The organism is Rhodoferax sp. GW822-FHT02A01 (assembly GCF_038784515.1).
Lineage (GTDB): Bacteria > Pseudomonadota > Gammaproteobacteria > Burkholderiales > Burkholderiaceae_C > Allorhodoferax.
The window spans coordinates 1993176-2048487 of the sequence record NZ_CP152376.1 but is presented as its reverse complement, the minus strand read 5'-3'; the positions used below and the strand labels follow the sequence as shown (position 1 = coordinate 2048487).

General features: G+C 61.6%; 58 protein-coding genes (2 of these 58 only partly in view). 17 read left to right on the top strand and 41 right to left on the bottom strand.

Annotation, left to right across the window (positions count from 1 at the left end):
- From AAGF34_RS09660 to bamE, 8 genes are all read right to left on the bottom strand, one after another.
- Positions 1–869, bottom strand: the 5' portion of a protein-coding gene (locus tag AAGF34_RS09660; protein ID WP_342620399.1) for a glutamate-5-semialdehyde dehydrogenase. Its footprint begins 412 nt before the window's first position; only the first 869 of its 1281 coding nucleotides appear in the window; it begins with the start codon at positions 867–869; the stop codon falls past the left edge of the window.
- Between the two features lie 54 nt (positions 870–923).
- A complete protein-coding gene (holA, locus tag AAGF34_RS09655) occupies positions 924–2009 on the bottom strand; it encodes a DNA polymerase III subunit delta (protein WP_342620398.1) in 1086 nt (361 codons plus the stop codon).
- Between the two features lie 9 nt (positions 2010–2018).
- Positions 2019–2525 (bottom strand): LPS assembly lipoprotein LptE, encoded by a 507-nt coding sequence (lptE, locus tag AAGF34_RS09650; protein ID WP_342620397.1) that lies wholly within the window; start codon positions 2523–2525, stop codon positions 2019–2021.
- Positions 2526–5282 carry a leucine--tRNA ligase gene (gene leuS, locus AAGF34_RS09645; RefSeq protein ID WP_342620396.1) on the bottom strand — a complete coding sequence of 919 codons (2757 nt, stop codon included), beginning with the start codon at positions 5280–5282 and terminating at the stop codon, positions 2526–2528. It lies immediately after the preceding gene.
- Positions 5283–5398: 116 nt separating this feature from the next.
- On the bottom strand, positions 5399–5824 hold the full coding sequence (locus AAGF34_RS09640) for a biopolymer transporter ExbD (RefSeq protein ID WP_342620395.1): 426 nt from the start codon (positions 5822–5824) through the stop codon (positions 5399–5401).
- A complete protein-coding gene (locus tag AAGF34_RS09635; RefSeq protein WP_342620394.1) occupies positions 5821–6468 on the bottom strand; it encodes a MotA/TolQ/ExbB proton channel family protein in 648 nt (215 codons plus the stop codon). The genes AAGF34_RS09640 and AAGF34_RS09635 overlap by 4 nt, the downstream gene beginning before the upstream one ends.
- On the bottom strand, positions 6465–7268 hold the full coding sequence (gene dapB, locus AAGF34_RS09630; RefSeq protein WP_342620393.1) for a 4-hydroxy-tetrahydrodipicolinate reductase: 804 nt from the start codon (positions 7266–7268) through the stop codon (positions 6465–6467). Before dapB ends, AAGF34_RS09635 begins: the two co-directional genes overlap by 4 nt.
- 33 nt (positions 7269–7301) lie before the next feature.
- Positions 7302–7841, bottom strand: coding sequence for an outer membrane protein assembly factor BamE (gene bamE, locus AAGF34_RS09625; protein ID WP_342620392.1), 540 nt, complete (start codon positions 7839–7841; stop codon positions 7302–7304).
- Between the two features lie 86 nt (positions 7842–7927).
- On the opposite strand from bamE, the gene fur reads away from it, so the two are divergent.
- The gene (fur, locus tag AAGF34_RS09620) at positions 7928–8356 is read left to right on the top strand and encodes a ferric iron uptake transcriptional regulator (protein WP_342620391.1); all 429 of its coding nucleotides are present in this window, start codon (positions 7928–7930) and stop codon (positions 8354–8356) included.
- Between the two features lie 24 nt (positions 8357–8380).
- Here the strand turns inward: fur and hprK are convergent, their stop codons facing one another.
- From hprK to raiA, 3 genes are all read right to left on the bottom strand, one after another.
- Positions 8381–9328, bottom strand: a complete 948-nt coding sequence (gene hprK / locus AAGF34_RS09615) for an HPr(Ser) kinase/phosphatase (protein WP_342620390.1) — start codon at positions 9326–9328, stop codon at positions 8381–8383.
- A 19-nt stretch (positions 9329–9347) separates the two neighbouring features.
- Complete coding sequence (locus tag AAGF34_RS09610; RefSeq protein WP_342620389.1) at positions 9348–9815, bottom strand: PTS sugar transporter subunit IIA; 468 nt, start codon at positions 9813–9815, stop codon at positions 9348–9350.
- A gap of 72 nt (positions 9816–9887) precedes the next feature.
- Positions 9888–10217, bottom strand: a complete 330-nt coding sequence (gene raiA / locus AAGF34_RS09605; RefSeq protein ID WP_342621071.1) for a ribosome-associated translation inhibitor RaiA — start codon at positions 10215–10217, stop codon at positions 9888–9890.
- 221 nt (positions 10218–10438) lie between these two features.
- On the opposite strand from raiA, the gene AAGF34_RS09600 reads away from it, so the two are divergent.
- Complete coding sequence (locus AAGF34_RS09600; protein ID WP_342620388.1) at positions 10439–11473, top strand: AI-2E family transporter; 1035 nt, start codon at positions 10439–10441, stop codon at positions 11471–11473.
- Between the two features lie 198 nt (positions 11474–11671).
- The gene (locus AAGF34_RS09595; protein WP_342620387.1) at positions 11672–12661 is read left to right on the top strand and encodes a magnesium and cobalt transport protein CorA; all 990 of its coding nucleotides are present in this window, start codon (positions 11672–11674) and stop codon (positions 12659–12661) included.
- Here AAGF34_RS09595 and AAGF34_RS09590 read toward each other — a convergent pair.
- The 5 genes from AAGF34_RS09590 to AAGF34_RS09570 all read right to left on the bottom strand — a co-directional run bounded on the left by AAGF34_RS09590 (position 12637) and on the right by AAGF34_RS09570 (position 18057).
- Complete coding sequence (locus AAGF34_RS09590) at positions 12637–13404, bottom strand: 5'-methylthioadenosine/adenosylhomocysteine nucleosidase (protein WP_342620386.1); 768 nt, start codon at positions 13402–13404, stop codon at positions 12637–12639. The two genes, AAGF34_RS09595 and AAGF34_RS09590, sit on opposite strands and share 25 nt — an antisense overlap.
- Positions 13401–15074 carry a long-chain-fatty-acid--CoA ligase gene (locus AAGF34_RS09585; protein ID WP_342620385.1) on the bottom strand — a complete coding sequence of 558 codons (1674 nt, stop codon included), beginning with the start codon at positions 15072–15074 and terminating at the stop codon, positions 13401–13403. Before AAGF34_RS09585 ends, AAGF34_RS09590 begins: the two co-directional genes overlap by 4 nt.
- A 75-nt stretch (positions 15075–15149) precedes the next feature.
- Positions 15150–16577: an NAD(P)(+) transhydrogenase (Re/Si-specific) subunit beta gene (locus AAGF34_RS09580; protein ID WP_342619645.1), complete on the bottom strand. Its 1428-nt coding sequence runs from the start codon at positions 16575–16577 to the stop codon at positions 15150–15152.
- The gene (locus tag AAGF34_RS09575) at positions 16574–16900 is read right to left on the bottom strand and encodes an NAD(P) transhydrogenase subunit alpha (protein WP_342619644.1); all 327 of its coding nucleotides are present in this window, start codon (positions 16898–16900) and stop codon (positions 16574–16576) included. The genes AAGF34_RS09580 and AAGF34_RS09575 overlap by 4 nt, the downstream gene beginning before the upstream one ends.
- A 26-nt stretch (positions 16901–16926) precedes the next feature.
- Positions 16927–18057 carry a Re/Si-specific NAD(P)(+) transhydrogenase subunit alpha gene (locus AAGF34_RS09570; RefSeq protein ID WP_342620384.1) on the bottom strand — a complete coding sequence of 377 codons (1131 nt, stop codon included), beginning with the start codon at positions 18055–18057 and terminating at the stop codon, positions 16927–16929.
- A 122-nt stretch (positions 18058–18179) separates the two neighbouring features.
- On the opposite strand from AAGF34_RS09570, the gene AAGF34_RS09565 reads away from it, so the two are divergent.
- The 3 genes from AAGF34_RS09565 to AAGF34_RS09555 are packed head-to-tail and all read left to right on the top strand — an operon-like array spanning position 18180 to position 20609.
- Positions 18180–18686, top strand: coding sequence for an NUDIX hydrolase (locus tag AAGF34_RS09565; protein WP_342620383.1), 507 nt, complete (start codon positions 18180–18182; stop codon positions 18684–18686).
- 9 nt (positions 18687–18695) lie between these two features.
- A complete protein-coding gene (mnmA, locus tag AAGF34_RS09560) occupies positions 18696–19796 on the top strand; it encodes a tRNA 2-thiouridine(34) synthase MnmA (protein ID WP_342620382.1) in 1101 nt (366 codons plus the stop codon).
- A 45-nt stretch (positions 19797–19841) separates the two neighbouring features.
- Positions 19842–20609: a Crp/Fnr family transcriptional regulator gene (locus tag AAGF34_RS09555; protein WP_342620381.1), complete on the top strand. Its 768-nt coding sequence runs from the start codon at positions 19842–19844 to the stop codon at positions 20607–20609.
- Between the two features lie 12 nt (positions 20610–20621).
- Here the strand turns inward: AAGF34_RS09555 and AAGF34_RS09550 are convergent, their stop codons facing one another.
- Together AAGF34_RS09550 and ssb are read right to left on the bottom strand one after the other, a co-directional pair.
- On the bottom strand, positions 20622–20843 hold the full coding sequence (locus AAGF34_RS09550) for a hypothetical protein (RefSeq protein ID WP_342620380.1): 222 nt from the start codon (positions 20841–20843) through the stop codon (positions 20622–20624).
- 182 nt (positions 20844–21025) lie between these two features.
- Positions 21026–21538 (bottom strand): single-stranded DNA-binding protein, encoded by a 513-nt coding sequence (gene ssb, locus AAGF34_RS09545; RefSeq protein WP_342620379.1) that lies wholly within the window; start codon positions 21536–21538, stop codon positions 21026–21028.
- Between the two features lie 208 nt (positions 21539–21746).
- Here ssb and uvrA point away from each other — a divergent pair, with 208 nt between their 5' ends.
- Positions 21747–24770: an excinuclease ABC subunit UvrA gene (gene uvrA / locus AAGF34_RS09540; protein ID WP_342621070.1), complete on the top strand. Its 3024-nt coding sequence runs from the start codon at positions 21747–21749 to the stop codon at positions 24768–24770.
- Between the two features lie 330 nt (positions 24771–25100).
- Here the strand turns inward: uvrA and AAGF34_RS09535 are convergent, their stop codons facing one another.
- From AAGF34_RS09535 to AAGF34_RS09515, 5 genes are read right to left on the bottom strand one after another with little or no spacing between them, the layout of a single operon-like run.
- Positions 25101–26396, bottom strand: a complete 1296-nt coding sequence (locus AAGF34_RS09535) for an FAD/NAD(P)-binding oxidoreductase (protein ID WP_342620378.1) — start codon at positions 26394–26396, stop codon at positions 25101–25103.
- Positions 26393–26626 (bottom strand): 2Fe-2S iron-sulfur cluster-binding protein, encoded by a 234-nt coding sequence (locus tag AAGF34_RS09530; RefSeq protein ID WP_342621069.1) that lies wholly within the window; start codon positions 26624–26626, stop codon positions 26393–26395. The genes AAGF34_RS09535 and AAGF34_RS09530 overlap by 4 nt, the downstream gene beginning before the upstream one ends.
- 17 nt (positions 26627–26643) lie before the next feature.
- A complete protein-coding gene (locus AAGF34_RS09525) occupies positions 26644–27741 on the bottom strand; it encodes an FAD-dependent oxidoreductase (protein WP_342620377.1) in 1098 nt (365 codons plus the stop codon).
- Positions 27742–27746: 5 nt separating this feature from the next.
- On the bottom strand, positions 27747–28685 hold the full coding sequence (locus AAGF34_RS09520; protein ID WP_342620376.1) for a 4-hydroxyproline epimerase: 939 nt from the start codon (positions 28683–28685) through the stop codon (positions 27747–27749).
- Positions 28686–28694: 9 nt separating this feature from the next.
- The gene (locus tag AAGF34_RS09515; protein ID WP_342620375.1) at positions 28695–29609 is read right to left on the bottom strand and encodes a dihydrodipicolinate synthase family protein; all 915 of its coding nucleotides are present in this window, start codon (positions 29607–29609) and stop codon (positions 28695–28697) included.
- 64 nt (positions 29610–29673) lie between these two features.
- On the opposite strand from AAGF34_RS09515, the gene AAGF34_RS09510 reads away from it, so the two are divergent.
- Positions 29674–30345 carry a GntR family transcriptional regulator gene (locus AAGF34_RS09510; RefSeq protein ID WP_342620374.1) on the top strand — a complete coding sequence of 224 codons (672 nt, stop codon included), beginning with the start codon at positions 29674–29676 and terminating at the stop codon, positions 30343–30345.
- Position 30346: 1 nt separating this feature from the next.
- On the opposite strand, the gene AAGF34_RS09505 is transcribed toward AAGF34_RS09510, so the two are convergent.
- The 6 genes from AAGF34_RS09505 to AAGF34_RS09480 are packed head-to-tail and all read right to left on the bottom strand — an operon-like array spanning position 30347 to position 34935.
- Positions 30347–30970, bottom strand: a complete 624-nt coding sequence (locus AAGF34_RS09505) for a glutathione S-transferase family protein (RefSeq protein ID WP_342620373.1) — start codon at positions 30968–30970, stop codon at positions 30347–30349.
- Positions 30967–31815: an orotidine-5'-phosphate decarboxylase gene (gene pyrF, locus AAGF34_RS09500; protein ID WP_342620372.1), complete on the bottom strand. Its 849-nt coding sequence runs from the start codon at positions 31813–31815 to the stop codon at positions 30967–30969. Before pyrF ends, AAGF34_RS09505 begins: the two co-directional genes overlap by 4 nt.
- On the bottom strand, positions 31812–32684 hold the full coding sequence (locus tag AAGF34_RS09495; RefSeq protein WP_342620371.1) for a uracil-DNA glycosylase: 873 nt from the start codon (positions 32682–32684) through the stop codon (positions 31812–31814). Before AAGF34_RS09495 ends, pyrF begins: the two co-directional genes overlap by 4 nt.
- A gap of 15 nt (positions 32685–32699) precedes the next feature.
- A complete protein-coding gene (gene rimI, locus AAGF34_RS09490; RefSeq protein WP_342620370.1) occupies positions 32700–33179 on the bottom strand; it encodes a ribosomal protein S18-alanine N-acetyltransferase in 480 nt (159 codons plus the stop codon).
- Positions 33176–33919 carry a tRNA (adenosine(37)-N6)-threonylcarbamoyltransferase complex dimerization subunit type 1 TsaB gene (tsaB, locus tag AAGF34_RS09485; protein ID WP_342620369.1) on the bottom strand — a complete coding sequence of 248 codons (744 nt, stop codon included), beginning with the start codon at positions 33917–33919 and terminating at the stop codon, positions 33176–33178. Before tsaB ends, rimI begins: the two co-directional genes overlap by 4 nt.
- Positions 33916–34935: a DMT family transporter gene (locus tag AAGF34_RS09480; protein ID WP_342620368.1), complete on the bottom strand. Its 1020-nt coding sequence runs from the start codon at positions 34933–34935 to the stop codon at positions 33916–33918. Before AAGF34_RS09480 ends, tsaB begins: the two co-directional genes overlap by 4 nt.
- A 54-nt stretch (positions 34936–34989) precedes the next feature.
- On the opposite strand from AAGF34_RS09480, the gene dacB reads away from it, so the two are divergent.
- A complete protein-coding gene (gene dacB / locus AAGF34_RS09475) occupies positions 34990–36465 on the top strand; it encodes a D-alanyl-D-alanine carboxypeptidase/D-alanyl-D-alanine-endopeptidase (protein WP_342620367.1) in 1476 nt (491 codons plus the stop codon).
- A 9-nt stretch (positions 36466–36474) separates the two neighbouring features.
- Here the strand turns inward: dacB and AAGF34_RS09470 are convergent, their stop codons facing one another.
- The 3 genes from AAGF34_RS09470 to purE are packed head-to-tail and all read right to left on the bottom strand — an operon-like array spanning position 36475 to position 39257.
- Positions 36475–37548 carry an L-threonylcarbamoyladenylate synthase gene (locus AAGF34_RS09470; RefSeq protein WP_342620366.1) on the bottom strand — a complete coding sequence of 358 codons (1074 nt, stop codon included), beginning with the start codon at positions 37546–37548 and terminating at the stop codon, positions 36475–36477.
- A 21-nt stretch (positions 37549–37569) separates the two neighbouring features.
- A complete protein-coding gene (locus AAGF34_RS09465) occupies positions 37570–38754 on the bottom strand; it encodes a 5-(carboxyamino)imidazole ribonucleotide synthase (protein ID WP_342620365.1) in 1185 nt (394 codons plus the stop codon).
- Positions 38754–39257: a 5-(carboxyamino)imidazole ribonucleotide mutase gene (purE, locus tag AAGF34_RS09460; protein WP_342620364.1), complete on the bottom strand. Its 504-nt coding sequence runs from the start codon at positions 39255–39257 to the stop codon at positions 38754–38756. Before purE ends, AAGF34_RS09465 begins: the two co-directional genes overlap by 1 nt.
- Positions 39258–39292: 35 nt before the next feature.
- On the opposite strand from purE, the gene trxA reads away from it, so the two are divergent.
- The 3 genes from trxA (at position 39293) to AAGF34_RS09445 (ending at position 42620) form a co-directional block, all read left to right on the top strand.
- Positions 39293–40249, top strand: a complete 957-nt coding sequence (gene trxA, locus AAGF34_RS09455; RefSeq protein ID WP_342620363.1) for a thioredoxin — start codon at positions 39293–39295, stop codon at positions 40247–40249.
- A gap of 142 nt (positions 40250–40391) precedes the next feature.
- Positions 40392–41903, top strand: a complete 1512-nt coding sequence (locus AAGF34_RS09450) for an alpha/beta hydrolase (protein ID WP_342620362.1) — start codon at positions 40392–40394, stop codon at positions 41901–41903.
- An 18-nt stretch (positions 41904–41921) separates the two neighbouring features.
- On the top strand, positions 41922–42620 hold the full coding sequence (locus AAGF34_RS09445; RefSeq protein WP_342620361.1) for an OmpW family outer membrane protein: 699 nt from the start codon (positions 41922–41924) through the stop codon (positions 42618–42620).
- Positions 42621–42696: 76 nt separating this feature from the next.
- On the opposite strand, the gene AAGF34_RS09440 is transcribed toward AAGF34_RS09445, so the two are convergent.
- From AAGF34_RS09440 to pyk, 3 genes are all read right to left on the bottom strand, one after another.
- On the bottom strand, positions 42697–43602 hold the full coding sequence (locus AAGF34_RS09440; protein WP_342620360.1) for a phosphoribosylaminoimidazolesuccinocarboxamide synthase: 906 nt from the start codon (positions 43600–43602) through the stop codon (positions 42697–42699).
- Between the two features lie 82 nt (positions 43603–43684).
- Positions 43685–44749 (bottom strand): class II fructose-bisphosphate aldolase, encoded by a 1065-nt coding sequence (gene fba, locus AAGF34_RS09435; protein ID WP_342620359.1) that lies wholly within the window; start codon positions 44747–44749, stop codon positions 43685–43687.
- 96 nt (positions 44750–44845) lie between these two features.
- Positions 44846–46279, bottom strand: coding sequence for a pyruvate kinase (pyk, locus tag AAGF34_RS09430; protein ID WP_342620358.1), 1434 nt, complete (start codon positions 46277–46279; stop codon positions 44846–44848).
- Between the two features lie 150 nt (positions 46280–46429).
- Here pyk and AAGF34_RS09425 point away from each other — a divergent pair, with 150 nt between their 5' ends.
- Positions 46430–47086 carry an Hpt domain-containing protein gene (locus tag AAGF34_RS09425; protein ID WP_342620357.1) on the top strand — a complete coding sequence of 219 codons (657 nt, stop codon included), beginning with the start codon at positions 46430–46432 and terminating at the stop codon, positions 47084–47086.
- A 27-nt stretch (positions 47087–47113) separates the two neighbouring features.
- The gene (locus AAGF34_RS09420) at positions 47114–48052 is read left to right on the top strand and encodes a diguanylate cyclase (RefSeq protein WP_342620356.1); all 939 of its coding nucleotides are present in this window, start codon (positions 47114–47116) and stop codon (positions 48050–48052) included.
- Between the two features lie 19 nt (positions 48053–48071).
- Here AAGF34_RS09420 and AAGF34_RS09415 read toward each other — a convergent pair whose 3' ends face one another.
- The 5 genes from AAGF34_RS09415 to def form a co-directional block, all read right to left on the bottom strand.
- A complete protein-coding gene (locus tag AAGF34_RS09415) occupies positions 48072–49265 on the bottom strand; it encodes a phosphoglycerate kinase (protein ID WP_342620355.1) in 1194 nt (397 codons plus the stop codon).
- Positions 49266–49370: 105 nt separating this feature from the next.
- Positions 49371–49730: an AzlD domain-containing protein gene (locus AAGF34_RS09410; protein WP_342620354.1), complete on the bottom strand. Its 360-nt coding sequence runs from the start codon at positions 49728–49730 to the stop codon at positions 49371–49373.
- 2 nt (positions 49731–49732) lie between these two features.
- Complete coding sequence (locus AAGF34_RS09405) at positions 49733–50476, bottom strand: AzlC family ABC transporter permease (RefSeq protein ID WP_342620353.1); 744 nt, start codon at positions 50474–50476, stop codon at positions 49733–49735.
- Positions 50476–51486 (bottom strand): methionyl-tRNA formyltransferase, encoded by a 1011-nt coding sequence (gene fmt, locus AAGF34_RS09400; protein WP_342621068.1) that lies wholly within the window; start codon positions 51484–51486, stop codon positions 50476–50478. The genes AAGF34_RS09405 and fmt overlap by 1 nt, the downstream gene beginning before the upstream one ends.
- 20 nt (positions 51487–51506) lie before the next feature.
- On the bottom strand, positions 51507–52016 hold the full coding sequence (gene def / locus AAGF34_RS09395) for a peptide deformylase (protein ID WP_342620352.1): 510 nt from the start codon (positions 52014–52016) through the stop codon (positions 51507–51509).
- 158 nt (positions 52017–52174) lie between these two features.
- On the opposite strand from def, the gene AAGF34_RS09390 reads away from it, so the two are divergent.
- From AAGF34_RS09390 to AAGF34_RS09380, 3 genes are all read left to right on the top strand, one after another.
- Entirely contained in the window at positions 52175–53374 is a 1200-nt protein-coding gene (locus AAGF34_RS09390) for a LysM peptidoglycan-binding domain-containing protein (RefSeq protein WP_342620351.1), read from the top strand.
- 33 nt (positions 53375–53407) lie between these two features.
- On the top strand, positions 53408–54547 hold the full coding sequence (gene dprA / locus AAGF34_RS09385; protein WP_342620350.1) for a DNA-processing protein DprA: 1140 nt from the start codon (positions 53408–53410) through the stop codon (positions 54545–54547).
- 90 nt (positions 54548–54637) lie between these two features.
- Entirely contained in the window at positions 54638–55105 is a 468-nt protein-coding gene (locus AAGF34_RS09380) for a DUF494 domain-containing protein (protein WP_342620349.1), read from the top strand.
- An 18-nt stretch (positions 55106–55123) separates the two neighbouring features.
- Here AAGF34_RS09380 and AAGF34_RS09375 read toward each other — a convergent pair whose 3' ends face one another.
- Positions 55124–55312, bottom strand: partial view of a DUF1631 family protein gene (locus AAGF34_RS09375; RefSeq protein WP_342620348.1) — the final stretch only. The gene runs 2229 nt beyond the window's last position; 189 of the gene's 2418 nt are visible here — the last part of the coding sequence; its start codon lies off the right edge, out of view — the gene reads right to left on this strand; its stop codon occupies positions 55124–55126.

Genomic DNA, 55312 nt, shown 5'->3' with positions numbered 1-55312 from the left:
ACGCCTTTGTCGGCGTAGACCTTGCCGATCAGGGGCAGGAACTGCGCTGCCACACCACGCGCCACCAGCAAGCCCTCGGCGGCATTGCAGGGGCTGTATTTGTTGGTCTTGGCATTGTCGGCCACCTTCACGGCCATGGCGATGTCGCAGGGATCGTCCACATACACATGGCAGTTGCCATCCAGGTGCTTGATTACCGGCACCTTGGCATCGCGGCTGATGCGCTCAATCAGGCCCTTGCCGCCGCGCGGGATGATCACGTCCACGTACTGGGGCATGGTGATGAGCTGGCCCACCACGTCGCGGTCGGTGGTCTCCACCAGTTGCACCGCATCGGCGGGCAGGCCGTTCTCGGTCAGGGCCTGCTGCACCAGCTTGGCCAAAGCCTTGTTGGACTCGATCGCTTCCGAGCCGCCGCGCAGGATGCAGGCGTTGCCACTCTTGATGGACAGGCTGGCCGCTTCGATGGTCACATTGGGACGGCTCTCGAAGATCATGCCGAACACACCGATGGGTACGCGCATCTGGCCCACGCGGATGCCGCTGGGCTGCTGGCGCATGCCGATGATCTCGCCAATCACGTCGGCCATACCAGCCAGCTGCTCGCAACCATCGGCACAGGTCTCCAGCACCTTGGGGGTGAGCTTGAGGCGGTCCACCATGGGCGCCGCCAGCCCGGCAGCCGTGGCGCGTTCCAGGTCCCTGGCGTTATCCACCTGCAGGGCCTGGGTGTTCTCGCGCAGCAAGGCCGCCAGACGGCGCAAGACCTTGTTCTTGACTGCGGCGGACGCTGCGGCCATGACGCTGGAGGCGGCCTTGGCCTGCACACCCAGGGACTGGGAGTATTCGGAGATGTTGAGCGCGTTCATGTCGACATTTTCGCAGAACGCCGGGAGCCGGAAATCAGCCCTCTGAAAGCGGGCTCAATGCGGGCTGCGGGTGGCCTGCTGGGGTGCACACAAATGGCACAGCTCCAGGGCGAGTTGGTGCAACGCCTGCCAGCCACTCACCGGCCAATCGGGTTGCTTCAGGCCCTTGACGATGCCATCCACCAAATGGGCCGATTGCAGCAGATCGGCCAACGCCGCTGCAGACAGGCGTGGCAGCACCCGCTCGAACAGGCGCTCCTTGTTGCCCCAGATGCGGTTCTCGCGCAGCGCCATGGGCAACGGCTTGCCCTGGGCCATGGCGTCCTTCACCCGCTTGAGGGCACGGATGTCTTCAGCCAGGGTGTAGTGCACCAGCACCTCGGCCTCGCCCTCAGCCTGCAATCCGTCGAGCATGCGCTGCACACGTTCGGGCCTGCCCGCCAGGACGGATTCCGAAAGTTTGAATACGTCGTAGCGCGCTACGTTGAGCACCGCGCTTTCGATCTGCTCGAAAGTCAGCACGCTGCCTTGCAGGTCGGCAGGGAACAGCAACGCCAGCTTCTGGATCTCCTGATGGGCCGCCAGCAGATTGCCCTCCACGCGATCGGCAAAAAACTGCAAGCTGCGTTGCCCGGCCTCGCCAGGCTCCACGCGCAACCCCTGCGCACCCAGGCGCTGGGCAATCCACTGCGGCAGTGCGCTGCGCTCCACCGGTTGCACTTCCAGCGTCACGCCGTTGCCGTCCAGTGCCGCGAACCAGGCGCTGGACTTGGTCATCTTGTCCAGGCGCGGCAGCATCACAATGGTCAGAACCGCGTCGTTGCCCTGGGCGGCCTCAGCCAATTGCTGCAGGGCCACGCTGCCGTCCTTGCCCGGCTTGCCGCTGGGGATGCGGATTTCAATGATCTGCTTGTCGGCAAACAGGCTGAGCGAGCCGCCGGCTGCCAACACCGCACTCCAGTCGAAGTGCGCGCCGGCCACGGTGTGGGAACTGCGCTCGGAAAAGCCTTGGGCACGGGCATGGGTTCGTATGGCATCCAGCGCCTCCTGCACCAGCAGCGGCTCATCACCGTGCAGCGTGTACAGACTCTTGAGTCCACGCTGCAGATGGTTGGCGAGTTGCCCTGCGGAAACTTGCATGACGCGGACTTACTCGGGCCCTGCGGGCTTGACTGCGGCAAGACGCCGCATCAGCTGCTGCACCACATCGGATTGCATATCGCGATAGAGCAATGCCTCTTCCGTTTCCTTGGCCAACACGGCGGACTCGTTGAAGCTGATGCTGCGGTGCTGCTCGATGACGGATGGGGCGATCACATCGTCACCCTTGCTGCTGCGCAGGCGGAACCTGACCGTCAGGCGCAGTTCGTATTCACGCACCTGGCCGGAGGCATTGACGCCTACCACCACCTTCTCACGCACCTCTTGCAGGATATCCAGAATCACTTCTGGAACCTCGCCGCCAGCCTTGGGCGCCACGGGGCGCCAGGAGTCTCCCAGGTAGCGCGCTATGTCCCCTGCCACACCGGAGGCGTTTTCCGGCGTCACGGCGATGGTGCGAAAGGGCAGCGCCTGGCTGGTGCGCAGCTTGAAGCCGCAACCGGCAATGGCCGCTACAGCCACAAGGGCCAGCACGGAGCGCCGCAGAATGTTCACTTACACCACCACATTGACAAGGCGACCGGGCACCACCACAACCTTCTTGGGCAGGGCACCGGCTGCGTGGCTGACAAACACAGGGCTGGCCAATGCTGCCGCCTCTATCGTCGCCTTGTCGGCACCGGCCGCGACCACAATGGAGCCGCGCAGCTTGCCATTGATCTGCAACACCAGTTCGATTTCGTCCTGCACCAAGGCCGAAGCATCCACTTGCGGCCAAGGCGCATCCAGCAGGTCACCCAGTTGCGCAGCGTAACCCAGCTCAGACCACAGGGTGTGGGCCAAGTGCGGTGTCGCCGGGTACAGGCAACGCAGCAGGATGCCGAAGCCTTCGATCAGCGCCACTTGCGCACCGGCGCTGTCCACAGCCTTGAAGTCGTCCAGGGCGTTGATCATCTTCATGGCGCCAGACACCACGGTGTTGTATTGCATGCGCTGGTAGTCGTAGTCCACCTGCTTGAGCACCGTGTGCATTTCCAGGCGCAGGGCCTTGGCTTCCTTGCCGAACTCCACGGCCTGCAGGCTGCCCGCCTGGGCCACGCTGGCCTGCGCCTTGGAAAAGTCCATGGTGGAGAGCTTGTAGCCGAAGTTCCAGACGCGGCGCAAAAAGCGGTAGCTGCCTTCCACTGCCGCGTCGTTCCACTCCAGTGTGGCCTCGGGCGGGGCAGTGAACATGGTGTAGAGGCGTGCGGTGTCGGCGCCGTAGCGCTCGATCAGGTCCTGCGGGTCCACGCCGTTGTTCTTGGACTTGGACATGGTGCCCACGCCCTCGTAATCGATGGCAGTCCCTGCGGGCAAATCGCCCACCTGTTTGGTCAGCTTGGCACCCACGACCTTGCCGGAGGCGTCCAGCACATGCTCCACGTCGGCGGGCCAGAAGTATTCCTTGCCGCCCTTCTCGCCCTTGCGGGAATAGATGTGGTTGAGCACCATGCCTTGCGTCAGCAGCTTGGTAAAGGGTTCATCCACCTTTACCAGGCCCAGGTCGCGCATCACCTTGGTCCAGAAGCGCGCGTACAGCAGGTGCAGGATGGCGTGTTCGATACCGCCAATGTACTGGTCCATGCCGCTGCCGCCAGTGGCCTTGTTCTGGTCGGCCATCCAGTAGTCGGTGCCACCGTCCACCATCTTGTCGAGGTTGTGCGGATCGCAATAGCGCATGTAGTACCAGGAGCTGTCCACAAACGTGTCCATGGTGTCGGTTTCGCGGCGCGCGGGCTTGCCGCACACCGGGCAGACCACGCCGGCGTGGAAGCCTTCGTGCTTGTGCAGCGGATTGCCGGAACCATCGGGCACGCAGTCCTGCGGCAGCACCACGGGCAGGTCTTTTTCAGGCACGGGCACGGCACCATGCTCGTCGCAGTGGATGATGGGAATCGGCGTGCCCCAGTAGCGCTGTCGGCTCACGCCCCAATCGCGCAGGCGCCAGGTGGTCTTTTTATCGCCCAGGCCCTTGGCGTTCAACGCATGGGCCACAGCGTCCACCGCCTCCTGGTAGTTCAGGCCGCTGAATACATCGGAGTTGACCGTCACGCCACGCTGCTTGTCGGCATACCAGTCCTGCCAGCGCTCGTGGTCATAGGTCAGGCCATCAATGTGGACCACGTCGTGGATGGCAATACCGTATTTCTTGGCGAAGGCGAAGTCGCGCTCGTCGTGTGCGGGCACCCCCATCACGGCGCCGTCGCCGTAGCTCATCAGCACGTAGTTGCCCACCCACACTTCCACCGGACGGTGTGTCAGGGGATGCACCACCTGCAGACCCGTGGCCATGCCCAGCTTGTCCTTGAGTGCGAGTTCGGCCTCGGTAGTGCCACCAGCCTTGCACTCCTCAATGAATGCGGCCAGCTTGGCGTTGGTCTTGGCCGCGTGCTGCGCCAGGGGATGCTCGGGTGCCACGGCGCAGAAGGTCACGCCCATGATGGTGTCGGCACGGGTGGTGAACACGTACATGTGCCCGTCGCCAATGAGCTTGCCATCATCACCGGCAATGGTGTGGGTGAACGCAAAGCGCACACCCTCGCTCTTGCCGATCCAGTTTTCCTGCATCAGGCGCACGCGCTCCGGCCAGCCGTTGAGCGTGGCCTTGTCGTTGCCCAGCTGCACGTGGTCCAGCAGCTCTTGCGCGTAATCGGTGATCTTGAGGTAGTAACCGGGAATCTCGCGCTTTTCGACGGTGGCACCGGTTCTCCAGCCCTTGCCGTCGATCACCTGCTCATTGGCCAGCACGGTCTGGTCCACCGGGTCCCAGTTGACGATCTGGGTCTTGCGGTAGGCAATGCCCTTCTCCAGCATCTTCAGAAACAGCCACTGGTTCCATTTGTAGTAGCTCGGGTCACAGGTGGTGACCTCGCGGCTCCAGTCGATGGCCAGCCCCATGGCCTGCATCTGGCCCTTCATGTAGGCGATGTTCTCGTAGGTCCACTTGGCCGGCGGCACTTTGTTCTTGAGTGCGGCGTTCTCGGCAGGCAGGCCGAAGGCGTCCCAGCCCATAGGCATGAGCACGTTGTAACCGTTCATGCGCAAGTAGCGCGTGAGCATGTCGTTGATGGTGTAGTTGCGCACGTGGCCCATGTGCAGCTTGCCACTGGGGTAGGGCAGCATGGAGCAGGCGTAGAACTTCTTGCGTGGCTTGCCGTTGGCATCCAGCGCGTTTTCCACCACTTGGTAGGCATTGCGGCCGCTCCACAAAGGCTGCGCCCAATGGGCTTGCGCTGCTTTTTCTACGTCGAGGTGCTGGTATTTGTCTTGCATGGGTGTTGACGCGGCCCATTGGCCGCAAAGGAAGTGCTTGGAGTGATTTTAGGCGCTGCGCCACAGGCCATCCGGGCGCAGCCCGGCAACCGCCTTGGGAAGCAGCCGATGGCAGGTTACGACTTGGCTTTGTCCGGCGCTTGCGCAACAAAGCCGATGCGGCTCAAACCAGCCTTTTGCGCCTGCCCCATGACTTCCACCACGCGACCATAAGGAACGGTGGTATCTGCACGCAAACGTACTTCTGCCTCTGGATTGGCCTTGGCCGTCTTGTCCAGCAGAAGATCGAGTGACTCCGTCGTCTGCAGCGCGTCTTCGACAAACACCTGACCGCCACGGTCAATCGTGATTTCCACAAACTTGGGCGCATTCGACGCCGTGGCCGAAGCCTTGGGCAAATCCACCTGCACCGAGCTGACCATCAAGGGCGCGGTAATGATGAAAATAACCAGCAGCACCAACATGACATCGATCAACGGTGTCATGTTGATGTCGCTCATGGGTGCGGAGCCTTGGCTGCGCTCCAATTTACCGAAGCTCATAGTTCTTGCGTCAGCAACAGTTCGCGCAGGTCGCGGGCGAAGCCTTCCAGATCCGCCTCGATGCGCCCGATGGAGCGGCCCAGAATGTTGTAGCCCAGCACCGCCGGAATGGCCACAGCCAGGCCAGCGGCGGTCATGATGAGAGACTCCCCCACCGGCCCGGAGATTTTCTCTATGCTGATCTGCCCTGCTCCGGCGATGCCCATCAGTGCGTGGTAGATACCCCAGACGGTTCCCAGCAATCCAACGAAGGGGGCAGTGGAGCCTACGGTCGCCAGCAACACCTGGCCCGACTGCAACTTGCGCAGCGCGGCATGCAAGGCACCACGCAACACCCGGGTGAGCTGCTGCGAACGATCTCCCCTGCTAGCCATATTGCCTGCACCCGGCTCCACTGCAGCGGCCGTCACCAAGGCGGCAACCAGTTGCTCCCGATCCAGTGCCCGAACCACAGACAAACCATCTTCATAAGAGGCTGCCTGCCAGAACGCCTGGGTACTGCGGCCCACGTCTTTGGATGCACGCTGCAACAACCACGACTTCCACAGCAGGACTACCCAGCTGCCTACGGACATCAGCAACAAGAGCATGGCCACGGCGCTGCTCACAGCGTCGCGACGAAAGAGCAGATCGAGTGCGTTCACTTCAGCCCCAGTACATCAAACATGTCAAACATCCCGGACTTGCGTCCAGCCAGAAAACGCACAGCCCGCAAACTGCCCTGTGCATAGGTGACGCGGCTGGAAGACTTGTGGCTGATCTCGATGCGCTCGCCAATGCCGGCAAACAGTACGGTGTGATCACCCACGATGTCGCCGCCGCGTATCGTGGCAAAGCCGATGCTCGAAGGGTCCCGCTCACCGGTCACCCCTTCACGCGCATAGACAGCGCAATCCTTCAGATCCCGCCCCAAGGCGCCGGCAATGACCTCACCCATCTTGAGCGCGGTACCCGAGGGCGCGTCCACCTTGTAGCGATGATGGGCCTCCACGATCTCGATGTCGTATCCGGTGGAAAGAACCTTGGCCGCCATCTCCAGCAACTTGAGTGTGACATTCACGCCCACGCTCATGTTGGGCGCCATCATGATGGCAATGTCCTTGGAAGCCGCATCGATTTCGGCTTTCTGTGCCTCGGTAAACCCGGTGGTACCTATCACCATGGATACACCCAGTTCGCGGCACACACGTACATGCTCCAGCGTGCCTTCGGGGCGGGTAAAGTCAATCAGCACCTGGCTGTTCGCAAGGCCAGCACGCAGGTCGGACGTGATCAACACGCCGGTGGGCTGCCCGGAAAAGGAACCTGCATCCTTGCCAATGGCTGGGCTGGAGGCGATATCCAGCGCACCGGTCAACGTGCAGTCGTCGGCAGCGCGCACCGCATCAACCAACATCTGCCCCATTCGGCCGGAGGCGCCAGCAACTGCAATTCTGTGGGTCATGGTCCCGATCCTGTCCTGGGAAATTGAAAGTAGTTATTTGCCCGTGGGCTCAAGTGGAGGGTACACAGAAGCCGCCTTGGCCGCAGGCGCCGCAGCGGCCGGTTTGGCTGGGGCCGGGAATTTCTCAAGGCTTTCCGCCGAGGCTTCCATGGGCGGAAGCTTTTCGGGCGGGGCCATGGGTTTGAGGGTAGCCACAAATTCGGCCTCGGAGGGGAGATCATCCGCCTCATACCGATCCAGGTTCTCGCCCTTGAAGTAGACGGTCACGTGGCGGGATTGCGGCTCCACACCCTGGCGACGAAAGGTAAACACATAGTCCCAGCGATCCGCGTGGAAAACACTTGTAAGCAAAGGTGTACCCAATATATCCCGCACGACGCTGCGGGGCATTCCGGTCTTCAGGGCATTGACCTGTTCACGCGTCACCACATTGCCTTGCACGCGGTCAATGCGGTAGGGCGAAACAACGTCCAACCAGCTCTTGGTAGAGGGCGCACTGGAGCATGCTGTCAGGCTCCCGATCAGCAAGGCCAGCGGCAGCAGAAAAGGACGCAAACGAAAAGTGTCAAGCATGAATGGGGGAGTGAGCGATATGATCGGACCATTGTAGCGGTTGGGCCTCTGCCGGGCGGCTGAGCTTTTCCGGCGTTTCAGACACCATGACCAACATCGACGAACTCAAGAACACCGGCCTCAAAGCCACTGCACCGCGCCTGAAAATTCTGGAAGTTTTCCAGCGCGGCAAGCATCGCCACATGACGGCCGAGGACGTGTACCGCATCTTGCTGGATGAACGCTCCGATGTGGGTCTGGCGACGGTCTACCGCGTACTGACCCAGTTCGAACAGGCTGGCATTCTGATCCGCAGCCATTTCGAGAGCGACAAGGCTGTCTATGAGCTCGACGAGGGGCAGCACCATGACCACTTGGTGTGCCTGGATTGCGGCAAGGTGGAAGAGTTTTACGATCCGGAAATTGAAAAGCGCCAGCACGCAGTGGCCAAGGCCAAGGGCTTCACCATTTCCGACCATGCACTGAGCCTGTACGCACACTGCAACCGAACCAACTGCCCCAACCGCAGCACCTGAGTGGTCGGGGCCATGCCGGGGCAATCAGCCCTGCGCCATGGCCTTGCGATGCCGCTCCACAAACTCCTGATAGGTATCGATACCGCGCAACTGCAGGATGGTGTTGCGCACGGCAGCCTCCACCAGCACGGCGATGTTGCGACCGGCCACCACCTGGATCACCACCTTGCGCACCGGCACACCAAGAACGTCCTGGGTAAGCGGCTCATAGGGGATGCGCTCGTATTCGCGCTCCAGGGTTTCGCGACGCACCAAATGCACGATGAGCTTGAGTCGCATCTTGCGGCGTACCGCGGTTTCACCAAAGATGGCGCGGATGTCGAGCAGGCCGATGCCACGCACCTCCAGCAGGTTTTGCAGCAACTCCGGGCAGCGCCCTTCAATCGTGGTTTGGTTGATGCGAAACAGGTCCACGGCGTCGTCGGCCACCAGACCGTTGCCGCGGGAAATCAGCTCCAGGCCCAGCTCGCTCTTGCCCAGACCGGATTCACCGGTAATGAGTACGCCCAGACCCAGAATGTCGATGAACACGCCGTGCATGGAAGTGCGGTCGGCAAAGTGTTTGGACAAATACGCACGCAGCACGTCAATCACGAAGGCAGATGACTCACGCGTGGAGAACATGGGTATTTGCGCCCGCTCGCACATGGACAGCAGTGCTTGCGGCGCGGTCTGACCGTCAGCCAGGACCAGTACCGGCGGCTCCAGCGTCACGATGCGTGAGACGCGGCGGGCACAGTCTTCTGGTGCCGCATTGGTGATGTAGGCCACCTCGCGCTCACCCAGAATCTGCACACGGTACGGATGGATGTAGTTGAGATAGCCCACCAGATCCGCACCCGAGCGGGCGGCGCGCACAGCCACTTCGTCAAAGCGGCGCTCGGAAGCACCCAGGCCTGCCACCCACTCCCAGCGCAAGGTCCCGCGGAACTCCTCGAACAGGACGTCAGCGCTGACTGCAGTGGGTTTCACAGGGCGAGTGCGGGGAGATTCAGGCCGTGCGAGCGGACTGCCAGCCTGCAATCAGGCTGTGCAGATGCAAGGAGTCTGTCGTCTTTGTCATTTCGTCGCGCAAACTTGCGTCACTGAGCAATTCGGCGATTTCAGAAAGGATTTCCAGGTGTTTCTGCGTAGCAGCCTCTGGCACCAAAAGGAAGATCAGCAGATTGACTGCTTGGTCATCCGGTGCATCAAACCCGATTGGCTGAGCCAACTGAAACACCGCAGCCAGCGGGGCCTTCAGGCCTTTGATCCGGCCATGGGGAATGGCCACGCCATGACCCAGCCCTGTGGAGCCCAGTCGCTCCCTGGAAAACAGGCTGTCGGTCACCAGCGCACGGCTGAGACCATGTTGGTTCTCAAATAGCAAGCCGGCCTCTTCGAAAGCGCGTTTCTTGCTGGTGACTTCCACTTGCGCAATGACTTGCGCGGGAGGCAGGATGCGGGCGAGTTGGTTCATGATGGAGTGGTGCGATTATGCACATAAAAAAACCGCCCTGATCAGGGCGGTTTGAGCGGATTCTACTGTGAATTACATCAGTCGCTTGGGAGCGTCATGGTGGTGGTTCTGCACTCTGTCCTTGTGGCGCACCACCTGACGATCCAGTTTGTCCACCAGTTCGTCGACCGCAGCATAGAGGTCTTGATGGGAACTTTCGGCGAACATATCGCTACCTTTTACGTGAATGTTGCACTCCGCTCGCTGCCGCCGCTCCTTTTCCTTCTGCTTTTCCACCGTGAGCAACACCTTGACATCGACCACCTGATCAAAGTGCCGCATGATGCGGTCCAGCTTGACCGTTACATAGCTGCGCAAGGCTGGGGTCACTTCCAGGTGATGACCACTGATTGTCAAATTCATAAATAGCCTCCAGTTACTCTCGGGGTTGAAAAAGCGCTCGCAGAACACGAAGCGCACAGAAGAATCAAACGACTTTCGAACTGCATTGTTTTCACTATGCACCCGAAAATAGGGGTTGGCAACGACATTTTTTTGATGCGCCGCAACATCGTGAGGCCATTGCTGGTTGCGTGCTCGTCTTTGGCCTTTTAATCCATCCATTTGCCCCCACACCAAGCCCCATGGCCACTTCAATCAAGCTATCCCGCGCAATTGCTCCCGTATCCAGCTTCAAAGGAATCCAGTCCACCAGCTACGTCCTGGCGGGCGGACTTTGCGTTGCCATCCTGGTGTATGGGCTCCTGCCGGGGTTGCTGGCGGTCTGCCTGGGCCATCTGCTGGCCACCTTGCTGGTGGGCAACGATAGAAAGCGTGGTCCGCACCTGCGTCCGGCCTGGGCGGCTGCTCTGGTCGTGGTACTGCCCATCGCGGCAATGGTCCTGCTGGCGCTCAATGCCAAAGGAGTTGCATTTGGCGCCGTGGCCCAGTACCAGGCATTGCTGCACCATCTGGCGGGCACCGTGCTGGAGATACGGCAAAAGCTGCCGCCAGACCTGGCTTCCCACCTGCCCGATGAACTGCTGGCCGCGCAAAGCTGGCTGGTGCAATACCTGCAATCGCAGGCCCGCGCGCTGACCGGGTTCGGAACCGCAGGATTGCGCGGTGCATTGCTCGTGTACGTGGGATTGGTCGTGGGCGCGCTGATGGTGGGCACACCCGAGCCGCTCAGCCGCGGCCCTCTGCGCCAGGCCCTGCGCCAGCGTGGCAGCGATTTCATGAAAGCCTTTCGCCAGATCGTGGTGGCGCAGTTCTGGATTGCCGCATTCAATGCGGCTTGCACCGCAGTCTTCCTGTGGGGCGCGCTGCCTCTGGCTGGCGTGACTATTCCATACACCACCACACTGATCAGCCTGACGTTTGTGGCCGGTCTGATTCCCATTGTGGGCAACCTGCTGTGCAACAGCGTGCTCACGGTAGCCGGGGTTTCCGTATCGCCCGCCGTCGGTTTGGCCTGCCTGCTGTTCCTGGTGGCCATCCACAAGTTTGAATACTTCATCAATGCCAAAGTGGTTGGCAGGCGTACCAACACAGCCGCCTGGGAACTGCTCACGGTGATGTTCATCGGCGAGGCCATTTTTGGCATGGCCGGTCTGGTGGCGGCCCCTCTGTACTACGCCTACGTCAAACGCGAGTTGCATGACGCTGCGCTGATTTGATCGGCGCAATATTTCTGCAAGACGGCCTCTTTGCGCATTGGCACCGCCTTGCGGTGCGATAATTTCGCCCATCTCAGCTCTTGGAGAACACTCCTTGGAAAACTACCCCAGTCGGTAGCTTTCAACTCCCACTCATGCACCGGGGTTGAAAGCGGACCCTAGCCCCTTGCATTGATTCCAAACCCTTGGGAGTGAGCCATGCTCAACATCTTTACGCTTGCCAATGGACGCCTCTTCCAGGAAGAGATCGAGTCCCTGGAGGAGCTCTCCAAATTCCAACCCATCTGGGTGGACCTTGAATCGCCGACGCTGGAAGAAAAGCGCTGGATCAAACAGTATTACGGTCTGTCCATTCCCGAAGACGCGATGGACGAGGACATCGAAGAATCCGCGCGTTTCTACGCCGAAGACAATGGCGAGATCCACATCCGCAGTGACTTTCTGGTCGCCGACGATGACGAGCCGCGTGCCGTACGCGCTGCGTTCATCCTGAATCTGGTCAACGACGATCTGCGCAGCAAGGGCATCCTGTTCTCCATCCATGATGAAGACGTGCCGGTGTTCCGTCTGCTGCGCATGCGTGCGCGCCGGGCTCCGGGCCTGATTGAAGATGCCAAGGAAGTACTGCTCAAACTGTTCGACGCTGATGCCGAGTACTCAGCCGACACGCTGGAAGGCATTTATGACGAGCTGGAAAAGGTCAGCAAGAAAGTACTGTCCGGCAGGGTGACCGACGCCATCGCCGGTGAAGCACTTGCGGCCATTGCACGCCACGAGGACATGAGCGGACGCATCCGCCGCAATGTGATGGATACCCGCCGCGCCGTGAGTTTTCTGATGCGCAGCAAGATGCTGACTGCCGAGCAATTCGATGATGCGCGGCAGATTCTGCGCGACATCGACTCGCTGGACAGCCACACTGCCTTCCTGTTCGACAAGATCAACTTTTTGATGGACGCCACGGTGGGTTTCATCAACATCAACCAGAACAAGATCATCAAGATTTTCTCGGTGGCCAGTGTCGCCCTGCTGCCGCCCACCCTGGTGGCCAGCGTGTACGGCATGAACCTGAAATTCCCCGAGCTGGAAATTCTGGGCGGCTGGAGCTACCCCTACACCGTCAGCATGATGATCGCCAGCGCGCTGGTACCCATGTGGTACTTTTACAAGCGCGGCTGGCTGTCCTGACAGGTCCGCACGAACTCCGCGATGATGCGTCGGGCATAGACGCTGGCCACGTCCCGGACAAACACCGGGAAGTCCGCATGCGCCGTATCGTCCGCCCGGTCGGAGATGGCGCGCACCGCCGCAAAGGGCAAGCCGTAGTCGTGGCAGACCTGGGCTACGGCAGCTCCTTCCATCTCCACCGCCAGCGGCTCGTGGCCATGGAGGCGCAAGGTGTCCACAATGCGCGCAGTCTCTTCCTGTCCGTTGACAAAGCGGTCCCCGCTGGCAACCAGCCCCTGGTGCACCATGGGGGCACGCCCCGCGTGTTGCACGCCTTGCAGGCCCACCACACAGGCAAACACCAGCGCCCGAGCCAGCGCAGCATCGGCGCCGATGGCGGTCTGTCCGGTCAAGGGAATCTGGTAGCGCGGGAACAGGGGTGAAGCATCCATATCGTGCTGCACATAGCCAGTGCCCACCACCACATCGCCCACCTGAACATTGCGCCCCACGCCACCGGCGACACCAGTGAACACGATGGCACCCACACCAAAGCGCTCTATGAGGGCGGCACTGGTGGTCGCAGCGGCAACCTTGCCGATGCGGGACAAGGCCAGCACGACTGGCAGGCCATCAAGCGCACCCTGCCAGAATTCTCGCCCGGCATGGGTCACGCGTTGCGCGCCCTGGAGTTGATCCACCAGGCCCGCCTGCTCTTCAGCCAACGCGCTCAGAATGGCCAGAGGACGCGCAGCCGAAATCATTTCTCGCGCAACTCACGGCGCAGCACCTTGCCCACCGGCGTCTTGGGAAGTTCATCACGGAACTCGACGATCTTGGGCTGTTTGTAACCGGTGAGGTTTTCCTTGCAGTAGGCACGCACATCGGCTTCGGTCAGAGCCGGGTCCTTGCGCACAATGACCAGCTTCACCGCTTCACCGGACTTGGCATCGCTCACACCCACGCAAGCGCACTCCATCACGCCGGGCATCTGGCCAATCACATCTTCCAGCTCGTTGGGGAAGACGTTGAATCCGCTCACAAGAATCATGTCTTTCTTGCGGTCCACAATCTTGAAAAAGCCGCGTGCATCCATCACGCCGATGTCACCGGTCTTGAAGTAGCCATCGGGTGTCATGACCTTGGCGGTTTCATCGGGACGCTGCCAATAGCCGGCCATGACCTGCGGCCCCTTGATGGCGATTTCACCGGATGCCCCGGCGGGCGCATCATTGCCTTCATCGTCCAGCAGCCGGAGATAGGTGCTGGGCAACGGCACACCGATGGTGCCGGTGTATTCGGTTGAAGTGACCGGGTTGCAGGTCACCGAGGGTGAGGTTTCGCTCAGGCCGTAGCCCTCGCAAATCGGGCAACCGGTCTTCTCCAGCCACAACTTGGCCACGGCGCTCTGCACGGCCGTGCCGCCTCCTACAGCCACCTTCAGGTGACTCCAGTCCACGGTATGGAAATCGGGATGCACGGCCAGCGCATTGAACAGGGTATTGACCGCCGGCAGACTGTGGATGGTGTGCTTGGAGAGTTCCTTGAGTACGGCCGGAATATCTCGCGGATTAGGGATAAGTATCAGCTTGCCCCCGGTACGCATGGACAGCATCATGCCCACCGTGAACGCAAAGATATGGTAGAGCGGCAAGGCACAGACAGTGGTGGGCTGCTCCCCAGCAGGCACCTTGGCCATGACCGGCGCATTCCATGCTTCGGACTGCAAGGTGTTGGCCACCACATTGCGATGCAACAGCACGGCGCCCTTGGATACGCCCGTGGTTCCACCGGTGTACTGCAGCACGGCCACATCTTCGGCCTTGTAGACCGGTTTGGTGAACATCGCCTTGGCGCCCCGTGCCACTGCCTGGTTGAATCGCACGGCAGTAGGTAGGTTGAAGGCGGGAACCATCTTCTTGACGTTGCGCACCACGTAGTTCACCAGTGCGCCCTTGAGAGTGCCCAACTGGTCGCCCATGGCACACAACACCACGTGCTTGACCGGCGTGGCGGCGATGCACTTCTCCAGCGTGGCGGCAAAGTTCTCAATGATGACAATGGCCTTGGCGCTGCTGTCCTTGAGCTGCTGCTCCAGTTCGCGCGGCGTGTACAGCGGATTCACATTCACCACCACCATGCCGGCACGCAGAATCGCCGCCACTGCCACAGGGTATTGTGGTACGTTGGGCATCATGATGGCCACGCGATCACCCTTGACTAGACCCAGGCTTTGCAGATAGCCAGCAAACGCCTGGCTCAAGGTGTCCACCTGGGCGTAGGAAACATCCTGCCCCATGAAGCTGTAGGCAACCCGATCCGCGTATTTGTGGAAACACTCTTCCATCAAATCGACGAGCGAGCCGTAGACGCTCGCATCGATGTCCGCAGGCACGCCCGCCGGGTAACTCTCAAGCCAGATACGTTCGACCATGTGTTTTGTCTCCATCCTTTTCACAGGACTCCAACGTGGCACATCAGAATGTGCCGCTGCGCCAGTCTGCTGTGTTTATTCGATCGCTTTGGTCATGTCCTCAACGACCTTCTTGGCGTCTCCAAACACCATCATGGTCTTGTCCATGTAGAAGAGTTCGTTGTCCAGACCGGCGTAACCTGCGGCCATGGAGCGCTTGTTCACGATCACCGTCTTGGCCTTGTAGGCCTCCAGAATCGGCATGCCGTAGATCGGGCTGCCCTTGGTGTGCGCCGCCGGGTTCACCACGTCATTGGCGCCCAGGATGATGGCCACATCGGCCTGACCGAACTCGCCGTTGATGTCCTCCATCTCAAACACCTGGTCATAGGGCACCTCCGCCTCGGCCAGCAGCACGTTCATGTGGCCGGGCATGCGTCCTGCCACCGGGTGAATGGCGTACTTCACGGTAATGCCCTTCTCGGTGAGCTTGGCCGCCAGCTCCTTGACCGAGTGCTGTGCCCGCGCCACCGCCAGGCCATAGCCCGGCACGATGACCACTGTCTCGGCATTGCCCAGCACAAAGGCCGCATCATCGGCGGAGCCGCTCTTGACCGGGCGCTGCTCGGCCTTGCCCGCAGCAGGACCACCGGCCTCACCACCAAAGCCACCCAGGATCACGTTGAAGAACGACCGGTTCATGGCCTTGCACATGATGTAGGAGAGGATGGCGCCGCTGGAGCCCACCAGTGAGCCTGCAATGATCAGCATGCTGTTGTTTAGCGAGAAGCCAATGCCCGCCGCCGCCCAGCCCGAATAGCTGTTGAGCATGGACACCACCACCGGCATGTCGGCGCCGCCAATGGGGATGATGATGAGCACGCCCATCACAAAGGACAGCGCCAGCATGGCAAAGAAGTAACCCTCATTGCCGCTGACCATGAAGGCCACGCCCAGACCCAGCGTGAGCAAGCCCAGCACCAGATTGAGCTTGTGCTGACCGCCAAAGGTAACCGGCGCGCCCTGGAACAATCGGAACTTGTAGGTGCCCGAGAGCTTGCCAAACGCAATCACCGAGCCGCTGAAGGTGATGGCACCAATGGCTGCACCCAGGAACAGCTCCAGCCGGTTGCCGGTAGGAATCGGGTCCCCCTTGGCCAGTCCATGCAGCAGGGCCGCGGGCTCCAGCACCGCGGCCACGGCGATGAACACCGCCGCCAGACCGATCATGCTGTGGAAGAAGGCCACCAGCTCGGGCATCTTGGTCATCTCCACCGTCTTGGCGCGGTAGGCACCATAGCCGCCGCCCACCACCAGGCCCAGCAGCACCCAGGCCAGGCCCAGGCCGTTGCCGTGCGAGGTTTCGTAAATCAGGGCCGCCGTGGTGAAGGCAGCAATGGTCATGCCGATCATGCCGAACACATTGCCCCGGATGGAGGTGGTGGGGTGCGAGAGGCCTTTCAGAGCCTGGATGAAGCAGACTGAGGCAATCAGGTACAGCAGCGTGACAACATTCATGCTCATTTTTGGCCCCCTTCAGCTGCGGGAGTTGCCTTCTTCTCTTTCTTCTTGAACATCTCCAGCATGCGCCGGGTCACCAGAAAGCCACCGAAGATGTTGACCGCAGCCAGTGCCACGGCCAGCACGCCCATGGCCTTGCCCCAGGGGGTTTCGGTCTGGGCGGCCGCGAGCATGGCGCCCACCACCACGATGGCCGAGATGGCATTGGTCACCGCCATGAGCGGCGTGTGCAGGGCGGGCGTGACGGTCCACACCACGTGGTAGCCCACGTAGATGGCCAGTACAAAGATGATCAGGTTGGTGATCGTGGGGGATACGAGGTCCATGGGGGTTGTCCTTTGGTTGCTCTTCTTTATTTGCGCTTGACCTCAAAGCCCTGGGTCATCAGGCAGGCTGCCACGATGTCGTCTTCCAGGTCCACGTGCAAGGCGCCTTCCTTGTTGACGATCAGCTTGAGGAAGTCCAGCACGTTGCGGGCATACAAGGAGGAAGCATCGGCTGCCACCAACGCGGGCAGGTTGGTCTCGCCCACAATGGTCACGCCGTGCTTGACCACCGTCTTGTCGGCTTCAGACAGCGGGCAGTTGCCGCCCACGCCACCCGGGCCTTTGCCCGCTGCGATATCCACGATCACGGAGCCTGGCTTCATGGACTTGACCATGTCTTCCGTAATCAGCGTGGGGGCTGCGCGTCCGGGGATCAGGGCGGTGGAGATCACCACATCGGCCAGCGCCACGCGCTTGGCCACCTCGACCTTCTGGCGGTCCAGCCAGCTCTGCGGCATGGGCTTGGCATACCCCCCCACACCAACCGCGGCTTCCTTCTCTTCGTCGGTGTCATACGACACGTCGATGAACTTGCCGCCCAAGGATTCCACCTGCTCCTTCACGCTGGGGCGCACGTCCGAGGCTTCGATCACCGCACCCAGGCGCTTGGCCGTGGCGATGGCCTGCAGACCGGCCACGCCCACACCCAGGATCACCACACGGGCTGCCTTGACGGTACCGGCCGCAGTCATGAGCATGGGGAAGAAGCGCTGGTACTTGTCCGCCGCAATGATCACCGCCTTGTAGCCGGCGATATTGGCCTGGCTGGAGAGCACGTCCATGCTTTGCGCGCGGGTGGTGCGCGGTGCGGCTTCCAGCGCAAAGGAGGTCAGGCCGGCTGTGGCCAGCTGCTGCAGACCGGAAGCATCAAAGGGGTTGAGCATGCCCACCAGCGTGGTGCCCGCGCGCAGCAGGGGCAGCTCCGACACTTGTGGGCTGCGCACCTTGAGCACCAGATCGCAACCAAAGGCGCCCGCTGCATCGGTGATTTCGGCACCGGCTGCCACATAGGCCTCGTCGGTCACGCTGGCAGCGACACCGGCTCCGCTTTGTACCCACAGGCTATGGCCCTGGGCTTTGAGTTTCTTCACCGTCTCGGGCGTGACAGCCACCCGGCTCTCGCCTGCCAGCGTCTCGGCAGGTATGCCTATCTGCATGGGGAACTCCTTGGGAAATCTGGTTGGAATGCTGTCTTAGAGCTTACATGAGTTTGCGACCTGTTCTTACCCGTTAAAACCATAGGTCAGACAGCCCAGCGGAAGCCTTTGGATAATGCCCCATGGACAATCGATGGAAACCCAGCGTCACGGTCGCGGCCGTGATTGAAAACAACGGCAGATTCCTGCTGGTGGAAGAACACACACCCGAGGGTCTGCGTCTGAACAACCCGGCCGGGCATCTGGACCCTGGGGAATCGCCTGAACAAGCCTGTGCGCGCGAAACATTGGAAGAAACGGCCTACCAATTCACTCCACAGGCGCTGGTTGGCGTGTATCTGGCGCGCTTTCAACGACCCGGCCCAGCACCCGGCGAAGCCGCGCAAGACATCACCTATCTGCGCTTCGCCTTTTGCGGTCAGCTGGGTGCGCTGGACACACAGCGCACGCTCGACACAGGCATCGTCAGGACACTTTGGCTCGCGGCAGACGAGATTCGCGCACAGGAAAGCCGGCTGCGCAGCCCGCTGGTTTTGCAGTGCATGGAAGACTACCTGTCGGGTCAGCGATTTGACCTGGGTTTGGTGCATACCCATCCGTCGGTACGGGCTTTGCAGCCGCCCACCTAAAATCGGGGGATGGCAAAACAACGAATCGTGGTCGGTCTGAGTGGGGGCGTGGACTCTGCGGTCACCGCCTATCTGCTCAAGCAACAGGGCCATGAGGTCATCGGCATCTTCATGAAAAACTGGGAGGACGATGACGACAGCGAATACTGTTCCTCCAATATCGACTTTGTCGATGCGGCCGCCGTGGCCGACGTCATTGGCATAGAAATCGAGCACGTCAACTTCGCCGCCGAGTACAAGGACCGCGTATTTGCCGAGTTCCTGCGCGAATACCAGGCTGGACGCACGCCCAACCCGGACATCCTGTGCAATGCCGAGATCAAGTTCAAGGCATTTCTGGACCATGCCATGCGCCTGGGTGCCGAGAAGATTGCCACCGGCCACTACGCGCGGGTGCGCCAGAACCCGACAACCGGCCTGTACGAATTGCTCAAGGGACTGGACCCGTCCAAGGACCAGAGCTATTTCCTGCACCGGCTCAACCAGGCCCAGCTCGCCAAGACGCTCTTCCCCGTGGGCGAGCTGCACAAGACCGAGGTGCGGCGCATTGCTGCAGAAATCCAGTTACCCAATGCGCGCAAGAAGGACTCCACTGGCATCTGCTTCATTGGCGAGCGGCCGTTCCGCGATTTTCTGAATCGCTACATCTCCAAGGAACCGGGCCCCATCAAGGACCCAAAGGGATGCACCATCGGTGAGCATGTCGGCCTGTCGTTCTATACCCTGGGCCAGCGCCAAGGCCTGGGCATAGGCGGCCTCAAGGCCAAGGGTGCGCAGCGCGGCGGTGGCGAGCACCAGCCCTGGTTTGTGGCGCGCAAGGATGTGGAGAACAACACACTGTGGGTCGTGCAGGGTCATGACCACCCCTGGCTGCAATCAACACATCTGCAGGCCCAGGATGCAAGCTGGATTGCTGGCAATGCACCTGCAGAAGGCTCCCTGGCGGCAAAGACCCGATACCGGCAAAACGACGCGGCATGCCAATTGCAAAATCTGGATATACAAAGCTTTGCGCTGGAATTCACAGAGCCACAATGGGCGGTGACTCCTGGTCAATCTGCTGTGCTCTATGACGGTGAAGTGTGTCTCGGTGGGGGGGTGATCAGCTGAAATTTGAAAGGGAGTCTGTACACATGAATAACGATCCAATAAGAAATGTACGGAAACTTCAAATACCAGCAGCTCCGCAACCTAGGCATCTCGCAGGAAAAAGCCCTGCAGATGGCCGCCTTCATCAGGGTTTCTTCGTTCGAGGAAAGCCAAGTCATCTGGTCCAAGGGCTCCAAGGTGGACGCCTGGCAATTCATCATCAGCGGCCTCGTTTCCGCCTCCCTGGAAGCGCCCACCGGGCAGATGATGCCTATCAGCATCTACGGTGAAGGCTCCTGGTTCGGCGAACAATCCATCATCAACCGCAAAGCCAGCTACGCCGACTTCGTCTGCCTGTCTACAACCGAGGTCATGGGCATTTCCAGTGACATCGTGCTGGAGTTGATGGAGACGCAACCCGCATTTGCCTTGTACCTGACACGGCTGATGGCCTGGCGCGTCCAAAAGACTTCGGAAACTCTGATGCTGATGAAGTTCGGCAACCCGTGCCTGCGCGTGGTGATGGGCCTGTCCCAGTTCGCCGAGGCGCTGAACTACCACTCTGACCGGCCGCCCACGATTGGCTTCGGCCAGGGCGTGGAAATCCCGGTCAAGCAAAAGACGCTGGCCGACCTGTGCGGAGTCTCCAGAACAGTCTTTTCCGAGCACGTGCAAAAGCTCGCAGCAAAAGGCTGGTTGTCCATTTCCTACGGAAGGCTGGAAATCCTGTCGCTACCGAACTGGCAGCGGTTTTCCAACAAGCAGCGCGCACGCAAATTCAACGACCTCAATCCAAGCTTTGAAGAGCTGCTGTCAGAGCTGGCTGCGGAATAGCTCCGCCCATTCCTAGAGATTCTTGCCGCCGTAGTGGGCCGGTAGCTCCTGGACACAATGCTCCGGCGCACTGCCCTGCACGTACTCCTGGATCAACTGCACGCAATGGGTCACCACAGCCTCATCGAAATGACGCCGTTGGAGCTTGAGCGCGCCACCCAGATGGGTCAGCAGCTCAATGGCTTGCAGCGAAACGGGGTTCGAAGGCTGGGGAATATTCGATTTCTTCGGCATCACAACTCCTCGTCACGGTGCGCGCGAGCGAAAGCGCATGCGCACCGAAGACCTTGGTCAAGACCCGAAGCTTGGTGCGACACGCATTTCCATGCGGCACTTTTTGTACATCAATGAACAAAAAATGCCTAGGTGTGAGGGAAGCTGTGTGTTTGTCGTCCGCTGAAACGGCCGTCCTAGATTCAGAACGGTATATCGTCATCCATGTCGTCAAAACCGCTGGCCGGGCGTGGAGCCGGGGCCTGGCGTGCCGCAGGCGCGGCTGGACGGGCAGCGGCGGGTGCCGGGCGGCGGGCGGGGGCGGCAGGGGCACCGCCTTCATCACCATAACCGTCACCCGCACCAGGGCCACCCATGCCTTGGCGAGCGCCGAGCAGCTGCATTTCGGAGGCCACGATGTCGGTGGCGTTCTTTTCGATGCCGTCCTTGTCGGTGTATTTGCGATAGCTCAGACGGCCCTCCACATAGATGGGGGTGCCCTTCTTCACGTATTCGCCCACGATCTCGGCCAGACGCTCAAAGAAGGTGACGCGGTGCCACTGGGTTTCTTCAACGAACTCGCCGCTGGTCCTGTCTTTGCGACGGCTGGTGGTGGCGATGCTCACATTGGCAACGGCCTGCCCGGACGGCAAGTAGCGGATTTCGGGGTCGCGGCCACAATTGCCGACCAGAATGACTTTGTTAACGGATGCCATGGGTTTCTCCAGAATGTCCGTGGATTATCCAGCCTTTGAAGCCACCTCCCAACAGCCGGACCAAACACCTTTGCCAGGCTGCGGTGCGGCCCCAGACGGCAGCCGGGAAGCTTACTGTCTATCATGGAGGGTTGTTTTCCATCCGGCCACCGCTTTGACCACCTCTTCCGACGCCCGTATTCCATCCGCCGCAGCCGAGGGCACGTATCTGGTTCACGCCTTGCAGCACCAAAGCATCCACATCCGGGGTGCGCGCACGCACAACCTCAAGAACATCGACCTGGATATCCCGCGCAACCAGTTGGTGGTGATCACGGGCCTGTCCGGTTCCGGCAAGTCCAGCCTGGCATTCGACACCCTGTATGCCGAAGGCCAGCGCCGCTATGTGGAGAGCCTGTCCACCTACGCCAGGCAGTTCCTGCAGGTGATGGACAAGCCCGATGTGGACATGATCGAGGGCCTGTCGCCCGCCATCTCCATCGAGCAAAAGGCCACCAGCCACAACCCGCGCTCCACGGTGGGCACCGTCACCGAAATCCACGACTACCTGCGCCTGCTGTTTGCCCGCGCCGGCACGCCCTACTGCCCGGACCACCAGTTGCCCCTGCAAAGCCAGACGGTCAGCCAGATGGTGGACACCGTGCTGGCCCTGCCCGAAGACACCCGCCTGATGATTCTGGCGCCCATCGCGCGGGAGAAGAAGGGCGAGTTCCTGGAATTGTTTGAGGACATGCAGGCGCAAGGCTATGTGCGCTTTCGCGTCAATGGCGAGACCTTTGAGTTCGACAACCTGCCCAAGCTCAAGAAGACCGAAAAGCACGACATCGACGTGGTGATTGACCGCATCAAGGTCCGCCCCGAAGTGGCCCAGGCAGAGCCGGGCAGCGCCCCTGCGCCTGGGTTGCGCCAGCGTCTGGCCGAAAGCTTTGAAGCCGCACTGCGACTGGCCCAGGGCCGCGCCATCGCGCTGGAGATGGACGCTCCTGCCGATGGCAAACCGGTGGAGCACCTGTTCAACGCCAAGTTCGCCTGCCCGGTGTGCAACTATTCCATCAGCGAGTTGGAGCCGCGGCTTTTTTCGTTCAACTCGCCAGTGGGTGCCTGCCCCAGCTGCGATGGACTGGGCCATCAGGAATTCTTCGACCCCGAACGCGTGGTGGCGTTCCCCACCTTGAGTCTGGCCAGCGGTGCCATCAAGGGCTGGGACCGGCGCAACGGCTACTACTTCTCCATGCTGGAGAGCCTGGCCAAGCACTACCGCTTTGACATCGACAGCGCATTTGACACGTTGCCAGAGGCGGTACGCAATGCCATTCTGTATGGCTCGGGCGAAGAGGAAATCAAGTTCAGCTACATCATGGACTCGGGCGCTTCGCAGGGTAAAAAAGTCACCAAGAAGCACCCCTTCGAGGGCATCATCCCCAACATGCAGCGGCGCTACCGCGAGACCGACTCGGCCATGGTCCGTGAAGACCTGGCGCGCCTGCGCAGCGTCCAGCTCTGCCCCGACTGCGGCGGCAGCCGCCTGCGCATCGAAGCGCGCAACGTCAAGATTGGCGAAGGCGAGCAAGCCCGCGCCATCTACGAGATCAGCAGCTCCACCCTGCGCGAGAGCTACGCCTATTTCAATGCCCTGACCATGCACGGCGCCCGCGGCGAAATCGCCTCCAAGGTCATACGCGAGATCGGGCTGCGGCTGAAGTTCCTCAACGATGTTGGCCTGAATTACCTCAGCCTAGACCGCAGTGCCGAGACGCTCAGCGGCGGCGAATCGCAGCGCATCCGCCTGGCGTCGCAGATCGGCTCCGGTCTGACCGGCGTGATGTATGTGCTGGACGAGCCCAGCATCGGCCTGCACCAGCGTGACAACGATCGCCTGATCGACACCCTTAAGCATTTGCGCGACATCGGCAACAGCGTGCTGGTGGTGGAGCACGACGAAGACATGATGCGCGCCGCCGACCATGTGATCGACATGGGCCCGGGTGCCGGCATCCACGGCGGACGCGTGATTGCGCAGGGCACCTTTGACGATGTGAAGGCCAGCCCCGAGTCCCTCACAGGCCAATACCTGGCCGGCACACGCAAGATCGAAGTGCCCACACGCCGCACACCCTGGCTGCCTACAGTGCAGCCCGCTGTGGCAGAGAAAAAGCCAGTGGCCAAAGGCGCTCCCAGCAAGGCCGCGCTGGCCTGGGCCGAACGCCATGCCGCCCACCTTGCAACCCAGGGCGACCTGCAGGCCCTGCGCATCATTGGCGCCAGCGGCCACAACCTCAAAAAGGTGGACGTCGAATTCCCGGTAGGTCTGCTCACCTGCGTGACCGGTGTATCCGGCTCTGGCAAATCCACCCTGGTGAACGACACGCTCTACACCGCCGTGGCGCGTCAGTTGTATCGTGCGCACGACGAGCCCGCAGCGCACGAGGCCATTGAAGGGATCGAGCATTTCGACAAGGTCATCAACGTGGACCAGTCGCCGATCGGCCGCACGCCCCGCTCCAACCCGGCCACCTACACCGGCCTGTTCACCCCCATCCGCGAACTCATGGCCGAGGTACCCACTGCACGCGAACGCGGCTATGGCGCGGGACGCTTCAGCTTCAACGTTGCCGGTGGCCGCTGCGAGGCCTGCCAGGGTGACGGCATGGTGAAGGTGGAGATGCACTTTCTGCCCGATGTGTACGTACCCTGCGATGTATGCGCTGGCCAGCGCTACAACCGCGAAACGCTGGAAGTGCTCTACAAGGGCAAGAACATCGCGCAGATCCTGGAGCTCACGGTGGAAGCCGCGTACGACTTCTTCCAAGCCGTGCCCACCATTGCCCGCAAGCTGCAGACGCTGCTGGATGTGGGCCTGTCCTACATCAAGCTGGGACAGGCGGCGACCACGCTTTCGGGCGGCGAAGCCCAGCGCGTCAAGCTGGCGCTGGAACTCAGCAAACGCGACACCGGCCGCACGCTCTACATCCTGGACGAGCCCACAACCGGGTTGCACTTTGCCGACATTGCCCTGCTGCTCAAGGTACTGCACCAGCTGCGCGACGCGGGCAACACCATCGTGGTGATCGAGCACAACCTGGACGTGATCAAGACGGCCGACTGGCTGATCGACATGGGCCCGGAAGGCGGCTCGGGTGGAGGCACGGTCGTGGGTGTAGGCACGCCGGAAGACATTGCGGCCAACCCGGTCAGCTTTACCGGGCGGTATCTGGCGAAGTTGCTGGCTTAAGACTTTTCAGGCTTCTTGGCTTGCGTTTTTTTGTTTGCGTGCCGCCTTGCGATCGGAGACCTCTGGCGGCCGATGACACTGGGGCAGATGGTTCCGTTCGTGTCCCCCGCCCTGCGGGCTCCTCCTTTACCTCACTGCACCATCCGCCCCAGTGGCATCGGCTGCAAAGAGCGTTGACACGCAATGGATGGATACAGCGCGCGTGCCAACCACGCTTGCAGCCTCAGGATGGCGTGGTGCTCGGCGCAGTGAGGTAAAGGAGGAGGCCGAAGGCCGGGGGACACGAACGGAGTCGAGTACCACGTCAGCCTGACGCGGACAGGAAGCCTCTTAAGCCGCCTTGCCACTCCCGTCAGCCGCACTGGCCAACGTTCCAATCCGCGCCGGAGTAAACGGCATGCGTGCCTGTGGCGTATCCCATCCGTACAGAAACTGCGCCGCAGTGCCGCACACCTTGCCCTGGCACGCGCCCATGCCGCAACGGGTGTGGATTTTGGCTTCGGTCCAGTTGGCGTGCGGCTGCAGCGCCTGATGGCTGACATCTTCGCAGCGGCATACCAGGGTGTCGGGCTGCGGCAGTTGCTTCAGGCGGTCGTCCAGCGCAAAGCAGGCGTGGGCATGCGCGGCAAAGGCGCTCCAGTATTTGCGGTCTTTCTCGAACGCATGGGCCTTGGCGGTCTCTCCAATGGCGGCATATCCCGCGATGCTGCCTTGCGCCATGGCGCGTTCACAGCCGCCCGTACCGGTGCACTCACCGGCAGCGTAGACACCTGACACGTTGGTGGCTTGCCATGTGTCCACGGTGATTGCCTGCACGCCATCGGCCGTGTGCAGCTTGCAACCCAGTGCCTGGGCCAGTCCGGTGTTGGGCACCAGGCCATAACCCACGGCCACGCGATCGCAGTCCAGCGTCAGTGTGCGGTTGCCCTGGCGGATGGTGACATGCTGCACCTTGCCCTGCCCTTGGACGGACAGCACGGTGGACGAGGTGCGGTAGCTCGCATCGCGCAGTTGCACCGCCTGCACCAGCTTGGAAGGCCATAGCGGCAGCTTGCGGGCAAAGGTGGTCATGCGCGACAGCGGTGCGTTTTCGGCAACCATCAGCACTTTGGCGCCGGCCTTGCGCACGGTGGACGCCACGGCAAACAGCAGGGGGCCGCTACCGGCAATGACCACACGCTGGCCTTGCACCGGCAGGCCGCCCTTGATCAGCGCCTGCAAACCGCCCGCGCCGGTCACGCCGGGCAAGGTCCAGCCCGGAAAAGGCAGCAGGCGTTCGCGCGCGCCGGTGCACAAAATGAGCTTGTTCCATTGCACATGCAAGGCGCCCTGGTTGGTTTCCACCAGCAAGGTATTGGCATCCAGAATGCCGACGACCTTGGCGCTGTTGAGGACCTGCACATTGGCACTGGCGCGCACAGCGTGCTGCAAGGCTGTGGCTACGGCGGGAAGATCCGCATGGGGGCCGCCGCGCCAGATCTGGCCTCCGGGCGCCGGGTTGTCATCCAGCACCAGCACGCGGGCGCCGTTGCTGGCCGCAGCCTTGGCGGCGGACAGTCCGGCAGGCCCGGCGCCCACGATGAGGACGTCACAGCGTTGTTGCGTGGGCGTGTCTTGCGTTGTCATGCCATGGGCTCCACCAGCATGCCTTGGGCGCACAGTGTCTGGCAGGCCAGGCGCACATTTCCATCCACCCGCACGCGGCACTCCTGGCAAATGCCCATGCCGCAGACCGGCGCGCGCGGCTCCCCGCTCACCGAGGTGCGCGCGGCACCGCAAGCCGCCAGTGCCAGCGCGGCAGCCACCGTGGTGCCATGCGCCACCGTGATGTAGCGACCATTGACATTGACCAGCACGTGGGGGGAAGAAGGCGTCATGACGGGAAACGTGAAAGTGCAAAAGGTGCCGGGTCCAGCGGTGCGGTAGCACCGGTCATCAGCGCGGCCATGATGGCGGCCGTGCCCGTGGCGGTGGTCACGCCCAGGCCCTCGTGCCCTACCGCCATCCACAGGTGGGGGTTGTCGGGGTGACGATCCAGAATGGGCAGACTGTCGGGTGTGGCGGGTCGCAACCCGGTCCAGCAGCGAATGGCATTGAGGTCGGCGACGCCGGGCATGTAGGAGATGGCCCGTTGCAGCATGCGCGCCATCATGGCGGGCTCTACCGCCGTGTCCTCGGTGTCAAACTGGCGCGAGGAGCCAATCAGCAACTGGCCGGTTGGGCGAGGCTGCACATTGAAGGCGACCGAAGGGCCGTCGCTGTGGTGTGCCGTGGTGATGTAGCTGAGTTCCACCAGTTGGTGCTGCAACGCACCGGGGTAACGGTCGGTGATCACCAGATGGCCCTTCTTGGCGCGAATGGGCAGGCCGCTCACCAGCTTGGCGGACTGCAGCCCGGTGGCCAGCAGCACCTGCGCAGCCTGCAGCGCTGTGCCGTCGGACAAGACGACGGTATTGCCGTCGATGCGCACCGCCAAGCCGCGCTGCACCGTAACCCGCTGCGGCAGAAGACCCAGCAACCAGCGTGTGGCGTTGGGTGCATACAGCGTGCCGTCACCCGGCACCAGCAGACCACCGGCCAGACCACTGCGCAAACCGGGCTCGGCCTGCGCAAGCTCCTTGGCGCTGAGCAAGGTGCAGCCCAGGCCATGCTGTTGCAGGCGAAGGCGCTTCTCTTCGGCACCGGCCATTTCCTCGGCATTGGCCGCGACCCACAGCGTGCCGCAGTGGCTGTAGGCGCACTCGGCTGGCATGGAAGCCGCCATTGCGCGCCAGGCGTCCACCGAGTACTGGCTCAGCGCCATCTCGGCCGGGTTGTCGTCCATCACCACCAGATGACCCATGCCCGCATGGGTGGCACCGCCGGTGCCGGAGTCGATCACCAGCACCTGCTGCCCGGCACGCGCCAGCGCATGGGCGCAGGCGGCGCCGATGATGCCGGCACCGATGACGATGACGTCGGTCTTTTGCATCCGGTTCAGTACGCGCGTATGCCCCAGGCAAACGGATCGTTGTCGCTGATCAGGAGCGTCGCCTCGGCGCACACATGGGCACTGCCACGCAGCGTGGGAATGATGCGCTCGCCATCCGTTTCATAGCTGGCTTCGAAGGTGCTGCCGATCACGCTGGCCTGCGTCCACACGGCGCCGGGCGCGAGCTTGCCGTCCGCCGCCAGGCAGGCCAGCTTGGCGCTGGTGCCGGTGCCACAAGGAGACCGGTCATAGGCATTGCCAGGGCAGAGCACGAAGTTCTTGCTGTCGGCGCCCTGCGTGTCGGGGGCGAACAGTTCGATGTGGTCGATCTCGGCACCGTCCGCACCACTGATACCCTGCTCGGTCAGAGCGTGGCGCATCTTGCTGGTGTAGTCGGTCAGGTGAACGGCATTGTCCAGCGCGATGCGTTGGCCGTGGTCATTGACCAGGAAGAACCAGTTACCGCCCCAGGCCACGTCGCCGCGCACCGTGCCGTAGCCGGGTACGTCCACCGCCACCTGCTTGCGGTAGCGATAAGCGGGCACGTTGCGCACGCTCACCGTGCCGTCTTCGTGCAGGGTGGCTGTCACATCGCCCACCGGGGTTTCAATGGTGTGCACACCGGCGCCAATGCGGCCCATGTGCGCCAGCGTCACCACCAGACCGATGGTGCCGTGGCCGCACATATTGAGGTAGCCGGTGTTGTTGAAGAAGATCACACCTGCCGCGGCATCAGGGGACACCGGCTCGCACAGCAGTGCGCCCACGATCACGTCATTGCCGCGCGGCTCCAGCACCGTGGCAGCACGCCAGTCGTCGTATTGCGAAGACAGCAAGGCCTTGCGTTCGGCCATGCTGCCCTTGCCCAGATCGGGAAAACCACCCACCACCAGGCGCGTGGGTTCGCCGCCGGTGTGCGAATCGATGATGGAGATGCGCTTCATCACCACACCTTACATCACGGACTGGTACTTGGCAGGGCGGGTCGCCAGGGCCTTCTTGACCACGGCTTCCACATGGGCGCGCTCCTCGCCGACCAGCGGCAGACGCGGACGGCGCACGTACTCGGTACCCACGCCGACCAGGGCGTCGATGAGCTTGAGGTTTTGTACCAGCTTGGTGGACACATCCAGGTGCAACATGGGCGTCATCCACTGGTACAGCGGCAGTGCTTCGGCAAAGTTGCCGGCCTTCATCAGGTCGTACAGGGCCACGGTTTCGCGCGGGAAGGCGCAGCCCACACCAGCCAGCAGACCGTCGCAGCCCAGTGCCAGGCCTTCATAGGCCAGGTCGTCCACGCCCAGGAACAGCTGGTAGCGCGTGCCCACGGTGTTGCGCAGGTCGGTGATGCGGCGGATGTTGTCGGTGCTTTCCTTGATGGCGTGGATCCACTTGCAGTCGGCCAGCTCCACCATGTGCTCGGGCTTGAGGTCCACACGGTAGGCCACCGGGTTGTTGTAGACCATGATGGGCTGTTGCGCGGCTTCGGCCATGGTGCGCACATTGAGCATGGCTTCGCGGGCGTCGGCCACATAGATCACCGAGGGCATGACCATGAAGCCCTGCACGCCCAGCTTGTTGGCACCGTCGATGTAGCGCAGAGCTTCGCGGGTGCTGGTTTCCGACACATTGGCCAGCACCGGGATGCGGCCGTCGGCGGCTTCCAACGCGATCTTGGCCACTTGCAGCTTCTCTTCCAGCGTCAGCGTGCTGGCTTCACCCAACGAGCCGCAGGTCACCAGACCGTGGATGCCGTTGCGGATCTGGAAGTCGATGTGGCGCGCCGTGCCTTCGGCATCGATGCTCTCGTCGGCGTTGATCTTGGTGGTGATGGCGGGGAAGATGCCTTGCCAGGGGGTGTTTTTCATGCGAAGCTCCGGGGGGTAAATAAATATGTTGTTAATATATTAACGCAATTCTAAAATATCCGCCATGGCCCGCACCAAAAAAACACCAACGCCCGCGCAACCCAAGCGCCGCGCCGCCGACGTGGCCTACGACACGCTGGAAGACATGATCTCCACCCTGCAGCTGCAGCCCGGCGCGCAGGTGGTGGAGAGCGAGCTGGTGGAGCGCACGCAGCTGGGCCGCACGCCGATCCGCGAGGCGCTGCTGCGCATGGTGTCCACCGGCCTGATCGTGCAGCAGCCCCGCCGCGGTCTGCTGATTTCCAGCATCGACCTGGCCGACCACCTGGATGTGGTGCAAACCCGCCGCGTGCTGGAGTGCCTGATTGCGGAATGCTCGGCACGCCGCGCTACCGAACAGCAGCGCAAGGACATCGTGCAGTGCGCCCAACGCATGGTCAAGGCGGCTGCGGCCGAGCGGCTGGACGACTACATGAAGGCCGACATCGAACTCGACCGCGTCAACCACGCCGCCAGCCAGAACCACTCCGCTGTGAAGGCGGTGCTGCCGCTGATCGTGCAGTGTCGGCGCTTCTGGTATGCCTACCGCCATGCGGGTGATATCACCGAGGGCGCGGCGGCCCATATGCAATTGGCTGAGGGCATTGCCTCAGGCAATGAAGCGCAAGCCGTGGCCGGGGCGCAAAGGCTGAGTGACTACCTGCAGGGATTCACGCAGCGGGTGATTGCCAACTGAATCACACCGCTTTGGCGCTGGGCCGTGCGGCGACCTTGTCACGCCAGGCCTGCAGCGCATGCAGCCCGGCATCCTTGGGCACGAACTTGAGCAGCCCGCGCGCAAACTCCAGGCCGCAGAAGGCCGTGATGTCGGCAATGGTGAAGCGGCTACCCGCCATCCACTCCTGCTGTTGCAGCAGGTCGTCAAAAATGCGCGCCGTGGCCCGCATCTTCTCGCCCTGCGATTGGCCGAAGTCGGAAAACTGCGGCTGCTCCAGCGGCGCCAGACCGGGGTGCGTATGGCGGATGGCGTTGGCAATCTGCAGCATCAGCTTCATTTCCACGCGCCGGTCGGCCATCTCGATGAACGCGCGCTCGGTGGCATCCACGCCCATCAGATTGGGCTCGGGCTGCACGCCTTCGAGGTAGGTACAGATGGCTCGCGTCTCGGTGAGCACGCGGCCATCGTCCAGCTCCAGCGCCGGCACGGTAGCCAGCGGGCTCTTGACCAGAAACTCCGCGCTGCGGTGCGCACCGGCATTGAGGTCGATGTTCTGCACCGCGATGTTGGCAATGCCCTTTTCTGCAATGAACATCAGCACGCGGCGCGGGTTGGGCGCGCGGTGGGCGCTGTGCAGGATCACAGTGCGTCCTTTTGCGCGGCACGCAACTGGTCGCGCGTGGCAGTGGCGGCCGCACGTGCGGCCTGCGCGAAATCGGCACCACCCGAGGCGTACAGCACGGCCCGTGAAGAATTCACCACAATGGGCGCGGTGGTTTCGCCGTTGCTGGCACGGTAGCCCGCCTTGACGGTTGCGACCGCATCGCCACCCTGTGCACCCACGCCGGGGATCAGCAGCGGCACGGTGGGCGCCACCTTGCGCACCCGCTCGATCTCGGCTGGGTAAGTGGCACCCACCACCAGGCCCAGCTGGCCATTTAGGTTCCACGGGCCTTGCGCCAGATGGGCGATGTGCTCGTACAGCAGGGGTTGCCCCTCTACGCTGGCTAGGCGCTGGTTCTGCAGATCGTCGCCACCGGGGTTGGAGGTGCGGCACAGCAGGAACGCGCCCTTGCCCTGGTACTTGAGATAAGGTTGCACCGAGTCAAAACCCATGAAGGGCGAGAGCGTCACGCAGTCTGCGCCGTAGCGGTCAAACGCCTCCTTGGCGTATTGCTCGGCGGTGCTGCCGATGTCGCCGCGCTTGGCATCCAGAATGGTGGGCACGTGGGGCGCGTTGCGGCGCATGTGTTCCATCAGGCGTTCCAGCTGGGCCTCGGCACCATGGGCAGCAAAGTAGGCAATCTGCGGCTTGAAGGCAATCACCAGGTCGGCTGTGGCATCCACGATGGCGGCGCAGAAGTCGTAGATCTTGCTGGCGTCGCCGGCCATGCCGGCGGGGAAGCGGGCCGGCTCCGGGTCTAGCCCCACACACAAGAGGGAGCCGTTGGCGCGTTCGGCATTGCGCAATTGTTCGATGAAGGTCATGGTGTGAGTTTATGGTCGAGAGTGTCTGCTGCAAGGCACAGGTCGGCCCAGGCCTTGGCCTTGTCGGCACCGTTGCGCATTAGCGCCTTGGGGTGATAGGTCACGATCACGGGGATGCCCTGGAAGCGGTGCACGCTGCCGCGCAACTTGCCCAGCGGCAAGGTGGCCTGCGCCGGTGTTTCGCCCAGCAGCACCTGGTTGGCAAAGCGGCCCATGGCCAGAATCATCTTGGGCTGCACCAGCGCTATTTCGCGCTGGAGGTAGGCGGCGCACTGCGCCAGATCACCGGCTTGTGGGATGGCGCCGTGGGCCGGACGGCACTTGAGTACATGGCTGACATAGGCACGCTGTACGACCGGGGCCGGAGCAACCGCCGCATGCCCGGGCAAGGGGTTGGCGCGCTGCAGCCCTAAGGCACGCAGCATGTGCGACAGCAGCACGCCGTCCTGTCCAGCAAAGGGTGCGCCAGCATAGTCTTCCTCTTCATCGGGCGGATCGCCCACCACCATCCAGTCGCAGGGTGCCGCATCGGACACCGGAGTGATGGAAGCATGGCGGCGCCCGGCGCACAAGCCACAAGCCTGGCAACTGCGCACCGTCTCGGCCAACGCCGGCCAATCCAGTGTGGCGGCGTCGCCCAGCGGCTGGACGGGCGCGGCAACCGGGGCGGCTACGGGTGCTTCGACTGCAACCCGTGCAGCAGGCGCAGCGGGTGGTGGCACCGGTGCCGCAGGTCTGGCCTGCACTACAGGTGCTGCAGTCTGTGGCTGTGGCGCCTGCAAGGTCACCACACCGCTTTCGGGCAGCCAGACGTGCACGCCCATTTCCTGCAGCATGGCACGCTGTCGGGAGTCGAGTTCAAGAGCCATGGGGTTCCTTGTCTTTCACAGGCGCAGGCTCATCACAATCGCGTCTTCGCGCTGGCCGTGCCCGGCCGGGTAATAGGCCTTGCGCAAACCGACGCGGCGGTAACCGTGGGCTTCGTAGACCTTGATGGCCCGCACATTGCCCACACGCACCTCCAGCCACAGCCACTCGGCACCTTGCCCACGTGCCCAGAGCGCCAACGCATCCAGCATCACCCGGGACCAGCCCTGGCCCTGGAACTCGGGTGCCACGGTGATGTTGAGCAGGTGCACTTCGTCCACGCCCTTCATGGCCACAAAATAACCCAGCACATAGCCGTTGGCCATGAGCATCTGGGCCTGGTAGCCGCTGTGCAGCGCGTCCAGGAAATTGGTGCGCGACCAGGGACTGGCATAGGCGCGCTGCTCCACCCGCATCACCTCTTCCAGACGGTCCGCCAGTAACGGCTCGAAATGCGCCTCTGCCATCTCACGGCGGCCATCGAACTGCGCGCTCATGGGTGGGCTCCCGCAGCCTGGGCTGCCTTGATGGCGGCACGTTCCGCCGTGGTCTGCGCCACCTTGTCGCGCACATAGGTGGGCAGGGCCTGCTCGGCGGGCACGGCCTTGCCCGCTGCCAATAGCTGCGGTGCCAGGCGCAGCATGGCGCTGGCCTTGGGCGCAGCCGCCACCTGGCGCACCTCGCTCTGGATGCCGTGCAGGCGCGCTCCATACACGCCAAACACATTGCCGGCTACCAGCGTGGTGGCTTCGGCTTGCACGGTGATGGCAATAGCCTCAGGACTCGCCAGCACCGCACCCTGCACTTCCGTCCAGAGACCGCCGGTGCAGTCAAAGACGGCGCTGTAGAGTTCGTCCATGCGCGCATCGAGCATGGCGTACACGCGCAGCGTCCCGGCTGCCTCAGCGAACTGCTGCCGCGCATCTTCGGCCACGGCCAGCAGCGAGTTGACCGGCAGCACCGGCACATCCGCGCCAAACGCCAGACCCTGGGCCACGGCGCAGGCGGTACGCAAACCAGTGAAATAACCCGGTCCGCAGCCAAAGCAGATGGCATCGAGCTCACGCAGCTCCAGGCCGGCCTGGCGCATCAGGTCCAGCACGCCGGCGATGAGACCGGCAGACGCCTTGGCTCCGCCCTCGCCCTGCAGTTCCCACAGGCCTGCGGCAGCGCCGTCATCGCGCGAGACGGCGATGGTCATCTGGTCGGCACTGATATCAAAGGCCAGCAGCTTCATGCTTTCTTCGCTCCCGCCTGGTGCACACCAAACACGATGCCCATGGTCACCAGCGTCAAGCCGCACAGCACGTTCCAGGGCAATGGCTCACCCAGCAGCACCGCTGCCGACAGCGCAGACAAGCCGGGCACCACAGCGGTCAGCATGGTGGAGCGCACCGGGCCGTAGGTGCGGATCATCATGTTGAAGGTAATGCCCGACACCACCACCGAGCCCACGCCCTGCATCAGCATCTGCAACACCACGTCGTGCAGCGGAGCCGTGAAGAACAGGCCTTGCAGCACACCGGCCCAGACAAGGATGCAGTACAGCGGCACATACACAAAGAAGGCAAACACCGTGATCGCCGTGGTGGCGTACACCGCCTGCAGCGCATGCTTGCGCACCAGCACGCTGTAGACCGACCAGGCCACCGAAGCGGCGATGAACAACAAGTCACCGCGCCAGATGCCGCTGCCATTGAGCGCATGCAACAGACTGCCCCCACCCACCAGCAAGTCGCCCGCCACGATGCACAGCAGCCCCAGGGCGCGCGTACGGGTGATGCGGTCCCCAAGCAAGGGAATGGACAACAGCGCCGTCCAAAGGGGCAAACTGCCCGGCAGCAGCACCGAGCCATGCGCTGCGGGGGCATAGACGAAACCGCTGTAGGCCAGCACGCCATACAGCAGGCCACCAAACAAACCGGTAAGCACCGTGGTGCGCAATGGCAGTGGCGAAAAGCCCCACATCGAGCCAGCATCGGCCACTTGCCCTGCCTCCTGCTGGCGCAGTCGCTGCACCCGGGTCAGCCACCAGCCCATGGGCAAGAGAATGGCAGCGGCACCCAGCAAGCGGGCAAAAACGATGTCCAGGGGACCCAGGGTGGGAGCACGGGAAGGGTCGGCCGAGGCACGCGCCACCACGATGAAGCCGGTCCAGATCAGCACCGTGACCAAGGCTGCCAAAAGACCCACGACTTTGGGCGAAAGGCGTGGCATGGCGCCAGGCACTGCAGTTGCGGGAGGGAGAGACATGCAGGGATTATCGCGGCTAGTCCATGCCCGCTGGGCGCACCGGATAATGGACGCATGCTGCCTTCCATCTTGCGTGTCCTGCTGTTGTGCGCTCTTTGCAGTGGTGCCGTGGCCGCGCCCGTGGCGGCCATTCCAGTGGAAGTCGACGCCGCACTGGCGCGCGCCAAGATCCCGCGCGATGCAGTGGCCCTGTTGGTCGTCGATGCGGACGGCAGCAATGCGGTACCTCGGCTGAGCCACCGCGCGCAGGCCCCCATGAATCCAGCGTCCGTGATGAAGCTGGTGACCACTTATGCCGCACTCGACCTGTTGGGGCCGGCCTATGCCTGGAACACGCCGGTGTATGTGGACGGTGCAGTACGCGACGGCACGCTCACCGGCAATGTCTATATCAAGGGCCAGGGCGATCCCAAGCTGGTGCTGGAGCGGCTCTGGCTGCTGCTGCGAAGGCTGCAGGGCTTGGGCATCCGGCAGATTGCGGGGGACATCGTGCTGGACCGCAGCGCGCTGGACGTTCCCGACACCGACCCGGCCAGCTTTGACGGTGAACCCCTGCGCCCCTACAACGCCTCCCCTGATGCGCTGCTGATCAATTACAAATCGGTGGTGATGACCTTCACCCCAGACCGCGGCAGCAATGCCGCCCAGGTCCAGTTTGATCCCCCGCTGTACGGCGTGCTAACGCAAAACACGGTACCTCTGAGCAACGCGGAGTGTGGCGATTACCGCGCAGCGCTCAAGGCGGACTTCTCCGACGCCAGTCGCATCCGGTTTGCGGGCAGTTACGCCGCAGATTGCGGCGAGAAAGTCTGGCCGGTGGCCTACGCAGAACCACGCAGCTACGCCTTGCGCGCAGTACAGGGGCTCTGGCTGGACATGGGTGGAAAGCTCACCGGCAACGTGCGCTACGGGACGGTTCCCGCCCCATTGGCAGCGGGCAAACCCACACTGGAAAGCACGTCGGCGCCGCTGGCGGAAATCATTCGCGACATCAACAAGTTCAGCAACAACGTGATGGCGCAGCAGGTCTTTCTGACCCTGGGGCGTGTGTTGGCGCCTCCAGCGGATGCGTCGGCGCCCGCAACGGACGCAGCGAGCGGAATGAGCGGCGGCAGCTTCATCGCCTCGCGTGCCGTGATTCAGCGCTGGTGGAAGGACCGCATCAGCACGGAGGATGTGCCAGTGCTGGACAACGGCTCCGGCCTGTCGCGCAACGAACGCATCAGCGCCCAGGGTCTGGCACTGCTGCTGCAGAAGGCCTACCGCTCACCCACCATGCCGGAGCTGATGAGCTCGCTGCCCCTGACTGGCGTGGACGGGACTCTCAAGCGCTTCAAGTCCAAGGCAATGGCCAGCGCCCACCTCAAGACCGGCTCGCTGAGCAACGTGATCGCCCGCGCGGGCTATGTGGATGGCGCAAGCGGCAAACGCTACATCCTGGTGGCGCTGATCAACCATGCCAATGCCAGCACGGACGCCGCGCGCACGGTGATGGAGACGCTGGTGGACTGGGTTGCCAAGGACAACTGAGTCCGTGGCTCAGGCGGCGGCGCGCTGCAGGCGGTCCCGCACCCCGTCCCAGGCGCTGCCCGCGGGCGGTGTTTCCACCCAGATCAGTTTGACGCGCAAGGCATCGAGCTCACGCAGCACCGAGAACAGTTCATGCGCTGCTACGGCCGGGTCGGAAGGCATGCGGCGCTGCTCGATCTGGCGCGCAGCCGTCTTCATCGCAGTACGGGAATAGACCGCAATCGAGGGGCCGCCCTTCGCAGTCTTGTCCACGTCGGTACCCAGCATGTCCAGCGCCTGCTGCAAGGCTTTGGCATCCATCAGACGCACGGTGGCATTGGGTGCATAGTGCGACTCCAGTGTGCCGGAGGCGCGTGGCGTTGCCTGACCTTGGGCCTCCAGTTCCTCGGGTGTAACCAAGGCGCGACCACAGGCTGCGGCCACCTGGTCCGCGGTGATGGCGCCGGGGCGCAGCAGCACCGGGGCGCCGCGGGTGCAGTCGATGATGGTGGACTCAATGCCCACGTCACAGGGGCCGCCGTCCAGAATCAGCAGGTCGGTTCTGTCGGCAAACTCGTCCAGCACATGTTGCGCCGTAGTGGGGCTTACCCGCCCGAAGCGGTTGGCACTGGGTGCCGCTATGCCCCAGACGACCGGCTCGCCATCGGTCGGTTGGCGCAGCGCCGAGAGCACCGCCTGCGCCACCGGATGCGCTGGGCAGCGCAGGCCAATGGTGTTCTGCCCGCCCGCAGCCGCAGCGCCCACGCCGTCGCGGCGCGGCAGGATCAGGGTCAGCGGGCCCGGCCAGAAGGCCGACATCAGCTGCTGCGCAAAGGCTGGCACACGTGCGGCGTAGTGGGACACGCCAGACATGCCGCCATCAAAGGAAGCCACATGCACAATGAGCGGATGGTCGTTGGGCCGGCCCTTGGCGGCAAAGATGCCCGCCACCGCCGTACCGTTGTCGGCATCGGCACCCAGGCCATAGACGGTCTCGGTCGGCAAGCCCAGCAGGCCACCCTTGCGGATCGCCTGCGCTGCTGCAGCGATGGCATCAGGTGCGAGCTCCACGCCGTCGGCAAACACATAGGCGGACACGATCATGGCGTTGGCCTCTTGGTTGGCTTAGAAAGCTTCAATGCCCAAAATCCTTGCGGCCTGCAGTGCGGTGTTGCGCACCTGCTCCACCGAGGCACCGGTGATGTTGAGGTGGCCCATCTTGCGGCCCTTGCTGGCCTGGAGCTTGCCATACAGATGCAAATGCGTGCCCGGCAAGGCCAGCACCTGGTCCCACGCGGGCACGCCGCCTTCGGGCCAGATGTCGCCCAACAGATTGAGCATGATGCTGGGGCTGTGCTGGCGCGGCTGCACCAGCGGCAGCCCGGCCAGGGTGCGCACCTGCAACTCGAACTGGGAGACATCGCAGGCGTCCATGCTGTAGTGGCCGCTGTTGTGCGGGCGCGGTGCCATCTCGTTTACTACCAGACCACCCAAGCTTTGCCCCTCGGGGCTGGCCTCGTCCAGCACAAAGAACTCCACGCAGAGAACACCCACGTATTGCAGCCCCTGCGCTATGGATTTCGCAGCAGCGATCGCGCGCTGCGCAAGGGCTACGGGGATATTGCCGGCATATACCTCGGTCACGGCCAGAATGCCGTTGCGGTGCAGATTGCGCTGTACCGGCAGGTTGACACATTGTCCGTCGCTGCCGCGCGCCACGATCACCGAGCACTCCAGCTGCAGTGGCAGCATCTTTTCCAGCACGCAAGGCTGCTGCTTCAAGGTGCTCCAGGCTTCGGCCAGTTCGGCACGGGTGCGAACCCGCACCTGGCCTTTGCCGTCGTAGCCCAGGCGTGCTGTCTTGAGAATGCCTGGCAGCAGTTGGTCCTGCACGGCAGCCAGTTGCTCAGCGGTTTCAATGACCGCATAGGGCGCACACGGCACGCCGCAGCTTGCAAAGTGTGTCTTTTCTGCCGCGCGGTCCTGGGCAATGGCCACGGCCGATGCGGCAGGGGCAACGGGGCGGCTCTTGGCCAGTTCGGCCAGGGCCGGTGCGGGCACGTTTTCAAATTCGGTGGTGATGGCATGCGCCACTTCAGCCAGGCGGGCCAGGCCTGCCGGGTCGGTGTAGCTGGTCTGGATATGGTGGTGGCTGACCCGTCCTGCGGGGCTAACGGAATCGGGGTCCAGCACCGCAGTGAAGTAGCCCATGCGCTGCGCCGCGTGCACAAACATGCGGCCCAGTTGCCCACCGCCCATCACGCCCAGCGTGATTTCCCGCGATCCACCCAGTTGGTTCAGCTCCGCCATTACGCCGCGCTGCCGGTGATGGGCAGCACCATGTCGGTGGCGGCCTGGGTCTGGTCGCGGCGGAAGGCTTCGAGCTCCAGACGCAGATCACTGTCGAAGTTGGCCAACAGCGCCACCGCAAACAGCGCCGCATTGGCCGCACCGGCATTGCCGATGGCAAAGGTTGCCACGGGGATGCCCTTGGGCATCTGCACGATGCTGTGCAGGGAATCGACGCCTTGCAAATGCTTGCTGGCCACAGGAACACCCAGCACCGGCACCGTGGTTTTGGCCGCCAGCATGCCTGGCAGGTGGGCTGCGCCACCGGCTCCGGCGATGATGGCTTTCAGGCCGCGGCCTGCCGCTTGCTCCGCATAAGCAAACATTTCATCGGGCATGCGATGGGCGGAAACCACCTTCGCTTCAAAGCCGATTCCAAACTGTTGGAGAATCTGCACTGCATGTTGCATGGTGTCCCAGTCGGAGCTGGAACCCATGACGACGCCTACTTGGATGGTTTTCATCCCTGAATTTTACGTTTTACCCAGAGCCTGTACCCATGATCAACGTCACCCTTGAAAACTTCGAAGCCGAAGTCGTCGCCGCATCCCACCAGATTCCCGTGCTGGTGGACTTCTGGGCGCCCTGGTGCGGGCCTTGCAAAGTGATCGGTCCCTTGCTGGAAAAGCTGGAAGCCGACTATGACGGGCGCTTCAAGCTGGTGAAGATTGACTCGGATCAGGAGCAGGAGCTCAGCCAGGCCTTCGGCATCCGCAGCATTCCCACCTGCGTGCTCATGATAGGCGGCAAACCAGTGGACGGCTTCATGGGTGCCATTCCCGAAGGACAGCTCAAGGCGTTTCTGGACAAGCATGTGCCGGCCGCGGAAGAAATGCAGGCCGAGGAAGATGCAGAGAGTGCGCAGGCCCTCCTGGCCGCTGGCGACCCGCAGGCCGCGCTGCACAAGCTGCACGAAGCGTTGACCATCGATCCCGGCAATGACGACGCCCGCTACGACTACGTCAAGCTGCTCATCGAAAGCAATATGCTGCAGGACGCAGAAGCCGCTCTGGCCCCTGCCCTGGCGGCAATCCCGCGCCAAATCCGGTTTGAGGCGCTGGAGCAGTTTCTGCACGCTATCCTGTTTGTGGAGAATGACCCGCGCGGCGGCTGGGCGCCCGAGCAATTTGATGCATTGATTGCCGCCAACAAACGCGACTTCGATGCCCGGCTAGCCAAGGCCCGGGTGCTGATGGTGAGCGGCAACTGGACCGCCGCCATGGATGAGTTGCTGGAAATCGTGATGCGCGACAAGACCTGGAACGATGCGATTCCGCGCAAGACCTTTGTGGCCATTCTGGAGTTGCTGACTCCTCCCAAGCCCAAGCTGGACCCCGCAACTGCGGGCAAAAGTGCTGGCGGAATCGAGCTCACTGGCAAGGGCGTGACCGAACTCGACCCGCAGGCCCAAATGGTGTCCAGCTACCGCCGCAAGCTCAGCATGGCGCTGAATTGACCTTGCTTTTTCTCAATTAGCTCAAAAAATCGTCGCCGCTTTGGTGTTTACCCTCTCTTCAAAATGAAGGGAGCATAGGATCATCTGCTCCTGAAATAGCACGATCGTTCTATTTGCAGAAGATCAATTTAGGAGACGATGAATGAAATTCTCGAAATCAACCTGGGCCGCAGTAGGCGCCGCGCTCTTGGTGGCCGCCTGCGGTGGTGGAGGCGACGGCGGTAATGCTGGCTCGGTCAATAACAACCCTGGACGGGGCACGCTGGTACAAAGCCCGCCACCGCGCACACTCTCGCTTAGTGCCGCAGAGTTTTCCGGCGAATTGATCGCGGCCGGGGCCAGCGGGCAGACTTTGCTTCAACTGGCAACGGGATCCACCTCTGGCACGCTGCCGTGCGGCATTGACGTGCATTACATAAAGTATGGAACCGTTGGTGGCAAAGGCGAGGCGACTCAAGCTTCAGCGGCCTTAATGGTACCTACTGGTCCCGGTGCCAATTGCTCAGGCGCCCGCCCCATCGTGTTGCACGCGCATGGCACTGCAGTAGAGCGTCGCTATAACCTAGCTGACTTTATTGACGCCACCAATCCGGCACATGGCGAACAAACACTTGTCGCGTCACAACTGGCTGCAAAGGGCTACATCGTGGTGGCGCCCAACTATGCTGGCTATGACAGTTCCCCGCTACCTTATCACCCGTTCTTGGTAGCTGATCAGCAGTCCAAGGACATGATAGATGCCTTGACGGCTGCAAGAACCGCGCTTCCAAGTTTGTTGGCACCGGTTTCCGACAATGGCAAATTGTTCATTACAGGTATCTCGCAGGGCGGACATGTTGCAATGGCGACTTTGCGGGCCATGCGTGCGCTCAATATGACCGTCACGGCGACGGCGCCGCTGGAGCCCGTAAGTTCACTCCTTAATTATGGTGACGCAATCATTTCTGGCCAAGTTCCTGCGGGTAGTACGACCCTGATGCCTATGGTCATCAATGGCTACCAAAAAACCTACGGAACGATATACAGTGCGCCAACAGACTATTATTCGTCGACCTATGCTGCAGGCATAGAAGCAGCTTTTCCTGGAAACTACACGTCTACGACCCTTATAACCAGCGGCATAGTCCCAGCCGCAACGTTGTTCTCGGGAGGTGCAGCATCTAGTCCCGCAGCATTTGCGCAATTGTTTGCAGGTGGCGTGGGCCCCGGAAATCTGATCACTGATACCGCAAGGAGCGCATACGCGACTGATATCCCCAATGCCACACCGACCAATGCCCTGCGGTCAGCCTTGAAGTTAAACGACGTACTTTCGATGACCGTGGACAAGCCCATGATGCTCTGTGGTGGAGCCCAGGACCCAACGGTCTTCTTTTACGTGAATGCCGATTATTTCGCGGCCACTCACGCATCAAATCCATACCTCAGTATTCTCGATTTGGAAAACACATATCCGGTGACAAATAGTCTAGGTACCGTCACAAAAGTTACCGGTGCAACTATTTCCGCACTGCAGGCTGGCTTCCAACAAGCCAAGATAGCGACACAAGCGGCTGCTCCTACTGACCCGCTTGCAGTAGTAAAGGCATATCACGGATCGCTGGTTCCCCCGTTTTGCCTTGCGGCAGCGAGCGGGTACTTTGCTAACTTCTAATTTGACGGAGAAATCGATATGAAAAACAAATTCTTTCCGTTGTCCATCATTGCAGCCGGTGCACTCCTATCAACTAGCGGGGCATTCGCTCAGTACACCGTGCAAATCGGATATGCGAATGTAGACCCGGGTGCAAATGCCGGTGCAACATCAGGTCCTTTCCTGCCGGCGAATACGACGAGCTTGAACGTCAAGTCACAAGATACGGTATTTTTCAGCATTTCACGCAACATCACAGACAACTGGGATTTGCAATTGGCACTGGGCCTGCCACCCACACATGATGTGACGCTGAAGGTACTCAATGCTGCCAACCTTCCGCCCAGCGTTGCTTCCAAACAAGGGCAGTTGATTGGCACTGTGCGCCAGATCGCTCCGACGTTGTTTGCCAACTACAAGTTCGGCGAGTCCACAGACAAATTCCGACCTTTTGTGGGTATTGGCATCAACTACACCATGTTTGACCAAGCCAACTCTGCACCGCTTTTCAACCAACTGAGTGGCGGAACCACAAATAACAAACTCACTGATTCATGGGGCTTGGCTGCGCAGGTTGGAGCGACATATAAATTGGATGGCCCATGGTCCATCTCTGGGACATGGTCAACGGCGGACGTGAAATCCACGCTAACCAACAATACATACGGCATAGAACGCAAGACCGACATTAAGTTCAGCCCGTCTGTACTTATATTGTCTGTAGGTTACGCGTTCTGATACGCTAAACTTTTTGACAGCCATCAAAAAGGCATAGCCCTCTTGGGCTATGCCTTTTATTGTTTCAATCCAGGGCTCAACCCGTCAATCGCGCCAACGCTTCCTGGTACTTGGCAGCCGTCTTGGCAATCACCTCATTGGGCACGCGAGGTGCCGGCGGAGTCTTGCTCCATGGCTTTCCATCGACCTTGGCCTGCTCCAGCCAGTCGCGCACGAACTGCTTGTCATAGCTAGGCGGATTGGTGCCCTCCTGGTAACTTTCCTGCGGCCAGAAGCGCGACGAGTCTGGCGTCAGCACCTCGTCCATCAGCGTGAGCATGCCATCCTTGTCGAGACCAAACTCGAACTTGGTGTCGGCAATAATGATGCCTTTGGTCAGCGCAATCTCGGAAGCGGCTTTGTACAGACGGATGCTGATATCGCGGATTTGCGTGGCCAGCTCCAGACCGATCATCTCCACCGTCTTCTCGAAGGTGATGTTCTCGTCATGGTCACCCACGGCGGCCTTGGCAGCCGGTGTGTAGATCGGTTCCGGCAGCTTGGACGCGTTCTTCAGGCCAGCGGGCAACTTCACGCCGCAGACTGCACCGTTTTCCTGGTATTCCTTCCAGCCACTGCCAGCCAGATAGCCGCGCACCACCGCCTCTACCGGCAAGGGCTTGAGGCGCTTGACCAGCATGGAGCGGCCTGCTACCTGCGCCACCTCGGACGGTTGAACCACACTCTCGGGTGCATCGCCAGTGAGGTGGTTGGGGCAGATATTGGCGCCGTGGGGGCCCAACTTTTCGAACCAGAACAGCGCCATCTGGGTCAGCAAAGCGCCCTTGCCTGGAATGGGCTCGCCCATGATCACATCAAAGGCTGATAGCCGGTCGCTGGCTACCATGAGTATGCGGTCATCCCCCACCGCATAATTGTCACGCACCTTGCCACGGGCCAGCAAGGGAAGGGAAAGGGCGGAGGTATGTACTACTGCGGTCATGGCATCCTGAAAGTGAAAAGGCCCGCCACAACCCGAAGGGCCTTGGCGAGCCTGCGATTATCGCAAAGCGCGACTGTGGTGCTTACTGTACGACTTGCGCCAGCTCACCGCGGCTGTATTTGCCCGCCACCACCGACAGGCTCTCGCCCTTGATGCCGGCAGCCTGGCCTTCACAGCCAAACTCGATATAGCGCTGCTTGCAAATCTTCATGGCCGCTTCGCGCGCTGGCTTGAGCCACTCGCGGGCATCAAATTTCTCCGGGTTTTCAAACAGGAACTTGCGAACGGCGGCGGTCATGGCCAAGCGGATGTCGGTATCGATGTTGATCTTGCGCACGCCGAACTGGATGGCCTTCTGGATTTCCTCGACCGGCACGCCGTAGGTTTCCTTGATCTTGCCACCGTACTGGTTGATGATGGCCAGCAGGTCCTGTGGCACGCTGCTGGAGCCGTGCATCACCAGGTGTGTGTTGGGCAGGCGACGGTTGATCTCCTTGACCCGCTCGATGGCCAGGATATCCCCTGTGGGCTTGCGGGTGAACTTGTATGCGCCGTGGCTGGTGCCGATGGCGATGGCCAGAGCGTCCAGCTGGGTACGCTTGACAAAGTCGGCAGCCTGCTCGGGGTCGGTCAACAACTGGTCCTTGGTCATGGTGGCATCGGTGCCATGGCCGTCTTCCTTGTCGCCCTTCATGGTTTCCAGGCTACCCAGGCAACCCAGTTCCCCTTCCACCGTCACGCCAGTGGCGTGGGCCATCTCCACCACCTTGCGGGTGACGTCGACGTTGTATTCGTAACTGGCAATGGTCTTGCCGTCAGCCTCCAGGCTGCCATCCATCATCACCGAGCTGAAGCCCAGGTTGATGGCCCCCTTGCAGACGTCGGGGCTCTGGCCGTGATCCTGATGCATCACCAAGGGAATGTGGGGATAGGCCTCCACGGCGGCAGATATCAGGTGCTTGATGAAGGCTTCACCAGCGTACTTGCGTGCACCTGCACTGGCCTGAAGAATGACGGGAGCGCCCACCGCATCTGCGGCTGCCATCACGGCCTGCACCTGCTCCAGATTGTTGACGTTGAAGGCCGGAATGCCGTAACCCTTGACTGCTGCATGGTCCAGCAGTTCGCGCATGGAAACGAGTGCCATTGGTGAATCCCCAGGAAGTTAAAAAATCTGCCGCGGCTCCATTCTGTAACCGCTTGGTAACCTGTACCTCGGGGGCGATTCTACCGTGCAGGCGCTTTAGCTCACCTGACAAATCTTGAGCATATTGGTGCCACCAGGCTCCCCCATAGGCTCACCGCAGGTGATGGCGTACACATCGCCGCTTTGCACAATGCCGCGCGCCTTGAGGTGGCTTTCGGCTTGGTGCAAGGCCGTATCACGATCGCCGCTGGTGTCCATGAAGAGCGGACGCACGTTGCGGTACAAGGCCATTTTGCGCTGTGTAGCCACTTTCGAGGTCAGGGCATAGATTGGCACACGAATCAGATGGCGACTCATCCACAAGGGCGTAGAGCCACTGTCCGTCATGGCCACAATCGCCTTGGCGCCCAGGTGGTGGGCGGTAAACAGCGCGCCCATGGCGATACTTTGGTCGATGCGGCTGAACTTCTTGCCAGTGAAGTCGGCTTCCAGCTCAAAGTCCTCGTGGCCTTCGGCGGCATGGCATATCTTGGCCATTTCCACAATGGTTTCCAGCGGGTACTTGCCGGACGCGGTTTCAGCCGACAGCATCACGGCGTCCGTTCCGTCCAACACTGCATTGGCCACGTCGCTCACCTCAGCGCGGGTCGGGACCGGGTTGGTGATCATGGACTCCATCATCTGGGTCGCAGTGATGACCACGCGGTCATGTTCGCGTGCCAGTTTGATCATGCGCTTTTGCAGGCCAGGAACAATGGCATTGCCCACTTCTACGGCCAAGTCCCCACGCGCCACCATGATGCCATCGCTGGCCAACAGGATTTCCAGCAGCTTGGGGATAGCCTCGGCCCGTTCGATTTTGGCAATCAGCCCCGGCTTGTGACCAAACTCATGCGCGGCCACATTGCACAACTGGCGCGCCATTTCCATGTCGGTGGCATTCTTGGGAAAGCTCACTGCCACATAGTCGGCCTGGAAGCCCATCGCGATGCGTATGTCGTCCATGTCCTTGGCCGTCAATGCGGGCGCCGTCAGGCCACCGCCTTGCTTGTTGATACCCTTGTTGTTGGATAGCTCGCCACCCAGCTTGACAGTGGTGTGCACCTGCTCCCCGATGACCGCATCCACCGTGATCACGATCAACCCGTCGTTGAGTAGCAGCACGTCCCCGGCCTTCACTTCGCGCGGCAGTTCCTTGTAATCCAGGCCTACGGCATCAATATCACCCAGCTCTGTGCGGGCCGCGTCCAGAATGAACTTCTGCCCAGGCTCCAGAAACACCTTGCCTTCGGCAAACTTGCCCACGCGGATCTTGGGGCCCTGCAAGTCGGCCATGATGGCGACTTCACGGCCGGCACGATGGGCAGCCTCTCTCACCAGACGGGCGCGATCGATATGGTCCTGCGCCTTGCCATGACTGAAATTCAGGCGCACGACGTTCACGCCTGCACGAATCATCTGCTCCAGCAACGCCGGGTCGCTGGAGGCTGGACCCAGGGTGGCAACAATCTTGGTAGCGCGACGGGGCATGGAAACGTCTCCTTGGAATAATCCGCCCATTCTCACACGGAAGGGCCACCACTCCAGTTACAAACCTGCGACAAGATGGCGCCTACGCATGCGACAATCCAAGCACAAGACTACCATCTGATGCACTCCTCTGCACCCCAGCCTGCCCCAATGGGCAACGATGCCTTTTCCACCGGGCTGGATATTGTGCCGGTCCTGGACACCGCTGGCGCCATTACCCTGATGGACGAGAGTGAGGAGCTGTACCTTGAAATAGCCCAAGCCTACGTGATCGAGCTTGCCGGTCTGCTTGCATCACTCGAAACCGCCCTGGCTCGCACCGACCTGACGGAAGCCACGCGAACATTGCATACCTTCAAGGGCTTGTCGTTGACGGTAGGAGCACAAAGACTTTCAGAAATATGCAGACGCTGCGAACTCGAGCTCAAGACCTTGCTCGCCGAGTCCCGCACACTCGACGCTGCAACCCACAGCAAGATGACTTCCGCCCTGCAGGAGGGAACGCAGCAAACTGCTGCTGCACTTGAGACCTATCTGAAACAGCAAGCCCAGCCGACAGCAATGGATGCCTCGTCCTCGGCGCAAGGTCAACACGATCTCGCTCTTCTGAACGACTTGCGGGATTTGCGCCACTTGCTGGCCCGATCCGACCTGGCGGCCCTGGACCGATTTTCTGCACTGCAGACAACCTACTCAGATTTGGCTGAGCCATTGAAACAACTCGAGCTATCGCTCAAGGCTTTTGATTTCTCACAAGCTATGGTTCAATGCGATGAACTGATTCGCAAATGCAGCCCACTCGCATAGTAGAACATGAACGATATCGAGACCTCTGTGGCGAAGTTACTGGATAGCACGCACGGCAAGCCCAAGCTGCTGGTCGTGGACGATCAGCCCATCAACATCCAGGTCATGTACCGGTGCTTTGCTGGCGACTATCAGGTATTCATGGCCACCAGTGGCGAGCAGGCTCTGGAGCTGTGCAAGGGCAATCCCCCGGACCTGATTCTGCTGGACGTGGTGATGCCCGGATTGGATGGATTTGAAGTCTGCAAACGGCTCAAGGCTGACGAAACCACGAGTCACATACCCATCATTTTTGTGACCGCCCACACCGATCCGGCGCAAGAGACGCATGGCCTGAATCTGGGCGCGGTGGACTTCATTGCCAAACCGGTGAATCCGGACGTGGTGCGGGCCCGGGTCAAGACTCACCTGACCCTCAAGTTCCAATCCGACCTGTTGCGTCGGCTGGTCTTCCTGGATGGTCTGACTGGTGTGTTCAACCGGCGCTACTTCGACCAGCAAATTCTCACGGAATGGGCACGTGCGGTGCGCAGCAATTCACCGCTGTCGCTCATTCTTCTGGATGTGGACTTCTTCAAGCTGTTCAACGACCAATACGGCCACCAAGCCGGTGATGATGCGCTCCGACAGGTTGCCAATGCACTCAAAATCAGCCTGAAGCGCCCCGCGGATCTGGTTGCACGCTTCGGCGGAGAAGAATTCGCCTGCATACTTCCAGAAACCTCCTATGAAGATGCTCTGGCCATTGCGGACCGCCTGCAACGCAGCATCCGGGAATTGAACATACCGCACGCAACCTCCAGCGTCGCCGATGTCATCACCATCAGTGTGGGACTGGCAACGCGTGTCGGCAATGCGGGAAACGAAGCAACGGACTTGATCGGCCTAGCCGACATCATGCTGTATGAGGCCAAGCACACGGGGCGTGCCCGCGTGTGCAGCAGCGTGCTGGAGACGGCCACCTGAGCCGCCCCTTCCACTGCGCCTATTGCGCGGCGCGGCGGCTCAGAATCTCGAACGCCGGCAGGGTCTTGCCTTCGAGCACTTCGAGGAAAGCACCGCCACCGGTGGATATGTAGCCAATCTGCTTTTCAATGCCGTACTTGGCAATCGCTGCCAGGGTGTCACCACCACCCGCGATGGAGAAGGCGCTGGACTCGGCGATGGCATGGGCAATGGTGCGGGTGCCACCTTCGAAAGCAGCAAATTCAAAAACGCCCACGGGGCCATTCCAGACGATGGTGCCCGCGGCCTTGAGCTGCTCCGCCAGTACCTTCGCAGTCTGAGGGCCGATGTCCAGAATCAGGTCATCGTCCTCCACTTCCGTGGCCAGCTTGGTGGTCGCAATTGCGCCCGCAGAAAAGGTCTTTGCCGTTACTACATCGGTAGGAATAGGCACGGCGGCTCCACGCGCGCGCATGGCTTCAATCACGGCAGTCGCTTCAGCCAGCAGATCGGGTTCCGCCAGACTCTTGCCGATCTTCAATCCCGACGCCAGCATGAAAGTATTGGCAATGCCGCCACCCACAATGAGCTGGTCCACATTGGCGGCCAGACTCTTGAGAATGGTGAGCTTGGTCGACACCTTGGAGCCCGCCACGATGGCGACCAAGGGACGCTTGGGTGCCAGCAATGCCTTGGAAATGGCGTCCATCTCAGCGGCCAGCAACGGACCCGCACAGGCTATCGGGGCGTACTGGGCGATACCGTAGGTGCTGGCTTCGGCGCGGTGAGCGGTACCAAACGCGTCGTGCACGAAGATGTCGCACAACGCCGCCATCTTGCGGGCCAAGGCCTCGTCGTTCTTCTTCTCGCCCTTGTTGACGCGGCAGTTTTCCAGCATGACCAGTGAGCCGGGCGCCACGCTCACACCGTCCACCCAGTTGGACAGCAAAGGCACTTCACGCCCCAGCAGTTCACCCAGGCGGCGGGCCACCGGAGCCAGCGAATCTTCCGGTTTGAAGGCTCCTTCCGTGGGGCGCCCCAGATGGGAGGTGACCATGACGGCAGCGCCGGCCTTCAGGGCCAACTCAATGCACGGAACGCTGGCGCGAATGCGGGTGTCTTCGGTGATGTTGCCTGCATCATCTTGTGGAACATTCAAATCAGCGCGGATAAACACGCGTTTGCCAGCCACCTTGCCTTGGGCGCACAAATCGGAAAAACGGATTACGTTCATGGGTTCACCTTGGTTGGAAGATCAATAAAGCTTGCCGGATTGTAGAAGCCAGCACACGTCCTGAGCCTGACAAGTATCAAGGCGCAGTCTGTAACCGAGGTGGTGTCACCAGCCCAAACCAATATGCAGCGGCAGATAAACTGCCATGCCGGCGACTATGGTGCCGAGCACCGCCTGGCCTCCCCCGCGACGAGCAAAATAGTAGACCAGACCACCCAATGCGCCAAACAGGCGCGCATCTTCCAACGTGTGAATCAGCTGCCCCTGGCTCATGACGATCTCGGGTGCAATGACCGCGCCCAATGCCGCAATGGGCGCGTACTGCAGGCCGCGCTCGGCCCAATGTGGCAGCTGCCATTCCTTCTCTGAGATGAAGAAAAAGCAGCGCGTCAGCACTGACACACCCACTAGCGCCACGATGGTCACCATATGCCAGCCGTTGATGTCAGCAATGAATGTGCCCATGGCTAGCGACCCGGTTTGCCAGTGAGAGGGCCCGCCCAGGGCGAGCGCTCCAGCATCAGACTGAAAGCTACGGCCGCCGCGATGGCCACCAAAATATTCAGCTTGAGCGGCAGCGTAAAGGCCGCCACGCCGGCTGCTGCCGCAATACCTCCGGCAATCCAACGCAAAGGGGACGAAGCAAGCGAACAGGTCATACCGACCAAGGCAAGAATGCCTGCAAAGCCCAATCCCCAGGTAGTGGGAATGAAGTTGGCCAGTACCACGCCTACCAGACTGCTGGCGGTCCAGCTGAACCAATTGATGCTGCCATTGCCCAGCAGGTAGGCGACTTGACCGGCCCGTCCTGCATCGTCTGTCGCCGGTTCGGGGTGACGCTTGACGAACAGCACGTAAGTCAGATCACCGGTGAGGTAACCGCACAAGAGACGCTTGAGGAATGGCACATGCATGACATACCTGCGCATATGGGCGCTGAACACAACAAAGCGAAGGTTCACGCAAAACGCCGTCGCCAGAATCACCCAGATCGGCGCACCCGCTAGCATCAGGGGAATGGCTGCGAGCTGTGCACTTCCGGCAAACACGGTCAGGGCCATGAACAAGGATTCAGCCGTCCCCAATCCGGACTTGACCATGGCCACACCCGTCATCAACCCCCATGCGGCAATGCCCGGCGCGACCTGCGCCATCTCCACAAAGCCCTGGCGAAACTCCGTATTCCTGACGATCTGGCGAATGGTCTGCATCAGAGTGCAGCGTCTCTGGTCGATGGAGCCGATTCGCAGCACATCCCCGCTTGCACATCAAAACCGCGCAAAAAGGCATCAACCGGCAAACGCTTGCCCCCAGGCCGCTGCAGCTCCCGCATGACCACAGCACCATGTCCTGTGGCAACGGTAATGCCAGAGGCGTCCACTGCCACCACGGTTCCGGGGAGGGCATCCGTAGGTGCAGAGCCCGGCACCGCCTGCCAGACCTTGACGGTCTCCCCTTGCAGCACCGTACTGGCACCCGGAAAGGGATTGAAGGCCCGCACCCGGCGGCAAATGCTGAGCGCATCTTCGCGCCAGTCGATGACTGCCTCGTGCTTCTCGATCTTATGGGCGTAAGTCACGCCCTCTTGCGGCTGGGGCGTTGCCATCAGCTCGCCTTTGGCAAGCGCATGCAGTGCGGTCACGATCATGTCTGCGCCCAATGTGGCCACCTTATCGTGCAGCGTGGCGGTCGTGTCGTCCGCCTCGATGGCAATGGCCTGGCACAGCAGCATGTCACCGGTATCCAGCCCGGCATCCATTTGCATGATGGTGACGCCAGTCTGGCTGTCTCCGGCTTCAATGGCGCGGTGAACAGGTGCAGCTCCGCGCCAACGTGGCAAGAGGGAACCGTGGATATTGAGGCATCCCAAGCGCTTGCGGCCATCCGCGAGAGGCGTTTGCATAGTGTCCAGCACCCACTGGGGCAGGATCAGCCCGTAGGCAGCCACCACCATCACATCAGCGTCGCAGGCTTCGATCATCGCTCGCGCAACGGCGGCGTCTTGCGCGTATTTTCCGTCGAGCTTCAAGCCCTGAGGTTGCGCCAACGGCAGTCCCTGGGCCACCGCAAATTGCTTGACGCTGGAAGCCTGCAGTTTCATGCCTCGCCCGGCCGGCCGGTCTGGCTGGGTCAGCACCAGCACCACCTGCATACCGGCGGCGTGGATGCGCTCCAGAGCCGTGCGTGCAAATTCCGGCGTACCGGCAAAGATGACTTTCAGGGGCGTTGTAGGCAACGAAGTCAACGCGCTTCCTCGCGCTGCAGCTTCTGCATCTTGGTCTTGATGCGGTTGCGCTTGAGCACAGACAGGTATTCCACAAACACCTTGCCCAGCAAATGATCCATTTCATGCTGAACGCAAATGGCCAGCAGGCCATCCGCTTCGACGGTGCGCTCCTGGCCTTTTTCGTCCAAGGCCCGCACGTGCACGGCCTCGTGGCGAACCACTCCGTCATAGATGCCGGGCACCGACAGGCAACCTTCTTCGTTGAGCTTGGTGGCTTCGCTCTTCCAGGTCAATTCGGGGTTGATCAGTACCAGTGGCTGGTCGCGCTCCTCTGAAATGTCGATAACGATGACGCGCTCATGCACGTTCACCTGGGTCGCAGCCAAGCCAATGCCCTTGGCTTCGTACATGGTTTCCAGCATGTCGGAAACCAGCGTCTGGATACGCTCGTCCACGGAGGCGACGGGCTTGGCGACCTTGAATAGCTTGGGGTCGGGATAACAAAGAATCGGGAGTAGTGCCATGTTTTTGCTGAAGAGATGTCGCTATTTTCGCCACTTTTGCCTATTCGGTTTGGGCAGCACACCCAAAAACGTTGCCCAATCAAGGGCTTGAGCGCAAAATCGTGCGTAAACTATCAAGTCAAACCCCGGGACGGCTGCACGATATGACGATACACCTGATGGCGAAATCCAAAGTGGCACTGGCCGCCCTGACTGCATTGTCCAGCGCACTATTGATTGCGCCAGCATTTGCACAAAATTACCCCATTACCCCGGCCCAAAGGGCCACAGCAAATCAAGTCGCACAAAAAGGCGTCCCTCTGAGTGAGCTGGCGCCCAACGCCCCTGACCGCTACACCATCAAGAGTGGCGACACCCTGTGGGACATCTCCAAGCTGTACCTCAAGAGCCCGTGGCGCTGGCCTGAGCTATGGGGCATGAACCTGGACCAGATCAAGAATCCGCACCGTATCTACCCCGGTCAGGTTCTGGTGCTGGAACGCGCGGATGGGCGCGCCACCTTGCGCATCGATGACGGTGGGCTGGTACCGGCAGACATCAATACCGTACGGGTTTCACCGCGGAATCGCCTGGAGGCGCTGCCTGATAGCGCGCTGCCGACCTTGCGACCCAGCGTGATCGAACCGTTCCTTGCCGAGCCCATCATTGTGGATGCGCTCGAGTTTGCCGCTGCGCCGCGGATCGTGTCGGCCCAGGAGGGCCGCGTACTGCTGACCCGTGGTGACCGGGCTTATGCACGCGGACAAAATGGCATGCCGCTGCTGGACGACCAGCAATCCGAGAAGATCTTCCGGGTGTTCCGTACCGCGACCCCCCTGAAAGATCCGGAAACCGGCGCAGTGCTGGGTTATGAGGCCATTTACGCTGGCAAGGCAAAACTCAAGAGCAGCGAGACCACATCGGAAGAGGTGGATGCCAGCGGGAAAGTCAGCACTGCCATCGTTCCTGCGCGCATTGACATCATCAGTGCCAAGGAAGAGATACGGGTAGGAGACCGCCTGCTGCCCGAACCGCCGCGCGATATCCGCACCTACACCCCGCACGCGCCGCAAGGTGCCCTTACCGGACGCATCGTCTCGGTCTATGGCAGCGCCGTGGAAAACGCTGCCCAGAACCAGGTGGTAGTCATCAACAAGGGCAAACTCGACGGGGTGGACAGCGGCACGGTGCTCGCCATCCTCAAGAACGGTGCACGCATCATCGACAAGCAGGACGAGGCCCGTCCTCTGCTCAAGCTGCCCGATGAGCGCAACGGTCTGATGATGGTGTTCCGGACCTTTGACCACCTGTCCTACGCGCTGATTCTGGATATTACCGACGGCGTGCGGGTGGGTGACCGGTTGGCGTCTCCCCGCTAGTTTTTAATTTTGCACATGGGCACAATGCGGCCCATGAATCACTACGAACTTGCCGCCTGGCTGCGGCTTTTACTGACTCCTGGCATCGGCAGAGGCACGGCGCGCAAGTTGCTGACGGCCTTTGGCCTGCCCGCAACGGTGTTGGAGCAATCCCCGGCTGTCTTGGCTGAACTGCTCAGCCCGGCCCAAGTCCATGCTTTGTCGACCGAGCCACACGACCTAACATCGCAACTGGATGTCACCTGGGCATGGCTGAACGCTGATCCTCACATGCGGCGTGTGCTCTGCCTGGGTGACCCGCTGTTTCCCCAACGGTTGCTGGACATTGAAGACCCTCCCTTGCTGCTGTATGCGGTGGGTCGACCTGAAGCCTGGGATGACAACCTGCTGAACACAGGAACCTGTCTGGCCGTCGTGGGCAGTCGCAACCCCACACCGCAGGGTGCTGCCAACGCTCGGCAGTTTGCGTCAGCGCTGGCAGGCGCGGGCCTCACCATCGTCTCCGGTATGGCACTTGGCGTGGACGGCGCTGCGCATGAGGGTGCGCTAGAAGGGGCTGCTTCAGACGGGCTGGCCACCATTGCGGTGGTGGGCACCGGCCTGGACCGGGTCTATCCCAGGCAACACCGCGATCTGGCACATCGCATTGCCCAGCGTGGCGTGATACTGAGCGAATTTGCCCTCGGTACTGGCCCTCTGGCGCCCAATTTTCCGCAGCGCAATCGCATCATCTCGGGTCTTTCGCAAGGCACGCTGGTGGTGGAGGCCGCCTTGAAGTCCGGTTCGTTGATCACTGCCCGACTGGCCGTGGAACAGGGCCGTGACGTGTTCGCCATACCTGGCTCCATCCACGCAACCCAGTCACGCGGCTGCCACGCCCTCATCAAGGAGGGCGCCAAATTGGTCGAAAGTGCGCAGGATGTTCTGGATGAGCTGGTGCTGGAGATGACTCAGCCCGCAAACATCCCTATCGGGCATCAGACCGTGCGGGAGCAGGGGAGCGAATCCGCACTGTTGCAGGCCCTGGGTTTCGATGCCTGCAGTCTGGATGCCTTGCAGGCGCGAACCGGCCTGCCCACTCCCTCGCTGTTGGCGGAACTGATGACGCTGGAACTGGAAGGTATGGTGGCCCGCCTGCCGGGCGGGCTCTACCAGCGCTTGGTCCAGGCCTGAAGGCGTTGCCGTATTGGTCTGAACGCAAGAAAAAGGGGGGAAGTCCGGCCAACGGCCAAGGGGCATTTATTACGCGCTATAGTCCCCTCCATGTTTGAAGTCCTAGCGTTTGTTTACGAGAACTACGACCCGGGTGAATCCTGTCCGGAACCCGCACACCTGAAGCGCAAGCTCAGCGCGGTGGGCTTTGAATCCGACGAAATTGGCGAAGCAATTACCTGGCTCAAGGGTCTTGATGGCGCAGTCCGCCCCTCACCGCCCACCCCATGGTTGATACAGCCTGAAGCAGGCAGTACACGCATCTATCCTCGTCACGAACAAAACCACCTGGGCGTGGCCGCCATGGGTTTTCTGCATTTCATGGAAAACGCCGGAAAGATGTCGGCCGAATTGCGCGAAGTCGTCATTGACCGTGCCATGGCCGCACCAGGCGGACCGGTGTCGCTAGACGACCTCAAACTCATCGTATTGATGGTGTACTGGCGTTTTGGTCAGGAGCCCGATGCGCTGGTGCTGGATGAGCTCTGTGACAACGCCAGCGCGCGCGTATCACACTGATCTAGAAGCGCTTAGCTACTAAGCCAACAGACGCTCGGGGTTGGCTTCGAGTTTGGCCAGTGCGTCGCGCGTAGCGCGTACCGTCAGTGCCTCTTCTTCCTGCGGCTTCAGCAGACCAGCCTGCAAATAGGCAGCAAGGCGTCCGCCTTGAATCAGGAAGCTCTTGCCGGATGTGGCGGCAAACAGGTTCAGGTGCTTGCGCTCACT

Bases quoted from the DNA above. Each gene is read 5' to 3' on its own strand.
- holA (WP_342620398.1), bottom strand. From the start codon at position 2,009: ATGCAAGTTTCCGCAGGGCAACTCGCCAACCATCTGCAGCGTGGACTC.
- leuS (WP_342620396.1), bottom strand. From the start codon at position 5,282: ATGCAAGACAAATACCAGCACCTCGACGTAGAAAAAGCAGCGCAAGCC.
- AAGF34_RS09640 (WP_342620395.1), bottom strand. From the start codon at position 5,824: ATGAGCTTCGGTAAATTGGAGCGCAGCCAAGGCTCCGCACCCATGAGC.
- dapB (WP_342620393.1), bottom strand. From the start codon at position 7,268: ATGACCCACAGAATTGCAGTTGCTGGCGCCTCCGGCCGAATGGGGCAG.
- bamE (WP_342620392.1), bottom strand. From the start codon at position 7,841: ATGCTTGACACTTTTCGTTTGCGTCCTTTTCTGCTGCCGCTGGCCTTG.
- fur (WP_342620391.1), top strand. From the start codon at position 7,928: ATGACCAACATCGACGAACTCAAGAACACCGGCCTCAAAGCCACTGCA.
- AAGF34_RS09610 (WP_342620389.1), bottom strand. From the start codon at position 9,815: ATGAACCAACTCGCCCGCATCCTGCCTCCCGCGCAAGTCATTGCGCAA.
- raiA (WP_342621071.1), bottom strand. From the start codon at position 10,217: ATGAATTTGACAATCAGTGGTCATCACCTGGAAGTGACCCCAGCCTTG.
- AAGF34_RS09600 (WP_342620388.1), top strand. From the start codon at position 10,439: ATGGCCACTTCAATCAAGCTATCCCGCGCAATTGCTCCCGTATCCAGC.
- AAGF34_RS09595 (WP_342620387.1), top strand. From the start codon at position 11,672: ATGCTCAACATCTTTACGCTTGCCAATGGACGCCTCTTCCAGGAAGAG.
- AAGF34_RS09590 (WP_342620386.1), bottom strand. From the start codon at position 13,404: ATGATTTCGGCTGCGCGTCCTCTGGCCATTCTGAGCGCGTTGGCTGAA.
- AAGF34_RS09585 (WP_342620385.1), bottom strand. From the start codon at position 15,074: ATGGTCGAACGTATCTGGCTTGAGAGTTACCCGGCGGGCGTGCCTGCG.
- AAGF34_RS09580 (WP_342619645.1), bottom strand. From the start codon at position 16,577: ATGAGCATGAATGTTGTCACGCTGCTGTACCTGATTGCCTCAGTCTGC.
- AAGF34_RS09575 (WP_342619644.1), bottom strand. From the start codon at position 16,900: ATGGACCTCGTATCCCCCACGATCACCAACCTGATCATCTTTGTACTG.
- AAGF34_RS09570 (WP_342620384.1), bottom strand. From the start codon at position 18,057: ATGCAGATAGGCATACCTGCCGAGACGCTGGCAGGCGAGAGCCGGGTG.
- AAGF34_RS09565 (WP_342620383.1), top strand. From the start codon at position 18,180: ATGGACAATCGATGGAAACCCAGCGTCACGGTCGCGGCCGTGATTGAA.
- mnmA (WP_342620382.1), top strand. From the start codon at position 18,696: ATGGCAAAACAACGAATCGTGGTCGGTCTGAGTGGGGGCGTGGACTCT.
- AAGF34_RS09555 (WP_342620381.1), top strand. From the start codon at position 19,842: ATGTACGGAAACTTCAAATACCAGCAGCTCCGCAACCTAGGCATCTCG.
- AAGF34_RS09550 (WP_342620380.1), bottom strand. From the start codon at position 20,843: ATGCCGAAGAAATCGAATATTCCCCAGCCTTCGAACCCCGTTTCGCTG.
- ssb (WP_342620379.1), bottom strand. From the start codon at position 21,538: ATGGCATCCGTTAACAAAGTCATTCTGGTCGGCAATTGTGGCCGCGAC.
- AAGF34_RS09535 (WP_342620378.1), bottom strand. From the start codon at position 26,396: ATGACAACGCAAGACACGCCCACGCAACAACGCTGTGACGTCCTCATC.
- AAGF34_RS09525 (WP_342620377.1), bottom strand. From the start codon at position 27,741: ATGCAAAAGACCGACGTCATCGTCATCGGTGCCGGCATCATCGGCGCC.
- AAGF34_RS09520 (WP_342620376.1), bottom strand. From the start codon at position 28,685: ATGAAGCGCATCTCCATCATCGATTCGCACACCGGCGGCGAACCCACG.
- AAGF34_RS09515 (WP_342620375.1), bottom strand. From the start codon at position 29,609: ATGAAAAACACCCCCTGGCAAGGCATCTTCCCCGCCATCACCACCAAG.
- AAGF34_RS09510 (WP_342620374.1), top strand. From the start codon at position 29,674: ATGGCCCGCACCAAAAAAACACCAACGCCCGCGCAACCCAAGCGCCGC.
- pyrF (WP_342620372.1), bottom strand. From the start codon at position 31,815: ATGACCTTCATCGAACAATTGCGCAATGCCGAACGCGCCAACGGCTCC.
- AAGF34_RS09495 (WP_342620371.1), bottom strand. From the start codon at position 32,684: ATGGCTCTTGAACTCGACTCCCGACAGCGTGCCATGCTGCAGGAAATG.
- rimI (WP_342620370.1), bottom strand. From the start codon at position 33,179: ATGAGCGCGCAGTTCGATGGCCGCCGTGAGATGGCAGAGGCGCATTTC.
- tsaB (WP_342620369.1), bottom strand. From the start codon at position 33,919: ATGAAGCTGCTGGCCTTTGATATCAGTGCCGACCAGATGACCATCGCC.
- AAGF34_RS09480 (WP_342620368.1), bottom strand. From the start codon at position 34,935: ATGTCTCTCCCTCCCGCAACTGCAGTGCCTGGCGCCATGCCACGCCTT.
- dacB (WP_342620367.1), top strand. From the start codon at position 34,990: ATGCTGCCTTCCATCTTGCGTGTCCTGCTGTTGTGCGCTCTTTGCAGT.
- AAGF34_RS09470 (WP_342620366.1), bottom strand. From the start codon at position 37,548: ATGATCGTGTCCGCCTATGTGTTTGCCGACGGCGTGGAGCTCGCACCT.
- AAGF34_RS09465 (WP_342620365.1), bottom strand. From the start codon at position 38,754: ATGGCGGAGCTGAACCAACTGGGTGGATCGCGGGAAATCACGCTGGGC.
- purE (WP_342620364.1), bottom strand. From the start codon at position 39,257: ATGAAAACCATCCAAGTAGGCGTCGTCATGGGTTCCAGCTCCGACTGG.
- trxA (WP_342620363.1), top strand. From the start codon at position 39,293: ATGATCAACGTCACCCTTGAAAACTTCGAAGCCGAAGTCGTCGCCGCA.
- AAGF34_RS09450 (WP_342620362.1), top strand. From the start codon at position 40,392: ATGAAATTCTCGAAATCAACCTGGGCCGCAGTAGGCGCCGCGCTCTTG.
- AAGF34_RS09445 (WP_342620361.1), top strand. From the start codon at position 41,922: ATGAAAAACAAATTCTTTCCGTTGTCCATCATTGCAGCCGGTGCACTC.
- AAGF34_RS09440 (WP_342620360.1), bottom strand. From the start codon at position 43,602: ATGACCGCAGTAGTACATACCTCCGCCCTTTCCCTTCCCTTGCTGGCC.
- fba (WP_342620359.1), bottom strand. From the start codon at position 44,749: ATGGCACTCGTTTCCATGCGCGAACTGCTGGACCATGCAGCAGTCAAG.
- pyk (WP_342620358.1), bottom strand. From the start codon at position 46,279: ATGCCCCGTCGCGCTACCAAGATTGTTGCCACCCTGGGTCCAGCCTCC.
- AAGF34_RS09425 (WP_342620357.1), top strand. From the start codon at position 46,430: ATGGGCAACGATGCCTTTTCCACCGGGCTGGATATTGTGCCGGTCCTG.
- AAGF34_RS09415 (WP_342620355.1), bottom strand. From the start codon at position 49,265: ATGAACGTAATCCGTTTTTCCGATTTGTGCGCCCAAGGCAAGGTGGCT.
- AAGF34_RS09410 (WP_342620354.1), bottom strand. From the start codon at position 49,730: ATGGGCACATTCATTGCTGACATCAACGGCTGGCATATGGTGACCATC.
- AAGF34_RS09405 (WP_342620353.1), bottom strand. From the start codon at position 50,476: ATGCAGACCATTCGCCAGATCGTCAGGAATACGGAGTTTCGCCAGGGC.
- def (WP_342620352.1), bottom strand. From the start codon at position 52,016: ATGGCACTACTCCCGATTCTTTGTTATCCCGACCCCAAGCTATTCAAG.
- AAGF34_RS09390 (WP_342620351.1), top strand. From the start codon at position 52,175: ATGGCGAAATCCAAAGTGGCACTGGCCGCCCTGACTGCATTGTCCAGC.
- dprA (WP_342620350.1), top strand. From the start codon at position 53,408: ATGAATCACTACGAACTTGCCGCCTGGCTGCGGCTTTTACTGACTCCT.
- AAGF34_RS09380 (WP_342620349.1), top strand. From the start codon at position 54,638: ATGTTTGAAGTCCTAGCGTTTGTTTACGAGAACTACGACCCGGGTGAA.